Origin of the sequence: Corynebacterium sp. HMSC034H07 (assembly GCF_001815175.1) — a bacterium.
Classification (GTDB): Bacteria; Actinomycetota; Actinomycetes; order Mycobacteriales; family Mycobacteriaceae; genus Corynebacterium; species Corynebacterium hiratae.
Map to the genome: position 1 here is coordinate 92,590 of NZ_KV819515.1, position 55,986 is coordinate 148,575.

Below are 55,986 nucleotides of genomic sequence, written 5' to 3' on the forward strand. Positions count from 1 at the left end.
CGAAGAAAGCGGCGCTGAAGCGGCCCTGGACGTTCTCGTTCGGGCCGAATTGGAGCGTCGCACCACCGCCCGCGCAGAAAAGGACTGGGCTACTGCGGACGCCGTGCGCGACCGCCTTGCAGCCGCGGGTATTACCATCACCGACACCGCCGACGGCCCCACCTGGTCCCTGGCGGATTAACGTCCTCTGCATACGCAGAGGACAACAAAGGAGAAGAATTATGGCACGTACCCATGGCCGCGGCGGCGCAGGTATCCGCAAGACGAATAAGAAGGGTGCCACGAAGGGCTCTGGTGGCCAGCGCCGCAAGGGCCTAGCTGGCAAGGGTCCCACGCCTAAGGCAGAGGACCGCGTCTACCACGCCAAGCACAAGGCGAAACTGGAGCGCGAGCGCCGCAATTCGGGCCGCCACCAGAAGGAGACCGCGGAGATGGTCGTTGGCCGCAACCCGGTCATCGAGTGCCTGCACGCCAAGGTGCCTGCTACCTCCCTTTACATCGTGCAGGGCACGCGTAATGACGCTCGCCTTTCCGAGGCGGTAGCCATGTGCAATACCCGCAACATCCCGATTCTTGAGGTCCAGCGCCACGAGATGGACCGCATGACCGGCAACGGTATGCACCAGGGCATTGGCCTGCAGATCCCGCCGTACAAGTATGCCGACGTCCATGACCTGATGGATCGGGCACGCGATGCTCAGGAACCGGGCATGTTCGTCATCCTCGATAACATCACCGACCCCCGCAACCTCGGCGCGGTCATCCGCTCCGTCGCGGCCTTCGGTGGCCACGGCGTTATCATCCCGGAGCGCCGCTCCGCCTCCGTTACCGCAGTGGCTTGGCGTACCTCTGCCGGCACTGCTGCGCGCCTGTCGGTAGCCCGCGTGACCAACGTGACCCGCACGGTTCAGGACTTCCAGAAAGCCGGCTACCAGGTTGTTGGCCTGGATGCGGGAGGCGAGCACACCCTCGATACTTACAACGGTGGCACCGACCCCGTTGTCATCGTCATCGGCTCTGAGGGCAAAGGCATTTCGCGCCTCGTCCGCGAGAACTGCGATGCCATCATGTCCATCCCCATGACCGACTGGGTTGAATCCCTCAACGCCTCCGTGGCGGCAGGTGCGGTGCTTTCCGAGTTCGCCCGCCAGCGTCGCGCGGCCCAGAAGTAGGCTCACGCTTTCGTCGCCATGTTCCTCACGAGTGTGCGTCCCGCCCCGGAGCTTATTGGGGAGGGACTGCCCGGCGTGCCGGAACACATGCGCCGCCTGGGCGTGCTCATCGCAGCGCTGCCCGGCGGCGCCTTGCGTTTGCCTACGCCCGTGACCGTCGTCGTGGGGGATAACGGCGCCGGAAAATCCACGCTGCTCGAGGCCATCGCCGTGGGGCTTGGCGTCAATCCCGAGGGCGGCTCGCGCCACGCCCGGTTTGCCACCGGCGACGAGGACTATCCCGAGTGGCTCATCTGCTCGCGGGCGCACAACCCGCGCGACGTGTACTTCTTGCGCGGCGAGACCTTCCTCAACTTGAGCGAGTATCACCACCAGATCCACAGCCCGGAGAATCCCGATCCGCTCAGTGACCTGCCGTTTCTCAGCCACGGCCAGGGTCTGCTCGCCCTCGTCGAGAGACGCTTCCATTCTGACGGAATGATCATTCTCGACGAGCCGGAAGACGGCTTGTCCTATCCCCGGCAGGTCGAGGTTGTCACGCAGCTCGAGCGCCTCGCCGCCCAGGGCGCGCAGGTCATCCTCGCGACGCACTCGCCAGTCTTCCTCAGCATGCAAGGCGCGACCGTCTACGCGTTCGGCGACAAGGGGATTGCGCCCGTCGCTCCCGAAGCGACGGAAGCTGTCCACGCCGCGCGCGAGTTCCTTGCCGATCCATTGGGGACCGCCGCGTTTCTTATTGGGGAGGGCGAATGAGAGACTTCTATGTCGACGCCTATGCCGCGCTGGACGGCGGCCACGGACCTGAGTGGGTGTCCTCCGTTCCTGGTTTCGTGGCGCTGCGACGCCAAGGACTGGACCTGCGTGCGCCGGTGACCGTGCTGACCGGGGACAACGGGGTAGGAAAGTCGACGCTCGCCGAGGGCATTGCCTTCGAGTACGGCTTTCCTGAGCGCGGTGGGATATGGGGTGTGCAGCGCTCCGCCGGTCCCATCAATCCCCTCCGGAGGTGGGCGAGCCTGCGGCTAGGTACCGCGCCCAAGGACGGCTACTTCCTGCGAGCGGAGGCGCACTACAACGTTGGTTCGACCGCGATGTCGCATGGCGAGTCCGTCATGGACGTCGTGCAGCGTTCCTTTGATGGGCGCGGGCTCTACATCCTCGACGAGCCGGAATCTGGGCTTTCGCTCGTGCGGCAGATGACGCTCATGGCGGAAATCCATCGCGCCGCGGAGGCGGGTGCGCAGTTCATCGTGGTGACGCACTCGCCGATTGTGGCAGCCATCCCCGGTGCGCGGATTGTTGAAATTACAGAAGATGGGTTCTTCCTTGAGCTGCGCGACGTGACACAGACGCTGGCGTTTCAGTCGTTGCGTGAGTTTCTCTACGCCTCCGGATGCTAGATTCAGGGCCGAGAAAGCTGGATGGCGATCTTTACTTCTTGGTTGCTGGCCAGTACTTCACATCTTGAACATTCAGATTGCGTGCGTGTGCCGAATACAAGGTTCTGGAGGATTGGGGTTCCACGGCTTAGAGACGAGGACGACTCGGTCCTTTGCCTGCCGTTTTCACCTTGTACAGATTCAGCTGCGGGTAACTTGAAGAATCTTCGCCAGCAAACCGTGACATCGAGAGTACATACATGCACAGACGTGTGCAACATCACGCTGGGACGTAATAATTCTCTAGATAACAACGGGTCGCAAGTGTGATTAGTCAGTACGCGAGAAAAGAAAACCTACGCGATGGAACGCGACCTCTACGCGATCGTCAACGACATTGCCGACCACTACAACAAGGTTCACTGAATGATGAACTGAAGGATCTTTTATCCCTTGTAGGCCTTTCATTGCACCACAGTGTTTCCTGCGAGCATGCTTCGCTCGGTATGAAACAGCGTCTAGGAATCGCCAAAGCACTGGTCGGTAATCCACAATTATTGCTTCTCGACGCTCACCTACGAACGGCCTCGACCCGAGGTTGGGGCTGAGTGGAGTGAGACACGATGGGGCGCACGTGCAGTCTAGAGCCCGAAGAATTCCTCCACGAGCTCGGCAGCGATGAAGGAATCCGTGTTTTTACCCAGGCGTGGGTCCAGCTCGTTGCCCGACGGGATGACGTGGCCCATGCCCTCGACGCTCACGAGCTCGACCGGCGCGCCGGTGGCGTCTGCCGGCTCCCAGCGGTCGACAACGGTGTCGGGGAAAAGGTGGGTGCGCTCTGGGCCGGCGGCATGGTTGAGCTCCGCGAAGCGTGCGGCGTTCTCCTGCGCGCCGGTGACGGCACCGCGGGTGCGCTTCGGGTCAATGCCCGCCGTTCCGCCCGTATAGGGCGCGAGCCGGTCGCCCGTGCCGTGGACGAACATGACCGGGGTGGGTTGGTACGCCGAGTCCGGATTGGTGGGCGCATGGTTGGCGCCGGCGCCGAGAGTGGAGGCGAAGACGCAGGCGGCATCGGCAAGCCCGGGGGCGTCGAAGAGCAAGCGGATAACCATCTGCCCGCCGTTGGAGAAGCCGCAGAGGAACACGCGGCCAATCTCCTGCTCCGCGCGCAGCTCGTCGAGGATGGTGCGCGTGAAGGCGACGTCATCGATGCCCAGCTCGCGCGCGGCGACGGGCAGGGTGGCGCGGGCATCGTTAAAGTGCTGTTCCACGCCGGTGGGGTAGACCGCAAGCATGCCGTGGCGGGTGGCGAGGTCATCGAACGTGCCGTTAGTGAAGCGGCGGATGACGTTCGCGGATTGCAGGGAGCCGTGGAAGAACAGGAGGAGGTCTCTCTGGCGCTCGACGTCATCATTCGGGCGGTACACGAGGTACGTGCGGGTGCGGTCTTGTAATTCGAGGCTACGGCGTTCCAAAGTCACGCATCTAGCCTAATCCTGATGCGCGCAGTGCTCATCGTGCGTCGAGGTGTGGTGTGTCTCGGCGTCGGCGCGATCGGTGGCGGCGCGGAAGTGTTCCTGGGAGGCGCGGCGGGCGGCGACGTCGTCGCGGACGGCCTTGCGGCTGCGAGCCCAGCCGATGCCGCGGCAGACCAGGTAAATAACAAAAGAGATGCTCGTGACGAAGACCGAGACGGGCAGGCCCGGCGCCAGGGAGAGGACCAGACCGCCCACGGCGGAGACCTCCGCGAAGATGGTGGACCACACCACCGCGCGCAGCGGGGAGGAGGTAATCTGTACCGCCGCTGCGCCCGGCGTGATGAGCAGCGCCATGACGAGCAGGGAACCGACGATCTGTACGGACTGTGCGGCCGTCAGGCCCACGAGGATGGCGAAACACACCGCTAGGGACTTCACTGGCACGCCGGCGGCTTGAGCCATGACGGGATCCGCGGAAGCGAAGAGCAACGGGCGCCAGAACAGCGCCACCACGGCAACGATGATGGCGGTCGTGGCGGCGAGCAGCCACACCGAGGCGGAGGAAACACCGACGATCTGTCCTGTCAGCAGCGTCATCGCGGTCTTGGCGTTGCCGGGGTAGAGGTGCAGGAACAAAACCGAGAGACCCAGGCCGAAACTCATGACCACGCCGATAGCGCTGTCTTGTTGGCCCTTGAGCCCCAGCACCGCCAGGATGATGGCCGCGACGATGGCGCCGGCAATCGCACCGAAGCCGATGTTGAGACCGAACAGCAACGCTGCGGCCGCGCCCATGAGCGCGAGCTCTGAGGTGGCGTGCACAGAGAAGGACATGTGGCGCAGGACGATGAGTGAGGTCATCACTCCGGAAAGGATTCCGAGCAGCGCGCAGGCGATGAGCGAGGATTGCACAAAATCAACGCCCAGCAGGTACTGGGTATCTTCGATGAATTTAGACAACGATGAGCCTCCCATCGACGTTGAGGACTGTCACGGAGGAGCCATAGAGTTCCGAGAGCACTTCGGAGCGCATGACCTCATCGACCGTGCCGAACATGTGACCATTGGGCGCGAGGTAGAGCACCTTATCCACCACGCCCAGCACCGGGTTGATGCCGTGGGTAACAAAAAGCACAGAGGTGCTGCGCTCGTGGCGCCACGCATTGAGCTTCTCGACGGTCGCCTGCTGCCGCGCTGGATCCAAAGACAACAGTGGCTCGTCCGCGAGGATGAGCTCTGGGTCGTTGGCTAGGGCCTGGGCTTGGCGGATGAGCTGTTGCTGCCCGCCGGAGAGCTGGCCCACGCGGCGGTTGGCAATGCCGGTGGCGCCAACTTCGGCGAGGAGATCGTCGACGCGGCCCCGAGCAGGGCGTCGATTGCGCAGGGTGCCGTGTGCCAGGGAGAGCGATACGAGGTCCCGGGCGCGCAGGGGCAGGTCTTGGGGAAACATTCTTTGCTGTGGGATAAAACCCACGCGGCAGTTGACGTTCACGCTGCCAGCGGTGAGCTGGCGGGTACCCAAGATTGTTCCCAGCAGCGTGGACTTGCCCACGCCGTTGGGGCCTAAAACGGCGATGAACTCGCCGCGGTCTACGGCGAGGTTCATGTCCGACCACAGCGGTTCTACTGCGGCGTTCTTAAAAGAGATGAGCACTTACACAGCCTCGAGTGCGTTGACGACTTCTTCGTAGTAGTCGAGGAAGTTGGTCTCCTCCGGCGGGGTTTCACCAATCTCTACCACCGGGATGCTCTTATCCTCGGCGGCGGCGCGGATGCGCTTGGTCATGTCAGTTTCGGTCTGCGGGTTGAAGATGAGCAGGTCGATCTTGTCCTGCTTGATGTCCTCGAGGAAGCGGGCCAGGTCGGCGGCGGTGGGCTCGCCCTCAGCGACGGTGGCCTTGCGGTAGCCCTCCGGGGTGGCGTCGGTGCTGTCGGTGTACTTGAAGATGTAGTCCGCGATGGGCTCGGTCTGCGCGTAGTTGCGCTGCGGGAGCTTCTCGATGCGTGCCTTCAGGCCCTCCACGCGCTCAACTAGCGGATCGGCCGTGGCCTTGGCTTCTGGGTTGGTCTCGTTAACGAGCGTGGCGACCTCCGTCGCCACCTTCTCGATGGCTGCGGCGTCGTACCACACGTGCTCGTTGCCATCGATGTTGGTGACCTGCTCGGGGTGCTCGGCTGCGATCTTCTTGGCCTCGTCCATGGTCACGGTGTCGCCTTCGTGAGCGTGGTCATGGTCATGCCCGTGCTCGTGCGCATGGTCATGCGCATGCTCGTCATGGTTGTGCGCATGCTCGTGTCCTTCTTCATGACCATGTTCGTCATGGTCATGCGCGTGGTCGTGCCCTTCTTCATGATCATGCTCTCCATGATCATGATCGCCATGATCGTGAGCGGTAAGCGGGAGCGCGTGAATGATCTGGTCCTGGTTCTTGACGGCCTGGTAAAGCCAGGCGTCGTAACCGCCGCCACCGGCGATGATGACGTCAGCCTCGTTGGCGCGGGCGATATCCGCGGCGGTGGGCTCGAAATGGTGTGGGTCCACGCTGTTACCGCTCACGATGGCGTGGACGTCGATGTTGACGTCGGTCTGCGCGGTGTTGACGACCGCCTGGGCCACATCAGCCCAGATGGAGGTCGAGGCGACGACCTGGATTGTCTCCTTATCGGCACCGGCATCCGAGCCGCCATCGGCGTTATCGCCGCTGGAGGAACAGGCGCTCAGCGTGGCGGCGCCCAGGGTGGCAGCGAAGAGGAGGGCGGTGGGACGTCGGAAAGCGCGGCGTGAGAGGGAAGTGGTCATGTCCCTATTTCTACGTTTAGTGAAAATTGTTGTCAAATGATAATGAGTTGAAAACGGGTAATGTTGCCGTCATGTCCAAACGCAGCACGACGCTGGCCTCCCTAGCGGCCGAACTTGGGGTTTCGCCCACCACGGTGTCCAACGCGTACAACCGGCCGGACCAGCTGGCGCCTGCCACCCGCGAGCGGATCCTCGCCGCCGCGGCTGAGCGTGGATACACAGGCCCGGATCCCACCGCACGCAGCTTGCGCACGCGCCGCCAAGGTTCACTGGGTGTTCTGCTCACCGAGCACCTGTCCTATGCCTTCGAGGACATGGCCTCGGTGGATTTCCTCGCCGGCATGGCGGAGGCCTCGGCGGGGGCGAGCACGACGTTGACTCTCATCCCTGCCGGGCCGGATACCGCCGGCGCGCCCAACGACGCCCAGGCAGCGCAGCTCGTAGGTTCGGCTGCCGTCGACGGTTTCGTGGTCTATTCCGTGGCAGCGGGAGATGCTTACCTCGACGCCGTGCAGCGCCGTGGCCTGCCGGTGGTGGTGTGTGACCAGCCCACGGATTCCGGCCTGCCCTTCGTGGGCATCGATGACCGCGCCGCGATTGCCCCGGCGGCGCAGGCGCTTGTCGACGCCTCCCATACCCGCATCGGTATCCTTGCCATCCGCCTACACCGCGAGCGCCTCGACGGCGAAGTGACGGCCGCACAACTGGCCGCGGCGGACATGCACGTGCAGCGCTCACGTGTATTGGGTGCGCTCGATGTTTTTGCAGACGCGGGACTCGATCCTGCAGACATCCCCGTGGTGACGCGACACATCAACGATTCGCGTACGGCTTACGCGGCCGCGGAGGAGCTGCTGACTAAGTACCCGGATCTCACCGCGGTGTTGTGCACGACGGATTCGATGGCGCTCGGGGTTATGGCTTATGCGCGCGATCATGGAATCGCGGTTCCCGAGCAGCTCTCCGTCACCGGCTTCGATGGCATCGCGCCGGCCCTGGCGCTGGGCCTGAGCACCGTCGTGCAGCCGAACAAGGAAAAGGGGGCGGCGGCGGGGCGCATGCTGGCCAGCCTCATCGAGGGGCGCGGCGAGGTGCCGCGCGTGTTGTTGGAGACCACCTTCCGCCCGGGGCGCACCGTGGCGCCGGTCGGGGCTTAAGAGCTGTGCTGCGCGCGAGCGGCGGCGAGTTCTTCGAGGAACTCTGTCACCGCCGCGATATCGGGCACGCGCAGCGCCGCCTGCGTTGCGCCCTCACCAACCTTGACACCGAGGTCCGGCGGCTGATTGAGCGCGGCGAAGCCGTCTTCGTCGGTGGTGTCATCCCCTAAAAAGACCACCGCTGTGGCCCCGACGCGGTGACGAAGCTTGTCAATCCACGTGCCCTTCGTGGCCTGCGTTGCGGAGAACTCGACGACGCACTTGCCCGCAGTCTTGGGGAAACCATCGGCGCTTAAGGCCTCGCCTTCCGCATAAGCAGCAGCGGCGGCGTCCGGGTCTTGCAACTCCAGCGCCCGCAGGTGCAGCACCCGCTGGAAAGGTTTGATCTCCAGCTCCGCGCCGGGGTGGCGGGCGATAATCTCCTTGATTTCCGCTTCCTTCTTGGCCAAGTAGGCTTCCATCTCCGGGGTGAGCGCGGATTCTTCCCACGAGGATTCGGCCCCATGCGAGCCACCAAAAAGCACCGGCTCGCGCAGCGGGCATACTCGCATCAGGCCATCGAGGTGGCGCCCAGAGAGCACTGCCGCGGTGGTGTTAGGTAGTTGCGCCAAGGCAGCGAGAGCATCCAGCGAGCGCTGCTCGGGGCGCACTGCGTAGGCGTTGCGCGCGAAGCCGGCCAAGGTGCCATCGAAGTCGGAAACAACCGCTAAATGTTCGGCGGCGGCGAGAGCATCAATCATGCTCCCCACCCTAGCGCTGAAACTTCGGAGCTATAGCGCGGCCATGCGGATAATCGGTGAATCCACCTTGTCGGTGCGCAGCGTCAACACGAGTTGGTTGTTGGGGTTGAGCGCGAAGTCGAACTCATGGCCTTCGGCGATGAGGTTGCGCATCAGCGAATCAGCCCATTGCATCGAGCCCTCGCAGTCGCCGCTTCGCGGTGGGCTTTCATAGGTGGCTTTCTCCACCCGCATGACGTCGCCCTCCCAGATCGTGGAGGTTTTGTCATCCTTGTGGAAGGACACCTCAGCGGTAAACGGTACGCAGCCAGTTGAGCCCACCGCAGTGTGCTCACCGAAACTCATGTGCGGCACCTGCGCGGTATCGGCAGGGAGGGAGGAAGGAGCGTCCGGTGAGGTGTAGAGGTTGATGCCCTGCCAATCCTTGCCCACGATGCGGTCATCGCCGCGCGGGGCAGGTTCCTCCTCAGCGGAGCTGCATCCAGCTAGGCCAAGCGCAAGCAGCACAGTACTGAGCACAGCGGTGAGCCGGCGCCGCATCATGCTTCCTCCTGGTTCAGTGCGCCGAGGAAAGACTGCGACCACAGCGCGATATCGTGCTGACGCACCTGCTCGTTCATAGCAATCATGCGCTCGCGCATGGTCTCGGGGGATTCCTCCAGTGCCTTGACCGCGGAGAGCAGCGCACGTTTGATGGATTCGATGTCGAAGGGATTGCACAGGTTGGCTTGTGTGAGTTCTGCTGCCGCGCCCGCAAACTCGGAGAGCACGAGTGCACCTGTGCCGTCGCCGTGGGAGGCCACGTATTCCTTGGCCACTAGGTTCATGCCGTCCTTAAATGGCGTGACCAGCATGATGTCCGCGAGCCGGTAATAACGCCGCAGGACGTCCTTCGGTACGGAACTGTGCTGGTAATGCACCACCGGCGCGCCGAGGCGCCCAAAGCGGCCATTGATGCGGCCCACGGCCTCCTCCACCTTTGAACGCGTGGCGCGGTAATGGTCGATGCGTTCGCGCGAAGGAGTAGCCAGCTGGACGAAGGTTACCTCGTGTGGGTCCAGCGCACCGGTCTCGAGGAGCTCCTCGAAGGCGGTGAGGCGCTGCAGGATCCCCTTCGTGTAATCCAGGCGGTCCACACCCAAAATGACGTGCTTGGGGTTCCCCAGCTCAGCGCGCAGCTGGGCGACGTCCCCCGCATCGCCACCGTCAGCGAATTCACCCGCCGCAATAGAAATGGGGAAAGCGCCTACCCCGACAGAATGCCCGCTACCGGTCACGATGCGAGCGGTGACCGCGCGGGTGCTGACCTCCCCTTCTACGTCCAGCCCTTGGGTGCGGGCCAGCTCCAAGAAATTGCGGGCGTTGGATTCGAGGTGGAAGCCGATCAGGTTGGCGTCGAGAAGCCCCCGCACCAACTCCTCACGCCACGGCAACTGGCGGAAGAGATCCGGGGACGGGAAGGGAATGTGCAGGAAGAATCCAATGGTGAGGTCGGGGCGTAGCTGGCGCAGGATGCCGGGGACGAGCTGGAGCTGATAGTCCTGCACCCACACCGTGGCATTCTCTGCGGCGACGGCTGCTACCTCGTTGGCAAAACGCAGGTTGACCTCGCGGTAGGCATCCCACCAGTCGCGGTTGTAGACGGGGGTGACGATGAGGTCGTGGTAGAGCGGCCACAGGGTGGCGTTGGAAAAGCCCTCATAGAAGGCCTCAAAATCCTCCTGTGTCAGGCGCACCGGGTGAAGGAGGACACCGTTATCCGTGGTGAAGGGCTCGGGAGCTTCGTCGGCTACGCCCGGCCACCCCACCCAGCAGCCCTGGTGTTCTTCCAAGACCGGGGAGAGCGCGGTGACGAGGCCGCCGGGGGAGGCCTTCCACTCGCGGGTGCCATCGGCGGCGGTCTCGAGGTCCACTGGCAGGCGATTGGCTACGACGACGAAGCTATTGGTGCGCCCGGACATAGCTAGGCCTTCTTTGCGGCCTTTTTAGTTGCCTTCTTCGTGGCCTTCTTAGTTGTCTTCTTGGTGGCTTTCTTCGTGGCCTTCTTAGTCGTCTTCTTCGTGGATTTCTTAGAAGCCTTCTTCGTGGCCTTCTTACTGCTCTTCTTCGGAGCGGCATCGGCTTGCTCGGCCAGCACCTTGCGGTGGACCAAGCCTTCTGGCTCGACGCCCAGCATCGACATGAGGGTCACGCCGTCGAGGAAATCCTCCGCATAGGTGGCGACAACGCGGCGCGCGGAGCGGGCGGTCTCCTCCTCTACTGCGTGAGTCTGGTCAGCCGCGGGCTGGGTATCTGTGACCTTTGGTGGCACGGAGTCCTCCTGGGATGAAGTGTGAAAGCTTTCAGACCGGCTATTCTACGCTATTGCGAGTCCGTTGGGGCGCTCGGGTCATCTTTGCCGGGCACCGTGTAGGTGGGGCGCTGCGCTGGAAATTGCGTGGTGACGGGCCACATGTCCGTGACGGCATCGCCCTGCTGGAGGCGCGCCTGCTGCGCGGGCGTCGGTGGTTTGGGCCCATACTGCGGCGGTGGGGCCGGCAGGTTGTGACGCGGAGCGAAGGGCGATAGGGGAACGCGAGGAATGCGGGCGCGCTGCGCCAGGCGGGTGGCGCGCGAGAAGGAGAACGTGCCCAAGCGCTTGAAGGCGGTGTAGGGGCGGAAGTACTGCGGGCGGCGCAGGCGGCGGGCGACTCGCTCGCCGAAGACCACACCAGCGGCGAGTGCACCGGCGATGGCGAGGGCGCTGGCCAGGTTGGTCAGACCGGTGATGAGCTGCTCGTTGAGCATGGCGTACATGCCGCGGTACAACGTCAGGCCTGGAAGCATGGGCGTATAGCCCACGATCATGGTGATGAGTGGCGGCATCATGTAGCGACGGGAGAGCAGGCCGCCGGCCAAGCCCACCGCCACGGCAGAAATGCCCGAGGCAATGACGGCCCCGACGCCCAAGAAGACGACGAGGAAGTAGTAGAACACCATACCGGCGGCGGCCGTGAGCCCGGAGATAGTGACCTCGGACCACGAGGCTCCCAGCGCCAGTGCGAAGGCGGCGGAGCCGATGCCGCCGCACAGTACGAGCAGCGGGATCTGGTGATAGACGGGCGGGGCGATCGTGGCCAGTGGGGGAAGGCTAAAGCCCATCCACGACGCTACCTGAATACCCAGGCCCACGCCGGCGATGATGGCGCCGGTCGACATGAGAGCCTCGAAGAACTTGGCGGATGAGGTCACCGGTGCGCGGGTGATGCCGTCCACGAGGCACTGCACCAAGGTCAGGCCCGCCACCAGCACGATAATGCCCGAACCAATGATTTGGGAGGGCAGGATCTGGATGCCAAATCGCGCGAAGACGTTGTAGAGGATGGCCGCGGGAATGACGGCAAGCAGGCCGCCGACCAGGTTCTGATAGAACGGCGGCAGACGGTAGCCGGCAAGGAACATGTTTGTACCCATGATGAGTGCCGAAATGAGGAAGGTGACAACACCGACGAGAAGGTCACCGCCCAGCATCACAGCGATGAATCCACCCATGGCACCCCACGCGCTGACGATGGTGGTCTTGGAATAAGGGTTCTTCATCGCATCGATGTCATCCAGGATTTTCTCCGCCATCGCCGGCGGCGTAGCACCGGAATGGATGGAGCGGATGAGCCGGTCAACGGCGGATAGTTTGGTGAAATCCACGGCGATGCTCGGTGCCACGCGAAAGACATGGAGGTTGCGCCGATCTGGGCCGGTGCCGATGGCGGTGTGGATAGTGATGGTGTTCATCAGGATCGACACGTGGCAGTAATGCAGACCATAGGAGGAAGCGACGAGGTGAATCTGTGCCTGCACGTCGGTATTGGCCGAGCCCGCTGCAATTAGGATTTCGCCGACGCGTGCGGCGATTTCCATGACGCCGGTGACCTGGGCCGGATCGGTGAGATCAACAGGGGCGAGCGGGGAGGGCGGCGGTGCGGCCTTAGCGGCGTCAATGGTGGCGACCGGAGCCGACCGGTACAGCAGGCGCTGGCGCAAGGAAGAAAGAACAGACACGGAAAAGAAAGACCTCAACAACACTTCTGGGTTCGGTAAGTCAGCACTTTAGTAACTGCCGCCGATTTATGCACCTGCCAGTGCTTTTCGCAGCTTTTAAGCTCACTTTTTCGCAGCGTAAGCACCCTGGCTTTCTCTGTATGGGGTGGGCTCAGGTACGATTCCCATAGCGGATGAGCCGCGGTGCTGGAGTGGCGCAATTGGTAGCGCAACGGTCTTGTAAACCGTAGGTTGCGAGTTCAAGTCTCGTCTCCAGCTCAAAAGGGCCTTTTGGGGCCCTTTTTTCATTCTGGGGGGGTTATTCGGCGAGTTGGCCTAAGGCGACGTCGATAAGCGCGCGGCGCCTTTGCGGCGGCAGGGGGCGGTCAGTGAGGTGATCGTGGACCCACAGGCCGTCGGCGATGATTGATGCCAGCACGACGGATTCATCCTCCGCGGCAGGATCAGGCAGCCAGCGTCTATCGACGTCCCTCCACACCTTCTGAAAATCCGGATGGGACTGTGAGTGGATGGACATGAGCAATTCAATGAGCGGGTCATTCTTGCCCATCGACTCCAAGGTGGCGCGGTAGCGCTGGCGAGGACTCAACTGCTCCGCCGTTTTGCCACCGGAGAGACCGATGAGCTCTTCCTCCCAGCGCTCCGCGCACAGCTTATGGCAATCAATGAGCAGCTCGTGCCGGGTAGGAAAGTGGTAGATGAGCCCCGATTTACTCATGCCCGTGGCGGTGGCCAGGGAATCGTAGGTGAGGGCGTGAACGCCATCCTTCTCGATGATGGCGAGCGCCTTTTCGAGCGCCTCAACCTTTTTACTAATGCGTGGCATCGGCACCTCCGGAGGTTGGGTTGCTGCGGAAGCACCAGCCAGTGACCGCGGCAAAGATGAGCATGACTACGCCAAGTCCGGCGGCGGTGGCCAAGTAAGCATCGGTATACGCGGGGCCGGCAGCCTCCGCGAGCGCGGGGTTGTGGAGTGCTTCCATGCCTAAGTCCTGGATGTCCTCGGGGAGCCCGCTCTTGTAGAGCATCGGCAGCACCGAACCGGTGACCGCAATGGACAGCAGCGTGCCGAATTCATAGGAGACTTCCTCCACACCCGCGGCCATACCGGAACGCGAGGCAGGCGCGGCGCCGATGATGGCGGTGGAGGATACCGACATCACGAACCCTGCGCCGAGGCCGGTGATGAACAGGCCAACCAGGTATGCGGGGAACACGTCGTGCGTGCCGCCCCACACCACGCAGCCAATGCCCGCTGCCATAGCGAGGAAGCCGCCGGCGATGATGGGCAAGAAGCCCCAGCGGTGCAGGTTAGCCCCGCCCAGCGCGGACATCGGCAGCGCGGCCAGCGCGATGAGGGAAATGATGAGCCCAGCGTGCAGTGGGGAGTAGAGGTCCACCAACTGCAGCTTCTGCGTGGTGGTCATTTCCAGCCCTGCCATGCCAAACATGGCGCCCGCTGCGGCCAGCACGCCGCCGCTGAAGATGGGCGAGCGGAAGATATCGAAGGTGAGAAGAGGCTCCTCCAGTTTGTGCTGGCGGCGAGTGAAGAGGATGGCACCGATGAGGCAGGCGGCCAGCGCGCCGCCAATAAGCATGGCGTTGAGGTGTGAGCTGGCGACAGACTTGATGACGAGCACCAGCGAAGCCAGCGTGATGAGCGCGTAAAGGGAAGACAAGAAATCCCACTGCTTCGCCGGGTTCGCCACATTAGGCGGGGCGAGGAAGGCAGTGAGGATGAGCGCGATGATGACGATGGGCACGTTGACCAAAAAGACCGAACCCCACCAGAAGTGCTCGAGCAAGAAGCCGCCCACCGTGGGGCCCGCCGCCGCGCCCACGACGGCGATGGATCCCCAAATACCGATGGCGGTGTTGCGCTCAATCTCATCCTCAAAGGTCAGACGAATCAGCGCCAGGGTAGCGGGCATCATGATGGACGCACCGAGGCCTAAAAAGGCGCGAGCGGCGACGAGCTCCCACGCGCCGGGGGCGAGTGCGGCGGCCAGCGAAGCGATGCCGAAGACCCACAGGCCGATGACGAACATGCGGCGGTGACCGATCTTGTCACCTAACGTGCCGGTGCCTAGGAGGAGGCCAGCGAGCATGAGCGCGTAGGCGTTGATGATCCACAGCTGCTGCAGCGAGGTGGCGTGCAACTGCTCGGAGAGCTCCGGCAGGGCAGTGTAAAGGATCGAGTTGTCCAGGCCGATCATGAGCAGACCCAAAGAGACGACACCAAAGAAGGTCCACCGGCGGGTCGCTGAGGTGCGCAAGGCTTCTGCCGAGGCTTTCACGCGTACATCTGTCATGCTGCGAAACTATAGCGAACGGTCGTTACAGTTTCAAAGGCTTGAATGTTGACTTGTTGTTAAAGTCACAAAACCCGCGTGACGTGAGAAGGCAGCTTTATGGTGGCGAAACACCACCGGGAGGGAGAACACTGGGGGCCGTTAGCGATAAAAGTTAGAGAGGTAAAACATGGCACGCAATTACGCCACGCAACTCGTAGAAACCTTGGAAGCCCAGGGCGTCAAGCGCATCTATGGGCTTGTCGGTGATTCCCTCAACCCCATCGTGGACGCGGTGCGGCAGTCCTCCATCGAGTGGGTCCACGTCCGCAACGAAGAGGCCGCGGCATTCGCCGCTGAGGCCGATTCCCTCACCACCGGCAACCTCGCCGTGTGCGCCGCCTCCTGCGGCCCGGGAAATACGCACCTTATTCAGGGGCTTTACGACGCCCACCGCAACGGCGCCAAGGTCCTCGCCCTAGCCAGCCACATTCCTTCCCGCCAGATCGGCTCGAAGTTCTTCCAGGAAACCCACCCGGAGGCCATCTTCCAGGAGTGCTCCGGCTACTGCGAGATGGTTAATTCTGCTGAGCAGGGAGGCGTGGTCCTGCACCACGCCATTCAGAGCACCATGGCCGGCAAGGGCGTGTCCGTCCTTGTTATCCCGGGCGATGTCTCCACTCAAGAGGCGGAAGAGGACACCTTCACCTCCTCCGTTATTTCCTCCGGCCGCCCGGTTGTCTACCCGGACCCGGCAGAGGCCGCCGCGCTGACCCAGGCCATCAACGAGGCCAAGACCGTCGCCCTCTTCGTCGGTGCTGGTGTCAAGGGTGCGCGCGAGCAGGTCCTTGCGCTGGCCGAGAAGATCAAGGCTCCCATCGGCCACGCCCTGGGCGGCAAGATGTACATCCAGTACGACAACCCCTTCGACGTCGGCATGTCCGGCCTGCTCGGCTACGGCGCGGCGCACGAGGCCACCCACGAGGCAGACCTGCTCATCCTGCTGGGCACGGACTTCCCCTATAACGACTTCCTGCCGGATGCCAACGTGGCCCAGGTCGACATCGATGGCTCCCACATTGGCCGCCGCACCCGCATCAAGTACCCGGTGACGGGCGATGTCGCCGCCACCATCGAGAACATCCTGCCGCACGTCGATGAAAAGAAGGACCGCTCCTTCCTCGACAAGATGCTGAAAAAGCACTACGACAAGCTGCATCACGTCGTTGAGGCCTACACCTCCGGCGTCGAGAAGCACACGCCGATCCATCCGGAGTACATCGCCGACTTCATCGACCAGCAGGCCGATGAAGACGCCATCTTCACCGTCGATACCGGCATGTGCAATGTCTGGGGCGCGCGCTACATTACTGCGAACGGCAAGCGCGAGCAGATCGGTTCCTTCCGCCACGGCACCATGGCCAACGCCCTGCCGATGGCCATCGGTGCGCAGGCAGCGCACCCGGACCGCCAGGTCATCACCTTCTCCGGCGACGGTGGGCTGTCCATGCTCATGGGCGAGCTGCTCACGGTGAAGCTGCACAACCTGCCGGTGAAGATGTTCGTGTTCAACAACTCTTCCCTCGGCATGGTCAAGTTGGAGATGCTGGTCCAGGGCCTGCCGGAGCATGAGACCGACCACGAGCACGTCAACTACGCCAAGATTGCGGAGGGTGCGGGCATCAAGCACTTCCGCATCGAGGATCCGAAGGATGCGCCGCGCCTCATCAAGGAGGCCTTGGCCTACGATGGGCCTGCGCTTATCGACGTCGTCACCGACCCCAACGCCCTCTCCCTGCCGCCCACACTGACCTTTGAGCAGCTGCTCGGATTCTCCAAGGCGGCAACCCGCACCGTCTTCGGTGGTGGCGTGGGCCAGATGCTCTCCATGGCGAAGTCCAACCTGCGCAATATTCCGCGCCCGCAGGACTTTTAATGTGTCGGCGTTAAGCGCCGCACATTAAAAGGGACCCACACCCTGCGGTTCCACCCCGCGAAAGCGTTATGCCTTCGCGGGGTCTTTGACTGGGATGAGGACCAGCGCGCCAACGAGCAAGACTAGCCCGATGGCGAGCACGCCTCCCCGATCTCCCTGCCCGAGGAGGGAAACGAAGACGCCAAAGAGGAAGGGCGTCAACCACGCCACGGCTCGGCCGGTCGTGGCGTAGAGGCCAAACATCTCGCCTTCGCGCCCCGGCGGGGCCACACGCGCCAAGAAGCCGCGGGCGGAGGCCTGGGCCGGTCCGACGCAGAGACACAGGATGAGCCCGCAGATCCAGAAGGCCGTCGGCCCCTGCGCCACAAACATGATCCCGGCCATGAGCGTCAAGATGGCCAGGCAGGTGAGGATGATGGCTTTGGGCCCCACGTGGTCGTCGATAAGCCCGCCCGCTACCGCGCCCAGCGCGGCGGCAACGTTGGCGGCAACACCGAAGATGAGGACGTCGCCAGGCGAAAGCCCATAGACGGATACGCCCAGCACGGCGCCGAAGCTAAACACCGCGGACAGGCCATCGCGGAAGATGGCAGAAGCGAAGAGGAAGGCAAAGGCGTTGCGGTCCTCCCGCCACAGCGTGTGCACCGTGCGCCATAGCTCCCGGTAAGAGGCCGCGAGGCCGCCCGTTCTTTCACCCGACGGTGCAATCTCCGGCACGCGCAGCAACACGGGGATGGCAGACAGCCCAAACCACGCCGCCGAAAGCAGTGCCACGAGCCGAACATTCCAGCCACCCTCCGTGGACAGCCCCAGTCCGCCGCCCTCGCCGGAGACGAAGCCGAAGTAGCAGATGAGCAGCAGTACGATGCCGCCGAAATAGCCTGCCGACCAGCCCAGGCCGGATACGCGGCCCACTCTGTCCTCGGTGGCCACCTGGTTGAGTTGGGCAAAGTAGTTGACCTCCGCGAATTGGATGGTCACCGAACCTACCGCTAGGCCGATGAGGCCGAGCCAGAAATACGCGGGCGCATCATTGCGGATGAAGAACAGGCTGGCCATGACCAGGAAGGTCAGCAGCGACCAGAAGCCCAGCGCGCGACGCCGCGTGCCCAACCGGTCAGAGCGCTGCCCCATCACGGGGGTCACCGCAAAGATCACCAGGCCCGCCACCGTCATGGACCACGACAGCCACTGCGCCGGGGTGAACTGCGAATCAATCTGCTGGCCCACCGAGTCGGTGAGGTAGACCGAGAAAATGAACGTCACGAGCACCGCGTTGAAAGCGGCCGAACCCCAGTCCCACAGGGCCCAAGCAGCCACGGTGAGGCGGTCAGTGCGTTTCGAGGCGTGCGTCATGCTTCATTATCGTAGGCAAAAACACCTGCCGAGTGGATGGAGTTGCACTTAACGCGACGTGAACTTTTAGGCTCAACGACATGCGTAACGACTACAGCATCGGCGATGTGGCCGGCATTTTGAAAGTCACCACCCGCACCCTGCGGCACTGGGATGACATCGGCCTGCTTAGCCCCCAGTGGCGCACCGGGGGTGATCACCGCCTCTACACCGAAGACGATGTGCAGCGCGGGATGGACATCCTGATTTATCGCAGCGTCGGGATTGAGCTGAAAGACATCGCAGTGCTTCTCGACGCCCCCTCGTCCGCCACCCTGCCCCGCCTCCGCGCCCAACACGAGGCCCTGCAGAAGCGGCGAGCCGACGTCGACGCCATGTTGTACGCAGTGGAAAGACTGATTGAGGAGACTGAAATGGATAAGAACCTAAGCCCCAGCCAAAAAGTGCGGAACCTGGGTGACGCATGGCCCCAACTGCAGGAAGAAGCCCACGAGAAGTGGGGAGACAGCAAAGAATGGGCGGCCAGTGCGGCCGTCGTGGAATCGATGGGGAAGAAGGACTGGGAGGAATTCTCAGTGGACCATGAGAACTTTGCGGCCGAGCTAGAGGAAGCCGCGGACGCAGGACTTGAACCGGGTGGCGAGGAGGCGAAGGTAATCGTCGACAAGCACCGCGCCCTCATCGCCCAGTGGTACCCGGTGTCGAGGTCCAAGCAGGTGATCCTGGCGCGCATGTATTGCGAGGACCCGCGGTTTAACGAGACCTACCGTGGCAACGCCAACTATTTACGCCAGCTGATTGAGGCGCAAGCGCAGGCGGAAGGTCTGGATTTGGGGAACCTCGCCTGGGACTAATCGGTTCACAGCGCACGTACAGACTCCGCTCAGTACCCTTGGAAGGCAGAGTGCAATACTTCTCACTTTGAATGAGAAACCCCCACGCCACCTAGTCATAGGAACAGCGGAGAAAGGACCAGAGCGGGACCATGGATGATTCAAAGGACGTCAAGGTACTTGTCGTCGATGACGAGCCCAATATCGTTGAACTACTTACTGTTTCCCTGAAGTTTCAGGGCTTCGATGTACACAGCGCCAACTCCGGCAACGAAGCCCTGCGCATCGCTCGGGAGATCAACCCTGATGCCTACATCATGGACGTCATGATGCCGGGCATGGACGGTTTTGAGTTGCTGGGCAAGCTGCGCGCGGAAGGCCTCGACGGCCCCGTCCTCTACCTCACCGCCAAAGACAGCGTGGACCAGCGCATCCACGGCCTGACCATTGGCGCGGATGATTACGTCACCAAGCCCTTCAGCCTGGAAGAGGTCATCACCCGCCTGCGCGTGATTCTGCGCCGCGGTAACGCGGTGGATGACCAGGACGGCGACGCCACCATGACCTATGCCGACCTCACCCTCAACGATGACACCCACGAGGTCACCAAGGCGGGGGAGATCGTGGAGCTTTCGCCCACCGAGTTCAACCTGCTGCGCTACCTCATGCAGAACCGCGAGGTGGTGCTGTCCAAGTCCAAGATCCTGGATAATGTCTGGCACTACGACTTCGGCGGCGACGGCAACGTGGTCGAGTCCTACATTTCCTACCTACGCCGCAAAATTGATACCGGCGATACCCCGCTTATTCACACCGTCCGCGGTGTCGGTTACGTGCTGCGCATGCCGCGCTCGTAGGCTCATCCACTATGAGCGAACCCACCGCGAATATTCAGGCCCCACAATCCGGGGTGACGCTGGTGCGGGATAAAACCCCGCGCCGGCGTATGCAGCGCCCCAAAGCGCTGCCCCTGCGCACGTGGCTACTTGTCCTCATGGTGCTGGTATCGGGGCTTGGCCTGGCCATGTCCTCCCTGGCGGTGTCGTCGATCATGCGCAACGTGCTCTACACCCGAGTGGACACCGAGCTTAACGACGCCCACAGCTCCTGGGCCAGCAACCTCGACGAGTCCTTTTATATGCCGCAGGACGGAAGCCGCCGACCCCCGACGGATTATGTGGCGCTGGCGTACTATCCCGATGGTTCCGTGGTGACCACGCGGCCGATGGCCGCATTGCCCGATGCGCGCAACGTGATCGTCGGTGGGGAACCCACCACCGTGCGCTCGATTCAGGGCGAGACCGAATGGCGGGCCGTGGCCAAGCTCCAACCGGATGGTTCCGTGGTGGTCGTCGCCAAAGACATGACGACGGAGAACTCCATCCTGAAGGGGTTGGCGATTGTCCAGGTGATCATCGCGGCCTTGGTCATGCTGATCATCGCGGTGGTGGGCATGTGGCTGATCCACCGGGCGCTGCGGCCGCTGCGGGTGGTCGAGAAGACGGCTTCGCAAATCGCAGCGGGCAATTTGGACAAGCGCGTGCCGGAGTGGCCGCTGCACACTGAAGTGGGGCAGCTGGCCGGAGCGCTCAACGTCATGCTGGGGCAGCTGCAGAATTCCGTTGTCGATGCGCAGGAAAAAGAACAGCAAATGCGCCGCTTCGTCGGCGATGCCTCCCACGAGCTGCGCACGCCGCTGACCAGCCTGCGCGGCTACACGGAGCTGTACCGCTCGGGGGCTACCCAGGACGCGGAGTTTGTCTTCAGCAAGATCGATGCTGAGTCGCAGCGCATGTCGTTGCTCGTGGAGGATCTGTTGGCCCTGACGCGCGCGGAGGGCTCGCGCCTGGACATGCGCGAGGTTGACATGCTGGAACTTGTGCTGTCAGTGGGTTCCTCGGCGCGGGCGGCTTTTGCGGGCCGCACCATCAACGTCAACAACGAGGCCTCCGGGATTCCAATGGTCAACGGTGACGCGGACCGCCTGCACCAAGTGCTGCTCAATTTGGTATCCAACGGTATCCGCCACGGCGGCGAGGAGGCGTCGGTGACGCTGACCTTGCGCGACGACGAGGAGCACGTGCTTATCGACGTTGCCGATGACGGCAAGGGCATCTCCCCCGAAGACGTGGCCCATATCTTTGAGCGCTTCTACCGTGCAGACACCTCGCGCACCCGCGATACGGGTGGCTCGGGTTTGGGCTTGGCCATCGTGAAATCACTCGTCGAGCAGCACGGCGGTTCAATCTCCGTGGATTCGGAGCTGGGCAGCGGAGCGGTCTTCACCATCTGCCTGCCCAAGGCGGCAGCTAGTGCCTAGCTGCCGAAAGGTAGCAGTCAGCTCTTAGCTGTCGCGGCGGCCATCCTCGTCCGTGCCGAGGTGCTGGCGGATGCGCGCGGCGGCCTCGTCCATGGCGGCGGGGTCGGTGGCGTCGGCAGCGAAGGCCTTGGCGAAGTCGTAGTCTTCCATCTTCTCGGTGGGGAAGAGGTGGATGTGGGTATGGGGAACGTCGAAGCCAGCGATGATGTAGCCGGTGCGTGGGGTGTCGAAGGCCGTCTTGATGGCGCCACCGATCTCTAGAGCGATCTCGTTGAGGTGTGCCCAGGTTTCTGAATCGAGGTCAGTCCACTTATCGACCTCTTCGACCGGCACCACCAAGGTGTGGCCATAACGCAGCGGCTCGATGGACAAAAACGCCACGCACTTCTCGTCGCGGTACACAAAGCGAGCAGGCAGCTCGCCCTCGATGATCTTTGTAAATACGGAAGACATGGCCCCTAGGCTACCGCCAGTTAAGATAGACGGCATGCGCATTCTCGTTATCGGCTCGGGCGGCCGCGAACACGCCCTGCTCACCGGCCTGAAAGCTGACCCTTCTGTTACCGATCTGCACATTGCCCCCGGTTCCCCGGCGCATAAGATGCAGGCCACCGTCCACCCGGAGTATTCCCAGGTGGACGATCCTGCACGCATGACGGAGCTGGCAGTGGACATCGCAGCGGACCTCGTCGTCATTGGACCGGAGGTGCCGCTGGTGAAAGGCGTGGCGGATGCACTGCGTGAGCGCGGCATCGCGGTCTTCGGGCCGTCGGCAAGCGCGGCACAGATCGAAGGTTCCAAGGCCTTTGCTAAGGACGTGATGGCGGCCGCCGGCGTGCGCACCGCCCGCGCGGAGCAGCTCGCCCCCGGCACCAGCGATGAGGACATCGAGGCCGCCCTCGATCGTTTCGGCCCGCACTTCGTGGTTAAGGACGACGGCTTGGCCGGCGGCAAGGGCGTCGTGGTGACCGAGTCCCGCGACGCGGCCCGCGCGCACGTTGATGCGGTTCACGCCGTGGGCAACCCGGTGCTGCTCGAGTCCTTCCTCGACGGCCCGGAGGTCTCCCTGTTCTGCTTGGTGGACGGCGAGACCGTCGTCCCGCTGCTCCCAGCGCAGGACCACAAGCGCGCCTACGACAACGATGAGGGCCCCAACACCGGCGGCATGGGCGCCTACACCCCGCTGCCGTGGCTGCCTGCCGACGGCGTCCAGCGCATCGTCGACGAAGTCTGCGTCCCCGTGGCTAAGGAAATGGTCAAGCGTGGCACCCCGTACTCTGGCTTGCTGTACGCCGGCCTGGCGTGGGGCAAGGAAGGCCCAGCCGTGGTGGAATTCAATGCCCGCTTCGGTGACCCGGAAACGCAGGCGGTGCTCGCTTTGCTGAAGTCTCCGCTCGGAGAGGTCCTGAATGCCACCGCTACCGGACAGCTAGCGGAGCTGGCGCCGCTGGAGTGGGAAGACGGCTATGCCGTCACCGTGGTGCTGGCCGCCGAGGGCTACCCGGCTTCGCCGCGCAAGGGCGATCCGATTGCCTCGCCGGATCTTGATGATCCCACCCGGGTTCTGCACGCCGGTACCACCACGGGGGAGGGCGGCTACGTCTCCAACGGTGGTCGCGTCCTCAACGTTCTCGGCCGTGGTGCCACCCTCGCTGATGCCCGCGCGGCCGCCTACGAGGTTCTCGGCGGCATCGAGCTGGAGGGCAGCTTCTTCCGCACGGACATTGCACTGCCGGCGGAGAAGGGGCAGATTAGCATCTAATCCCCTGATAATGCCTCCTTTGGGGTGCGGCGTGGAATAATGAGCGACGTGGCTGAAAAGAAGAACATTTCCAACGTCCTGTCCGCTCGATACGCCTCCCCCGAGATGGCTGAAATCTGGTCCCCGGAACACAAGATCATCCTGGAGCGCCAGCTGTGGATTGCGGTGATGACGGCGCAGAAGGATCTTGGCGTCAACATCCCTGCCTCGGCTATCGCCGCTTACGAGGCGCAGGTTGAGAACGTCAACCTCGCCTCCATCGCGGAGCGTGAGCGCGTTACGCGCCACGACGTCAAGGCGCGCATCGAGGAGTTCAACGCCCTAGCCGGCTGCGAGCACATCCACAAGGGCATGACCTCGCGTGACCTGACGGAGAACGTGGAGCAGCTGCAGATTCTGCGTTCTTTGGAGCTGGTGCGCGATAAGGCCATCGCGGTGGTCTCGCGCATTGGTGAGCGCGCGGCGCAGTATCAGACGCTGGTCATGGCGGGTCGTTCCCACAACGTCGCTGCCCAGGCCACGACCCTGGGCAAGCGTTTCGCCTCCGCTGCCGACGAGCTCCTGCTGGGCATCGAGCGCGTGGAATCGCTGCTGAGCCGCTATCCGCTGCGCGGCATCAAGGGCCCGATGGGCACCTCGCAGGACATGCTCGACCTCATGGGCGGCTCCGAAGACAAGCTCGCCGCGTTGGAGACCCGCATTGCGGATCACCTGGGCTTCTCCCGCGTGTTCAATTCGGTGGGTCAGGTTTACCCGCGCTCCCTCGATTTCGATGCCGTGTCGGCGCTCGTTGAGCTCGGCGCTGGGCCTTCCTCGCTGGCCACGACCATTCGCCTGATGGCCGGCAACGAGACCGTGACCGAAGGTTTCAAGGAAGGCCAGGTCGGCTCCTCAGCCATGCCGCACAAGATGAATGCCCGCTCCTGCGAGCGTGTGGGCGGCTTCCAGGTCATCCTGCGCGGCTACCTGACGATGGTGGCGGACCTGTCCGGCCAGCAGTGGAACGAGGGCGACGTGTTCTGTTCGGTGGTACGCCGCGTGGCGCTGCCCGACGCCTTCTTCGCTATCGACGGCATGTTTGAAACCTTCCTCACGGTGCTCGACGAGTTCGGAGCTTTCCCGGCCATGATTGACCGCGAGCTGGAGCGCTACCTGCCGTTCCTCGCCACCACCCGCATCCTCATGGCGGCGGTGCGCGCGGGCGTGGGCCGTGAGACCGCGCACGAGGTCATCAAGGAAAACGCCGTCGCCGTGGCGCTCAACATGCGTGAGAATGGCGGGGAGCAGGATCTGATTGAGCGCCTGGCTGCCGACGAGCGCCTGCCGCTCGATGCCGCCGCCCTCGAGGCCGCGCTGTCGGACAAGCACGCTTTCATCGGCGCTGCCGAATCGCAGGTGAGCCAGATTCTGGGCCGCATCAAGGCGATTGTTGACCAGCATCCAAAGGCCGCCGCCTACACCCCGGGCGAAATCCTCTAGTTTCACCCTTGGCGGTACGTTTTCGCAGACAAGCCCTCTCAACGACGAGTTTTCGGGACGCTATTTTTCGAAAACGTACCGCGCTGGCCCGGTCCACGTACGTTTCGATCAAATAAGGCCCCAGAACTTCAATTTTCTGGCCCCTATTTGATCGAAATGACCTTCCTCCCACGGCCACGGGCAACCCTGCACTAGCTCTTAGGCTATCCCGGGGATGCGCAGCACCGGCAGCTCGAAGCCGCCGAGGGATTTGCCGTTGGTAGCAAGGTAGCCGCCGATCACCAGCACGGTGAGCACCGTCATGACGCCGAGGACCGCCGCGCCCGTGGACGAGGTCTGCTGCTGCGTCGTCTGCCCCGGGATGGGCAGCTCGGGCACCGGCTGGATGCCCTCCTGAGCGCCGCGCCCGCGCAGCTCCTCCACACACTCCGCGAAGGACTGCGACTGGGCGGCGTTGAAGGCGTCGACGGCTTCCTTTTCTTGCGCTTGGTTCTCCGCTAGGGCGGCGCGCAGCGTGGAGCTGAAGTCGCTGCCCGTCGACAGCAGGGGAGCCGGGCCCTTCTCGGCCCGGGCCGCAGCTGCATTGATGGAGTACTCGGCGTCCTCCGGTAGCAACACCGACTCGTCTGCGACGAGCTCTTCCGGCGCAGACGCACCGACCATGATGATGAGCATATCCGCGCCCGTGTAGCCGGCCTTGCTCAGCGCGGCCACCGTCGCCGCATAACCCGGTGCCTTGCTGATGTCGCGCGAGGTGTACGCGGAGAAATCAAGCTTCGGGAACTGCGCTTGAATCTGCTCCGAGGTCGCCTTGATCGTGGCAATGTACCCGGCTCGGACGTCGCGGGCCAGCGCGCGGTCTGATTCCGACGCCGATATGGAACACAGCCATTGGCCGTGGGCGGATTCGCGCGCGGAGACATCGGCGGCCTGCGCCGCCGGCACGCTGAGGGCACCGCATACTAGCGCGGCGGTGGTCAAAAGGGAGGTCACGCGAGAGCGCACGGGCTTAACTCCTCAAGCTTGGGACGTATCTTGAAGCAGTCTAGACGGGTCTAGGATGTATGTCATGCGTCCAGAACTTTCTTCCTATACCCACATCGCCTCCGGCAAGGTGCGCGATATCTACGAAATCGACGACAACACCCTGCTCATGGTGGTCTCCGACCGTATTTCCGCCTATGACCACGCCCTTGAGCCCGCCATTCCGGATAAAGGCCGCGTGCTCACGGCGACCTCAAAGTTCTTCTTCGATGTCATTGATTTCCCTAACCACCTCGCCGGCCCGCTCGATGATGAGCGCATTCCCGAAGAGGTACTCGGCCGCGCCATGGTGGTGCAGAAGCTCGACATGCTGCCCTTCGAGTGCGTCGCCCGCGGCTATCTCACCGGCTCCGGGCTGAAGGAATACCAGGCATCCGGCAGCGTGTGCGGCGTCGAGCTGCCCGAGGGGCTGACCGAGGCTTCCCGCCTGCCCGAGCCCATCTTCACCCCAGCCACCAAGGCGGAGCAGGGCGAGCACGATGAGAACGTCTCCTTCGATGTCGTCGTGGACAAGCTCGGCCGCGAACGCGCCGAAGAGCTGCGCGATGCCACCCTGCGCATCTATGCCAAGGCCGCCGCGTTGGCGGAGGAGAAGGGCATTATTTTGGCGGATACGAAGTTCGAGTTTGGCGTCGATAAGCACGGCACTTTGGTCTTGGCCGATGAAGTCCTCACACCGGACTCCTCGCGCTACTGGCCGGCCGATACCTATGAGGAGGGCAAAGTCCAGCCCTCCTTTGATAAGCAGTACGTGCGCGACTGGCTCACCAACTCCGGCTGGGACAAGGAGTCCATGCCGCCGCGCCTGCCAGACGACGTTGTTCAGGCCACCCGCGCGCGCTATGTTGAGGCCTTTGAGCGCCTGTCCGGAACCACTTTTTAAGGAGGCTGAATGAACGCACCGATTGCTGCCAAGCGGCCCATTACGCGAGAGTTTCACGGCCGCAGCTTCGTTGATAACTACGAGTGGCTGCGTGCGAAAGAAGCCCCGGAAACCCGGGAGTACCTCGAGGCGGAAAACGCCTACACGAAGGAGCGCACCGCACACCTGGAGACCTTGACGGAGAACATCTTTACCGAGGTTAAGTCCCGTATCAAGCAGACGGACATGTCCGTGCCCCAGCGCCGCGGTAAGTACTGGTACTACGGCCGCACCGAGGAGGGCCAGGAGTATGGCTACAGCTGCCGCATCCCGGTGTCGGAAGGCTCCGATCCGTGGACTCCGCCGACCATCCCGGAGGAGGGTGCTGCGGACGGGGAGCAGGTGCTTCTCGACGTCAACGCGCTCGCCGAAGGCCACGACTTCTTTGCCCTCGGCGCGTCCTCGGTGAGCGATTCCGGCGACCTGCTGGCCTATTCGGTCGACGTGGCCGGCGACGAGCGCTTTGAGCTCTTCATCAAGGACCTGCGCACAGGAGAGCTGTTGGAGGACCGCCTGGAAGGCATCTTTTATGGTGCGACGTGGGTCGGGGAGGAGTTCATCTTCTACACCACCGTCGATGATGCATGGCGGCCGGACACCGTGTGGCGCCACCGCGTTGGCACCCCACAGTCGGAGGACGTCGTGGTCATGCGCGAGGAGGATTCGCGTTTCGGAATCGGTGTGGGCACGACCCGCAGCGAGAAGTACATCATGATTGTCTCCGGCTCGAAGACGACGAATGAGGCGTGGGTGCTCGAGCAGTCCACTCCCGAGGGCGAGTTCCGCTGCCTTTGGGAGCGCGAGTCGGGCGTGGACTACGACGTCGACCACGCCGTGGTGGCGGGCACCGACTACTGGGTAGTCACGCACAATGCCACCGGCCCCAACTTTGCTTTGGGGTATTGCCCGGTTGCTGATGAGCTGCCAGCCCTGCGCGAACTCACCGTCCTTATGCCGCACGATGACTCCGTGCGCATCGAGGGCGTGGATTGTTACCGCGACCAGATCGTCGTGGGCTATCGCCGCGGCGGCATCGGTCGTGCCGCGGTGATGGACGTGCGGGAGGGGTGGACGTCGTTAAGCGAGCTCCACTTCAACGAGGAGCTCTATACCGTTGGCGTGGCCGGCAACCCGGAGTGGGATGCGCCGGTGCTGCGCGTGAGCTATACCTCTTTCATCCAGCCGGCCCAGCTCTTTGACTACCGCGTGGCCACGGGGGAGTACACGCTGCTGAAGGAACAGGAAGTCCCGGGCGGCTATGACAAGGATGAGTACGTGGCCTATCGCGTCTGGTCTGAAGCGCCTGACGGGACCAAGGTACCGGTGTCCATCGTGCACCGCGCGGACCTAGACCGCACGCAGCCGAACCCGACGCTGCTCTACGGCTACGGTTCCTATGAGGCGAACATGGACCCGTATTTCTCGGTCTTCCGTTTGTCTCTCATGGATCGCGGCATGATCTTTGCCATGGCGCACGTGCGCGGTGGCGGCGAGATGGGCCGCAACTGGTACGACGACGGCAAGATGCTGGCCAAGAAGAACACGTTTACCGATTTCATCGCAGTGGCCGATGACCTCATCGCCCGCCGGGTGACCACCCCGGAAACCTTGGTAGCGGAGGGCGGTTCCGCCGGTGGCCTGCTCATGGGCGCGGTGGCCAACATGGCACCGGATAGGTTCAAGGCCATCGAGGCGAACGTGCCGTTCGTGGATCCGTTGACGTCTATTCTGATGCCGGAGTTGCCGCTCACCGTGGTGGAGTGGGAGGAATGGGGCGACCCGTACCACGATCCGGAGGTCTACGACTATATGGCCTCCTACTCGCCGTACGAGAACATTGCGCCGCAGAAGTATCCGAATATTCTGGCGCTGACCTCGCTTAACGACACCCGCGTGCTCTATGTGGAGCCGGCTAAGTGGGTAGCCAAGCTTCGCGACGTCGCCACCGGCGGCGAGTTCCTCCTCAAGACCGAGATGGCTGCGGGACACGGTGGTGTGTCCGGACGCTACGCCAAGTGGCGGCAGTCGGCATTCGAGTACGCGTGGCTGATTAACCAGGCTACGGGGGCGGAGGCTTAAGCATCACCCCCGCTCGGCGCGCGGCGGCGCGGTGGCTGTGCGATAATTTTCCTTATGCATGGCCACCTTTTGGTTTCGATTTCCAGTATCTTCGACGACACCCGAAGGCAGGCCGCTGACCTGCTGGAGCAGTTCGATAAAGCGGATATCCCGGTGTCCTTGCTCGTAGCGCCACACATCGATGGCAATTGGCACCTGGCTAAGGATGCGGTTACGCAGTCTTGGCTTCGTGAGCAAGCTGAATCGGGCCGCGTGCTGATTCTCAATGGCTTTGACCAGGCGGTCCAAGGGCGTCGCGCGGAGTTTGCCAACCTGGATGCGCACGAGGCGCGCCTGCGCCTGAAGGGCGCGACCCGGCAGATGGCAAAGATCGGCTTCGAGCCCACTATCTTTGCGCCGCCGCGCTGGCGCATGTCGGAAGGCACGCTTACTGTCCTTCCCGAGTTTGACTTCGACTTCGCCGCCTCTACCCGAGGTATCCATGATTTGCGCTCTGGCGAGCTCCACCAAGCCCGCAACCTGTCCTTTGGTGAGGGTTTTGGTTCTGCGAAGTGGTGGCGCCGCAACATCATCCGCGCCGCGGAGCGCTCCGCCCAGCGCGGCAACACCGTGCGCCTATCGATTTCCGGCCGCAACCTCGATGACCGCAAGGTCGTTGCCGACTTCCTCAAGGCCGCTGAGCGCGCCGCTGCCGCAGGTGCGCGGCCTGCTGACTATTCAGTCTTTACGCACGCCGAATAGTTTGTGCGTTGCCAGAGGGTTAGGCCTGTGGAAGTGGTGTGTTTGTTCTTTCTAAATCGAGGATAGTGTCCGGGGCGGTGTTGGGGTCCGACTCGAGGTTGGTGTCAGTTCATTAGGCTGCTTCTTCGGCGGTCTTCGTGCTACTAGCATTGAAGGTGTTGGCGGCTATGAGGTTTCGGGTTTGTTCCAAGCTTGCCAGCGACATGTAGCGCTTTTGCTGGATCCAATCATTCTGCTGTTCAGCTAACACAGAATCGATCAGGCGGATTACAGAACTGCGGTTAAGGGAGATTCCTACAACGTCGGTGCGCCGCCGGATTTCCCGATTCAGTCGTTTTGTCGGATTTTTAGACTACACCTCAAAGCGCTGAAGGAAGTCTTCGATGCTAACCTCTCCCCCGAGATTAAGCGAGAGCTCGCTGAACGGTTTGGGCTGATCCTTTCAGCGATCCGTTGCATTGACTCTGAGTGTGTCCACCCAGTGAGTGTGATTGTCCTGCAGGCTCGTGCGCGACTTTTTCAAAATGTAGCGAAGAAATTCTTGGACATCGGAGCCGGCAGCAAGCCGTGTCCTTTCCGTAATAAGTACATCGCTTCCGTTACCTTCAGTGTCCGATAGGCAAACGCCTTGCTGATGGTGAACGAAGCGACCAATCTCAGTCAGGCTGGGAGGGGTGATTTCCACCTTTCAAGCTGAGCGATGACGGTGGGAGCGTTGCGCACGAGAGTGGTTTTCCACGACAGGTTACCCTCTTTTTGAAGCCTTCCAATCAGGGTAATGGGATGAACCCCTAGGTGGTCGGCTTGTTCTTTAATCCAGGATGAGTGCACACGATCAGGAACCGCCGGTAAAGGGCTAGAGATCGCGAGTTCGCTGGCCAGCTGGTCTGCCTGGGCTTCATTATCGGCACTGTCATCTGATAGGTCATCGAGGATGACCTCGCCATTGTCGACAAGGTGACCCAATAATATATGGGCTGTCTCATGCAGGATGGTACATAGTATCTTATCGAGCCGTTTCCCTCGTCCCGATATGCCAATTACGGGGTGCCCGTCGACCATCATGGCGCAGCCGTCGAGTTTTCCTCCCGGAAAAGCCTCCACATAAACAAGTTTCACCCCTGCCTCGGCGAACAGAGTCTGGAACTCAGCAAAAGCCTGCGGGTCACATGCTCTACTCGACAGTGTCCGGGCGAGGTCTTCTAGTGCCTTACGGGAGTAGGGGGCAGCCTCGAGAACGCTGGCAGTTGCTCTAACGCAAGCTGCCCACGCTTCCTGCAGAACAGTGACCTTTTCCTCGCAGTTACTACGTCGGGCGGCGAAGCTTATCCCCAAGGGATCTTCAAAGGATTTCTTGCCAAACAAGTTCAGCACCTCGCATGCCTGACTTTGTACGTCGGTGGCGGTGATGTATCCCCGCTTGACGAGCAGAGAGACGGGGGCTAGCTCTCGTAACTGTGCACGGGTTTTCACGACGTTGAGGTTGTTCTGCGTCCGGTCGTCCTGAGACTGCTTCCATAACAGGTAGGAGTCCTGGAGGTTAAGCCAGAATTCCGCGGAGGTGCCCAGGGCGGCACCGATCTGGGCTGCGGATTCGCGCGTAATCTCCTTTTTTCCGGAAATAATCTCCGAGACAAACTGTGCCGGACGTCCGAGCACCTCGGCAAAGTCGGCCTGAGTCCATCCGCGTGTGTCTAGCTCGTCAGCGAGGATCTCCCCGGCCGGGAATAGCTCCGCCGCAATTGGAGCATTCATGAGTTCACCTTCTCTCAGTGGTAATCCACCATTTCAATAACGATGACCACGCGGCCGTCGCTGTTGGTTGCGAATTTGAGGATGAGCCGAAACTGCTTGTTCAAGCGGATCGAAGAGGTCCCGGCTCGGTCGCCTTTCAGTTGTTCCAGATGTAACGACCGCATGGCCCGCAGGTCGCGTTCATCCACGGCTCCCTTCAGGATCTGGATTTTCTTACGATATGCCTTGATGATGTCCGAACCCCATCGTTTGGGGATGTAGGAGGCATCCTCGGCCACTCGTTGAAGTTCGTCGTCCTCGAAGAGGATGCGCACCAAGTCCACCTCGCCCAGTTCACTAGTGCCGCGCCCAAATGACGTGACCCTTCCCCTCGAAGTCGACAAGGAACCTGACCATCGACTGATCAACGGGCGGGACCGATTTGTAGCGGGAACTAGAACTTTCGTGACTCAAGATGATCGCGTCGCGGTCATTGAGGTGCCACAGTTCAACTGGTCGAGGAGAATGCCGAAACAGAACGACGTTGACGGCATCCATCATGATCCATCATGCTTCCCCGGCGTCCATTGCGGTGGACCGTTCGCGAATTAGTACAGACGGGAGTTTTTCTGCCCACTCTAGTGAATCTCTGACCCCGTCTGCGATGCTCAACTCGGCTTGCCAACTGAGGAGCTGTTCGGCCTTGTCGGTCAAAGTCGCACAACCCACGACATCACCGAGCCGCGGAGGAGCTGTCTGCACATTCAGGGGCTTCCCGGTCGCTTGCCCGAACGCGTCGGCGAGTTCGAACACCGTTGTTCCCGTTCCGGTTCCGAGATTGATGATATCGAAACCATCGATCTCGGATCTCGAGATGACCTCGTCGAAGTTCTGAAGCGCCGCCACGTGGGCCCGGGCGAGGTCCCAGACATGCACATAGTCACGAAGTCCGGAACCGTCGCGCGTGGGCCAATCGACACCCGTCACCGTGAATACCCCTCCGCTTCGATACGCCTCGATCATCTTGCCGAGGGCGTGTGTCGGATGTGGATCCTGGAGGCCACTACGCATACTAGGGTCTGCGCCGATCGGATTGAAATAGCGCAACGCGATCGCGTTCATCGCACCGGTGGCAGCGAAATCGCGCAGCACGCGCTCCAACATCCATTTGGATGCCGAGTAGGGACTCTGAGGGGCGACTGCTCCGGACTCGTCGACCATGTAGTCATCACCAGCTTCGTACATGGATGCGGTCGAGCTAAGAATGAAGCGGCGGACTCCGAGACCGGATAGCTCACGCAAAAGCGTCAGTGACTTGGCGACGTTGTTTTCATAGTAGTCGAGTGGCGCGGACACAGATTCAGGAACGACGATTTTCGCCGCACAGTGGATGACGGAATCGATATCTGGATGCTCAGACAGGATGTTCTGCACTACGCAGGTGTCCGCGATATCGCCTTCGTAGTTTGCATACGGCCGTGAGAACTCTTTGAGCCCCTTGCTGTAGTCATCCAAGATGACGGGCGTTATGCCATTGTCCTCGCAACATGCCGCAATGGTCGATCCAATGTATCCTGCTCCACCGGTGATGAGAACCTTCATGCATTATCCTTCAGTCGGATGCCGCGACCTTTAGCCGCGCTCGACAAGAGTATATCCGGTCGCGTCTTCTAGAGTTGTGTCTCAGCATATTTTCCTGTGAGGCAAGTGGGTCGGCAGGTCCCCGCGGCAGGCTCTCGTAACCGAGCAGGAGTCCTAGAGGCTCGGCCCGTCGACGCCCGGGTCCATTCTCGGAGAACTGGTCGGTCCAGAAGCCCGACCGGTGCCACTGCTGCGGGACTGGCTCGCCTTCGCCGCCCGGAGCTGCTCAGTGATCGAGTACCCGAAGATGGAATCGGTCGCCGATCCCGAGGGATCGGAGTGGGCGGAAGGTCAATGCGCTGTATCTGGCGGAGACGTCGCCGGGTGATTCGGAGACCGGTCACGGCCGGTCCACGACTGTCGATGCTACCGATGCTGCTGGTTCCGGGGGCCAGCGAGAGTCAGTGGAGTACGCGCGGGATCTCCTGATCGCGGCGTGCAGCCGGGAGCGGGCAGATGTGACCCCGCACGCGGTGTGGGGCAAGAACTGGGCTCGGTGGTCGATGGAGCGACTGTCGACGGATCTTGCGGTGGATGTTCACCCGTTCGCCGGCACGCCGATGGCCGAGGCGATGGAGCACCGGCGTCAGTTGCGGGAAGCACGGCTGGACGCCTACGCCGCCCGGCAGGCCGCTGGTTCAGGTGTGGCAGGTCCCGAGGCTCCGGCAGAGGTGCTAGAGGGCACCCAGGTGGCGGCACCGCGGCCGGACGCGCAGCGTCCGCTGCGGGAGGTCGACGACCACCTGCTGCGTCTGGCCGGTGAGCCCTGGGGTCTGCAGTTGAAGGTCAAGCAGGCCAGTGAGCCGCTGGAGTAGGAGGCCACCGCGCTGCGGAAGGTCGAGCAGGCCGCCGAAAAACTCACGGCCGCCCAGGAGCAGGCCGATCGATGTGCCGGACTGCTCCGGGTCGCAGAGGCACAGTTCCGGGATGCGGAGCAGGCTGCCGGCAGCGGGATCGGGTGGCTCAAGGGTGCCGGGAGGAAGAAGGTCGAGCAGCATGACTTGCACACCGCACAGTGGAAAGTCACCCAGGCACGGCAGCAGACCGCGGTGACACAGGAGGACGTGGAGCAGGCAGCCCGATGGCTGACAGTGGCGCAGCATCAGGCGGAGCCACTGCAGCTGTCTCCGCAGTGACGGCAGTCGTGTCAGGAGCAGTTGGCGTTGTATCGGCGTCTTGAAGACGCCGATGAGATTCACCGGGAGATGCTGGACCGTGAGCGCGAGCAAGCTCAGACGGTTGCCGCTGCTGCAGTTGGGAAGGATCTCCCAGCGGCAGAGGACATCGAGGTGGTGTTCGCTGAGTACACCCATCTGTACGCGCTGACCTGCGGCGTTGTGGGTTGTGCCGAGCGTGCTGCCGGAGTCCCTTTCAGTGTCCCTGGGGTAGGAGCGGCCGCATGAAGGTGCGCTCGTACCGCAGGACGCACTCGGACTCGTCTCGAATCCGGTCAGCGGCGATGAAGTCCGAGTGGGTGCCGAACAAGGTGCGGTACTGCTCGTAGGCAGCCAGGCTGGGGAAGCTGAACAGGGATTCCGCACGGTCACTCACACCTTCCGCGGGTAGGTAGTACCCGTGGTGGGTGCCGCCGTGTTCGTCGACATGCCGCATCCAAGCGCGGGCGAACTGTTCAAAGGCTGCGATCTGGTCGGGGTCGATGGTGTAGTGGACGACACAGGTGATCACATCCACAACGCTAGGCCCACAGGCGCTCATTGGGGAGCCTTTGTCTGTGCGCCTCGTGGTGCAGCACACCAATCTGCCTGGTTTACCTGCGGAAATGCGTCAGTTCGCCAAGTTGGCGCCGAGTTCAACGGTGAGAACTCCGACGGCGATGAGGAGGATGCCGAGGGCCATGGTTCGGGTGAGGGGTTCGTGGAAGATGACCCGGGCGAGGATCGCGGTGAGAGCTACGCCGGATGCTGCCCAGATGCCGTAGGCGACGCCAAGGGCCATGCCGTCGGCCAAGGCGAGACTTAAGGCGACGAACGCCACGAGATACCCCGCGATGACGCCGATGAACCATTTCTTCACCCGGCCACCGTCGGAGGCTCGTAGCGACATGGTCGCGACGACTTCGGACAAGATGGCGCCTGCGAGGAAGATCCATCTCATGAGTTGACTCCTGCTTCCTGGGCTGCGGTTTGCTGAGCTTTCTGGGAGCCGAGTTCGACGGTGAGGACACCGCTGATGATCGCAACCATTCCAAGACCCATCACAGCGGTCAGAGGTTCACCGAAAATCGCGGCGGATAGCACGGCGGCGAGCACGACCCCGCTGGCTCCCCAGATGCCATAGGCGACGCCGATCTGCATTCCTTCGCGCAGGCAGAAGGTGAGGAAGACGAAAGTGCCGATGTATCCGGCAGCAACCACGATGTACCAGGATGGGTGATTGAGCGCCGCCTTGAGAGACAGCGTCGCCGCCACTTCGGTAGTGATGGCGCCAGCGAGCAGGAACCACTGCTTCATGGGGTTGTTCCTTCGATCAGGGAGCGAATGCTGGAGACGACGGCTTCGAGATCCGCGCCGTGGAGGGTGGACACACCTGTGGCCTGGGCGCCCCAGAGTCCGTCGGCGGCGAGTCGGGCGGTGGTCAGCCTGGCTCGGGTGGCGGCGTCGAGATCGTCCGGGAGTTCGAGCCAGCGGCCCATCCGCGTAGTCCACGGTTCGGTGAGTTCGGGCCGATACGTCGCTTGGCCCCAGATGATGAACTCGGCGCGCTTGGCGGCCCCGTGGGCGGCGACGTGAACGTAGCTCAGGAGCCGCTCGGTGGCGTTGGCGTTCTCGAGGGGCTTGCCAAGGGTGGCAGTCATGTCGTTCTCGACGTTGGCCGCAGCGTGGTCGACGATCGCGGCGAGCAGTACGTCGCGGTTGCGGAAGTGATATAGCAATCCCGGTTTGGTGAGCCCGGCCTCGTGGGCCACTGCGTCAAGGGTAATGTCGCCACCCTCCGCTGCGTTCATGACGCGGAGGGCAGCTTCCAGGATCTCGGAGCGCTGACTGGTTCGCATATAGCTAACTTTACCATTTGGTAGGTGAAGCCTTCAACTGCGGGCGCTGGTAGGGGCACCTGGGGTACACCCTATTGTTACGCCGGTGTGCGGCAGAATGTTTCCTGCAAAATAGGGCCGTTACTAGCATTGTTTTAGACGTATCTAGCGGGGTCTAGGCCTTATGTCTAGGCCTTATGTGCTATGTCCATAGGGTTTGAAGCTCCATCAGTATTGCTGGCGGGTGTCCGGCTGCACTGTTGGCGGCGTCTAGCGCGTACTCGGCACTACATGAGGGTGTTGGAGACGCCACGACTCGGTGGTGTTGCGTCAACTTCTACTTGGAAAAGCCAGTTCTTGTGGCTAGCTTCAAACAGATCATCGCGATGTGCATTGAAGATGATGGGGTCTTTACGCGTTTACAGCCAACTACCCGCGCAAACACATGCAGATAAGCGTTTGGTGCTCTTGGGGCAGAGGTTTAAAAGCGTTCATTCGCTTGAAAATGCTGTTTTGCTGAGGTCATTACATGCGCCAGCTTCTCATACGGGCGCGTACGAAGGTACGGTTCCCTCTCTAATTAGGCGTGGTTCATTGAAAAGCGTGTACCCCGAGGAGTTTTCCCGGGGGCACACGCGTGTTTCTCTTAGCTCTTGAGAGCCAAGGAAGTTAGGGCCAATCTACTTAACAACAATCTTTACCATTACCGGCTCGTCATTGACAGTTACTTCCTGACTACCCTCGAGCGCTCGCGCGGAGGAAAGGCTGGAAAGCCCCGAACAAGATGCATTGATGGTATGTGAACCAGGTTCCAACGCGTAGAAGTACACGCCATTGGCATTAGTCGTGTGTACCTTTTCCTGCGAAAGACCAATAAGCCTACATTCGCCTGCCGGGTTACCACTGGAGGTTACAACCTGAATCGTTGAGTCTTCTGCATTGGGCTTCTGCTGCTCATCGTCGGGGAGACCTTGGCCTACACTGATTCCAACAACGAGGGAAATAATGCCCAGAACGGTACCAATGAGTCCGAGAAGATTACTGGGGTTATTAATGAGAGCTTGAACCTGAGCTGGAACCGGGATCGGTGGCTGCATTGTTTTGGATCTCCTTAATGTCATTGAAGGTATTCAGCATGCTTGGGCTGATACGTAGGGCACTGTTTTCAGGGTAGCCGAGCTGACTGATGCCATGCGTGTGAATGCCGATGGCAGCGTTGTCTGTGGTATAAACCGGCGAACCGCTTTGTCCGCCCGTGGTGTCTAAGTTATAGCAGAGTCGAGTTTGGGTTCCTGGCTGAAGGATTCCGCTCTCATTGTCCACAGTTGTCCGTAGTCGCGAATCAGGCCACTACCCTTCTCTCCTGGAAATCCGGTGACAGTTGCTTTTTGCCCGGAGAAAGCGGAAGAAGTATCGCTCGGTTTAATTCCAAACCAGCTGGAAGACTTGGTTGACCAGATCCCATCCCACACCGAGCGCTTTGGCGGTAGTCGACACACTCATCCGATCAATAGCAAGGCGCTGCAAGATCCAGCGAGTGACCCGGTGAGTGAGCTTGGAGCCGTCATCCGTGCAAGCCAAGGAGGCCTGGAAGATCTTTGTCTTACATGAGGCGGCTGTGCACAGGAATCTAGGGACTGTTACGTGCAGCCTAGTGGGGAATCCGACGACAGGAAGATCAACGAGTCGGCGAGTGGTGTGGTCGCGTAACTTACCTGACTGCCCGCAATCCGGGCACACGCCGATAACGGCTACTGGTGTGGCCCCAATGATGGTCAGGGGCCCGGCATCGGCGGCACCGGTGATGGCAAGTCCGATTTCCGCGGTACAGCAGATGGTGTCGGCAACGAGGTTTCCAGTAGGCACTTCACAGTGCGGGTCCCTGGTGTGTTCAGATGGTTGATTAGGAACTTTCATTTTCACACCAGGGGCCCTATATGTTGTGGTGACCCGCTGAACCCGTCGTGGCCAACTTCACCTCGCTACGCACTCTGAAACCGGAAGAGCCATTAAACTCAGGAGAGCGCTCTATTCAGACTCGGTTGGCGCGCAGGCTGCGGCGATGATGCCAAGCGCAGCCAGTAGACCAATGCCACCGGCAGCGTACTGAGCCTCACGCGGGAAATTGCGAGTGAGCGACTCAATCTGCTTCTTCACTGGCTCAAGGCCTGGGATGTTGAGCTTTGCGCCGAAGCTTCCGAGGAAAGCCAACGGAATGGCGAGTGCTGCTGGGATGGTGAGGCCGAGGACCGTCGGCAAGCAGCGCTCACTCACAGAGGAACCACCTGCCGGGGCGGCTGGCTTGTCGCCGGACTTGACGGTTTCTGAGGTGCCGTCGGTGTAGGTGATGACGAGGTTACCGTCGGCATCCGTGGTCACGAACTTAATGCCGCGGCCGTCCTTGCCATCTTTACCGTTTGCGCCATCGCGGCCTGGTGCGCCATCGAAGCCATCGCGGCCCGGCGTGCCCTGGTCGCCCTTCGCGTCGGCGAGGGTACCGAGAATCTCAGAGGTGCCGTCGGTGTAGGTGACGACCACCTCGCCCTTGTCGTTGGTCGTCACGGACTTGATGCCACGGCCGTCTTTACCGTCGGCGCCGTCCTTACCGTCCTGGCCGGCGTCGCCCTTGTCGCCCTTAGGGCCCTTGTCGCCGTCCTTACCGTCCTTGCCATCGGCGCCGACGACCTTGCCAGCATCCTCGGTGGTGCCGTCGGTGTAGGTGATGATGAGATGTCCGTTATCGTCAATGGTGACGGACTTGATGCCGCGGGCGTCGTCAGTCGGCGCTGGGTCCTCGGTCTTGTCACAGTCCTTAAGATCGTCAGCAGAGCGGGAAACCTGGGCAAGGTTGAAGCCCACCTTGACCGGATCGTGGTCGGAGGAGCGGTACGGGTTATCGGACTCAAAGACGTCCCCGCCGGTGTAGTTGCGGCGAGAGTACTCCATGGCAATCGGCTCATCGGAGTTGATGTTCCAGGTCTGTGCCGCCTTGGCGCCGACGTGCTCGTTGGCCAGGATGTGGTCGAGGGAGCCGAGGCGGCCGGAGAACTGGTAGGAGGCCACGTCCTGCCAGTCCTCTTGTGCGTTGAGCTCCTCAACCGGGATGGTGTAGCCGGCGTTGCGGAAGACGGAGATGGCATCTTCCTTGGAGTAAGCGTTCAAGTCACCCATGACGAAAGTGGCCTTCTCCTGCCACTGTGGCTGCTTGGACAAACCATCCAGGACTGCCTGGGCGTGGGCATTGCGCACGTTGGGGTTGTTGCCCTGGCCGTCGCCGGTGTCCTCGTCGCCCTTAGCCACCGAACCCTTGGACTTGAAATGGTTGGTGACCACCACGAAGGAATCCGGGCCCTCAGCAGTGCATTTGTCGGAGACGGGCTGGAACTCGGCGGCGAGCGGGGTGCGGGCGGTGCCCTTGAAACGCTCGTCCTCTAGCAAGGTGGCCTCACCTACTGGCTGGACGCGGTCCTTCTTGTAGATAATCGCGGTGCGGATGACATCCGTGTCCGCCGCGGAGTTCGCTGGGGCCTTGACGTAATCCCACTTCTCAGAACCCGCGCGGGAGTTGAGTTCATCTACGAGGTACTTCACGGCATCGTCATAGGTGCCCCCCACGGTGTTCGCGGCGTTTTCGATCTCCGACAAGCCAATGACATCGGCATCGAGGCCCTCCAGCGCGGTGAGGATCTTGCCCTTCTGGTCATTGAACGCGGACTCGGACCACGCCCCGCGGAAGGTGGGGCTGTCGGAGCCGACGCCGTTGCCAAAGCGGTTCTTGTACGCCTTCGCGCCGTTGTCCTCACCCAAGTTGATGAAGAAGTTCAGCACGTTAAACGCCGCCACGGTGTAATCGCCAGCCACCTGCGGGGCCTCCGGGCGGGCCGGGTCCCACGTAATCGGTAGGTCTGCGGTTACGGAGTCACCGGTAATCATCGAAGTGGGCTGGAAGCGCCACTGCTCGTGACCGTAGCCCAGGATCACGCCGGAGTCCGCAAACTCCACCTGGTTGGTGGTGCGGATGGTTTTGACCTCCGAGCCGTTCTGCATGATGTACGGCAGCTTCGTCGAGGCCCCATCACGAGTGAAGTCACGGGTAGAGCCGTCATCGAGGATGACGTACTTCGCCGCGTTGGATTCTTCCAGAGCATGCATTTCTGCGCTGCCCGGGGCGAACTTGTCCGTCGGCTGACGCAGCGCCTCAGTGCCCGGCGCTAGCCCGAGCTCGCCGAAGCGGTTGAGACCGTAGTTATCAGTCACGGTGTGCACGCCAGGCTTGAGCAGCATGGACTCGAGCTTCTCTCGCGCCGCATCGCCTTCCGGCAGGGCATCGATGGCCAGCGGGGTGACGGGGGAGAGGGCGTCGTCAAGCGTGGAGCCGGCGCTCAGGGCAATCTGGGTCTGCCCAAAGTACTCATCAACGGTGCCGGTGACCTCCACAGAATCCCCGATGGCCGGGTAGAAGCCGGTACCACCGGTGTAGACGAAGACGGCCTCGGAGGCCTCGGTTGGCGCGGTCTGGCCCGTGCCCGGGGTCTGGATGGTGAAGCCGTTGAGGGACTTCTTGTCCTTCCACACCGCGGTGACGACGCCCTGCGTGGTGACGTTCTGGCCCTTGAGCGGGGACTCTGCGCCGGTGCCCTGGATGTCCGGGATGGTGACGGTGGAGCCCGGCTCGGCCGGGGTGGGGTCCGGTTGCGGGGCTGCGCTGCCGCCCGACTTCGGGGTTGGCGCAGCCGCAGAGAAGTCCGCAGAGTTGTCGTCGGTATCGGTGCCGTTGGCGTCGCGCTGGGCGGAGGTGGTGTTGTTCAAGGCTTTGGTGGGGGAGCCCTCGCTGAGCGACGCCGCCCCGTACCCCACGAGGTCCACCTCGGCCCCGGAGGCGTCGTAAAGCTTTACCGAGCCCTTGGAGCCGGACATAGACAGCGTGCCCTCACCATCCGGGGTGGGCAGCGGATCACCTTCGCCGCCGCCACCTTCCTCGATGAGGAAGTATCCCCCGGCCGGGATGGAACCGGACAGGTCGTGCTTGCCGCCCGAGTTGCCGGAGGAGGAAAAGTATTCGACGGACCAGCCGGAGAGGTCAATGGCGCTATCCGTCGGGTTGTAGAGCTCGATGAAGTCATGGGTAAAAGCGGCACCCTTGTTGCCGCCGCCACCATAGACCTCCGAGATGACGGCAGTGGAGCCATCCACCGCGGCGCCGGCCTGGGGGACAACGACGCAGGTGGACACTAATGCAGCGATGGCGAGAGAGCCGATGCGTGTGAGGCGCATGAGAGGTTCCTTTAATCAGCGAGAAAATGACAACGCATCTGGTTCTACCTGCCTTCGCCGCCACGGGATACCGGAGGACAACGCGCGAGCTGGGGGTTAAGCCGGGATTCCCCAAGAATTCTTCAGTCGTTTGGTTTGAATTCACCACCCCCAAAGATTCCGAATCTTTCCCGCTGGCGGGATAGACTGGCGGGGCACCTATACTCACGCACAGTAAGGCAGAATTTTCATGGCTCGTGTAGTTGTCAATGTCATGCCCAAGGCCGAGATTTTGGACCCGCAAGGTCAGGCCGTCGTCCGCGCGCTGGGCCGCCTGGGGGTTGCTGGTGTCAGCGACGTGCGCCAGGGCAAGCGCTTTGAAATTGAAGTCGATGATTCGGTCAGCGCCGAGGAACTCGAGAAGGTTGCGTCCACCCTTCTGGCGAACACCGTGATCGAGGACTACGAGGTTATCCAGTAATGAAGATCGGCGTTATTACCTTCCCCGGCACGCTTGACGACGTCGACGCGGCCCGCGCCGCCCGCACCGCCGGCGCCGACGTCGTGTCCCTGTGGCATGCGGACGAGGACCTGCGAGGAGTGGACGCCGTCGTTGTTCCCGGCGGCTTTTCCTACGGTGACTACCTGCGCTCCGGCGCCATCTCTGCGCTGGCCCCGGTCATGCGCGCGGTGGTGGAAGCAGCGAATAAGGGCATGCCGGTGCTCGGCATTTGCAACGGCTTCCAGATTTTGACGGAGGCCGGCCTGCTGCCCGGCGCCTTGACCCGCAACCAGGGGCTGCACTTCCACTGTGTGGATACCTACCTCGAGGTGGCGAACGCGCAGACCTCCTGGACTAGCGAGTTTGAGCAGGGCCAGCGGATCCTGATTCCGGCGAAGCACGGCGAGGGCCGCTTCCAGGCGGATGCGGAGACCGTGGAGCGCCTCGAAGGCGAAGGCCGCGTGGTCTTCCGCTACACGGATAACTTCAATGGCTCCATCAACGACATCGCCGGTATCCCCAACGAGGCCGGCAACGTGGTGGGACTCATGCCGCACCCGGAGCACGCCATCGATCTTCTCACCGGCCCGTCCACCGACGGTCTGGGTTTGTTTGTGTCCGCCCTCAAGGTCGTCGCTTAGTACGCGCCGACGGTTATAAGGAGAAACAATGACCGTACACAACGACACCGTCGAGCAGGCGGCCGCGCAGCCTGAGCTGGAGCAGCCCTACCGCGAGTTGGGCCTGAAGGATGACGAGTACGCGCACATCCGCGAGATCCTGGGCCGCCGCCCTACCGACGCCGAGCTGACCATGTACTCGGTGATGTGGTCGGAGCACTGTTCTTATAAGTCCTCCAAGACGCACCTGCGCTACTTCGGTGAGACCATGACTGAGGAAATGGGCTCCAAGATCCTAGCCGGCATCGGTGAGAACGCCGGCGTGGTGGACATCGGAGACGGCAACGCGGTGACCTTCCGCGTGGAAAGCCACAACCACCCGTCCTACGTGGAGCCGCACCAGGGAGCGGCCACGGGTGTCGGCGGCATCGTCCGCGACATCATGGCGATGGGCGCTCGCCCGATTGCCGTGATGGACCAGCTGCGCTTCGGCCCGGCTGATGCCCCCGACACCAAGCGCGTTTTGCCTGGCGTGGTTGGCGGTATTTCGCACTACGGTAACTGCTTGGGCCTGCCCAATATTGGCGGCGAAACTGTTTTTGACGAGTCCTATGCGGGCAACCCGCTGGTCAACGCGCTGTGCGTGGGCACGCTGAAGGTGGAGGACCTCAAGCTCGCTTTTGCCTCCGGTACCGGCAACAAGGTCATGCTCTTCGGCTCGCGCACCGGCCTCGATGGCATTGGTGGCGTGTCCGTGCTGGCCTCTGACACCTTCGAGGATGGCGCGGAGCGCAAGCTGCCGGCCGTTCAGGTGGGTGACCCGTTCGCGGAGAAAGTCCTCATCGAGTGCTGCCTGGAGCTGTACAAGTCCGGCATCGTCGTGGGCATCCAGGACTTGGGCGGCGCGGGCCTGGCGTGCGCCACCTCCGAGCTGGCCGCCGCCGGTGATGGCGGCATGGAGATCAACCTGGACAACGTCCCGCTGCGCGCAAAGGATATGACCGCCGCGGAGATCCTTGCCTCCGAGTCCCAGGAGCGCATGTGCGCCGTGGTGACCCCGGAGAACGTGGAAAAGTTCAAGGAGATCTGCGCGCATTGGGACGTCACCTGCGCCGAGATCGGTGAGGTTACCACCGGCAAGCACCTCATCATTCGCCATCAGGGCGAGGTCGTTGTGGATGCCCCGGCCGGCACTATCGCGGACGAGGCCCCAGTCTACGATCGCCCCTATGCCCGCCCGGAGTGGCAGGATGCGCTGCAGGAGTTCACGGGCGTCGAGAAGCAGGACCTCACCGTGGCGCTGAAGAAGCTCGTGGCCTCCCCGGCGCTGTGCTCCCGTGATTTCATCACCGAGCAGTATGACCGCTACGTGCGCGGCAACACCGTGCAGTCCCACCACGCGAACGCCGGTGTGCTGCGCATCGACGAGGAGACCGGCCGCGGTATCGCGGTATCGGCTGATGCTTCTGGGCGCTACACCAAGCTGGATCCGAACATGGGCACCCGCCTGGCGTTGGCGGAGGCCTACCGCAACGTCGCTGTGACCGGTGCACGCCCGGTCGCCATCACCAATTGCCTCAACTATGGTTCCCCGGAAAACCCGGACGTGATGTGGCAGTTCCGCGAGTCCGTGCATGGGCTTGCCGACGGCGCCGTGGAACTCGGCATCCCCGTCTCCGGCGGCAACGTCTCCTTCTACAACCAAACCGGCGAGGAGCCGATCTTGCCGACGCCCGTCGTGGGCGTCCTGGGCGTTATCGACGACGTCCACAAGTCCATCGGCAACGAGCTTGGTCTCGTGGAGGAGCCGGAGGTCCTCGTATTGCTGGGTGAGACCAAGGATGAATTTGGTGGCTCCATCTGGCAGCAGGTCAGCGCTCATGAGCAAGGAAATGAGTCGGAGAATGGTTTGAATGGTCTGCCGCCGCAGGTGGACCTGGCCAACGAGCAGCGCCTCGCGGACTTCTTCGTGGGCAACGAAGGCTTGACCGCTGCACACGACATCTCCGAGGGTGGCCTTGCCGTCACCGCATTCGAGATGGCCAAGCGCAGCGGTGTGGGCCTGAGCCTGGACCTGTCCAAGGTTCACGAGGATGCCTTCGTGGCAGCCTTCTCCGAGTCCGCCTCCCGCGTGCTCGTGGCGACGACCGCGGACCGCGTCGACATGCTGCTGCAGCGCGCTGAGGAGTGCGGTGTACCGGCCGTCGTCGTCGGCCAGACCACCGACAACGGTGAACTGGAACTCGGCGGCGAGTCCATCGCCGTTTCTGAGCTGCGTGAGGCCTGGGCTGCAATCCTGCCGGACCTCTTCGGCCACGCGGTCGGGGCAAACTCCGTGGTGGAGTAGGCCCCACTCACGCTGCTTGTCCCGCAGTTTCTAGAAGAAAAGCCCAGCTTCGGCTGGGCTTTTCTTTCCCCGAAGAGCCGCTTCGTAAGACCCACGAAATTCGCAACTGTTTGTTGCTTCAAAGGCATGAAAAGAACTTAAAGTGTCTTTTCATCCCAGTCGCTTTGAATTCCGATACTGGCTTTTTCAACAAGAGGATTCGTGAGGAAGTGCTGGTTTAATGATGCCACTACTTTGTCAGGCCAGGTAGTCCCAGGGGACACGGTTCGTAGCATATGCGCCATGACAATTAAAGCGCCGAATAGCTTTTCACTTTGAATCTCTGGCAGGAGGTAAAGGCTCCCATTGCTACGGATAACTTCAGTTGGAGCCGGAGCAAAAGAACGATTCCATAGCCTTCCATGGTGCGCACACGTATTCCGAATGATAGTTAGCTGCTCGAGCCAACTTGCCAGCGGATGTTTTTTCGTAAGTTTTTGCTTCTGATTCCTATTCAAACTAGCGAAGTCGATCTTTATATCCAGCGCTTCCGAAATCGATCGCTGATCGTTGGATCCTAAGCCTGCATAGAGCTTTGAAATATCCGAAAAATCGAGCACTTCAGCCACAACCCACATGGGATACTGTCCACCGTATTCATCAATGTAGTGCTTCACGGCGTCGTTCTTCTTTGCCCTCGCGAGTCGTCCATACGCTGTACTCAGCCACGACACGTGGTCGAAGTTTGGCCGAAAGTCGTCTGAGCGGAGGTAGAAAGTAGGATCATTGGGGTGTCGAGTACATAGCAGCTCGACGAGCTTGGTTCGCATCGCTACTTCGATTCGCTCCATTCCGTCATGGATCAGGGTGCGGAGTTTCCTATCGGCTTCATATAAGGAGATGACGTGCACAAAATCGGTACCATCGACGAAGTGACTTGAACGACTAGTTCCGTCTTCATTGAATTGTCTGGCTGGATACCAATAGGCAGAAAGTCGGTAGTAGCTAACGTGTGAAAACCATTGTTCAGCTAAAGCTTTGTCGATCTTCATGCCACGGCTTTGCAACCGAATAATATGCTCGTCAATGGTCGCTGCTGGCTTGAGCGATGAAGACATGGGAAGCCAATCTAGAGAGGGGACGAGTTGTTGTGGGGATCGGTTCGGCGGAACGGCGTAAATAGAGATCCAGCCCACTCCGAGTTTCCGAAGAGAAACCGGGCGGGCTGAACTATTAACCAGCATTTTACCGCAGGACCTTGAAATGCGTCAATCCCACTTTTCAGGTAGACGTGCACGTTGAAGGTCTAGTTGTTCATCCGAGGCTCTGTGAAATTAGGGTGCATCGGGGACATCGCCCGAAGTGAGGCGGCAACCTGTTATTACTTAAGCACCGATGGTGCGGGCGATGGTCTGGTCCCAGCTCAGCTTCATCTGGTGAGAGAAGAGGCCGAAGGTGTGCGAGCCTTGGGGGCTGAAGTAACGGTTCACGCGCACCCCGGCGTTGCGGGCGTTGCGGGTGAATTCCTCCGAGCAGTGGTTGGCCACCATCTCTATCGCGCGGGGCCCGAGCCACTGGCTGGGCTTGTTCGTGCCATCGATGGGGCCCGGGGTGCCGGAGGCCGAGCCCACGAAGACCTCGACGTCGCGAAGGCGGCCGGGATTAGCGTTGGGGTCGTGGTCGAACCACTGCGGGGAGCCCGGCAGGCCCCACGCGTTGAAGGAGGAGCCGCCGCCGTAGGCCATCATCGCGGTGGAAGTGGGGAAGCCAATCGCGCCGGAGCGCACCGGGCAGCCGGAGTAGGAGGCCGCGGCCTTGTAGCGCTGTGGGGCGTGGCCGGCGATGTCGAGTGCAGCACCGCCGGTGGAGGAAACACCACCAATGGCATCGCGGCCGGTGCCGTGGAATTCGGCGTCGATCAGCGGGGGCAACTCAGTGGTCATGTAGGTGTTCCACTTGTTGACGCCCAAGATGGGATCCTCGTTATCCCAATCGGTGTAGAGAGAATAGGCGCCGCCGAGTGGCATCACCACGTTGACGTTCTTGCCCACGGCCCATTGGCGAATATCGGTGTGCGTCATCCAGTTCATGCCCGCCTGGCCGCCCTCCACGCCGGGCAGCAGGTAGAAGGAGGGGCGCGGCTTATCGCCCTCGGGGAGCAGGACGTTATTGGAAATCACCGCACGGTTGGCCGGGGACCACACGTCCACCACCCAGTGGTTGCCGCCCATGTGGCGCTGTGAGGTGATGAAAGGCTCGTCGCCCAGCCAGGGCTGCGGGTTGGTCACGCGCGAGGAAACCTCGCCGATCGTGCTGGACTGAGCGGAAGCGGAGCCGACGCCTGCCGACGCCGCCCCCAGCGCCACCATGACGGCCGCGAGCAACGTCGCGGTGCGGCGAGGAACTGAGACATAGGAAAACACAAATAGTGAAGTTTACTTTGTCGGCGCCTTCGAACTGCACATAGCGGCAGAAAACCTGGCGGTAGCTTTCGCTTAGCCCTTGTCCGCTGCAGCGCCCCGCCGTATAGTTACGGGTACGTAAGTTTTGAGGGTGAATGCGTTATTCGCATGACCCTCATTTCAGACAAGGCAAGGGCCCTCACTATGAACGCACCCAGTGCTCACATATCCTCCCCGCAAGAGTTTCCAGTTGAAGACAGCTCTATGCGCGAACACAGCACGATGGAGCAGCTCATCCAGCGCACCTATTGGATGGCGGACCGTGGTCCGCGTCCACTGACGCGCGGCTGGGGCCATTTCTTTGCCGCGATTGCTTCCCTCATCGCATCGACCGTCCTCATTACCTTTGGGTGGATGACGTTGCCGTGGTGGCAGGGTCTCGCGGTGACGGTCTACGGCGTGGGAGTGGTGGGGCTCTTTACGGTCTCAGCCCTGTACCACCGCTGGCCGTGGGTATCGATGCGCGCGGTGCAATGGTGGCGGCGTGCTGACCACGCGACGATTTCTGTGTTTATCGCGGCGACGTACACGCCGCTGTGCGCCATCGTGCTGGAGCCGACGCAGGCGCTATGGATGCTAACTGCGGCGTGGGTGGGCGCCATCATGGGCGTGGTCTTGAATTTGGTGTGGATCAATCATCCGCGGTGGTTGGATGTGGTGGTCTACCTCGTCCTGGGCTGGCTCATTCTGCCGCTGCTGCCAAACCTGTGGCAGTCCGCGGGGCCGGCTGTAGTGTGGCTGCTGTTCGCAGGTGGGGTGGTGTACTCGCTGGGTGCGTTGATGTACGGCTTCAAGTGGCCGGGGCGTAATGCGCGCTGGTATGGCTACCACGAACACTTCCACACCGCGACGATCGCCGCGGCGGTGGTGCACATGGTAGCCATCTGGATGGTTGTGGCGGGCTAGCCCTATACAGGGCTAGCGTTGTGGGGCTATTTACTCGGCATCGGTGAGATCTTCGGCGAGGGGGAATTCGAGAGCGACGTCCTGGCACAGAACGCGCGCTGTCGTCGAGCCATTCCACTCGGGATCAAAGCCCACGGCGCGCAGGGCCTCGACGAGTTGCTCGCCGACCTTGATGGTTGCTTCTTCGTTTTCCTCCATCGCGGAGAAACCGAAGTACAGCTCGCCGTCGTAAATAACTCGGCTGATGTCCTGTCGGTGGCAGTAGGCATAGCCGCTGCGGCCTTCCTTCTCAGCGAGCTTGGAGCCTACCCAGACGCCGTCTGAGAGATCCCAGGCCTCGTTGAACGTGAAGGAGATATCGCGCTGAGCAAGCTCCTCGCGCAGGGCTTCGAGGCGCTTAACATCCTCCGACTTTTCTGTGACCAGCCGGCCGTATTCTGCGGCGACTTCGTCGATGATGGTGTCAAAATCCTCTGGATAAGGTTCCTCGTAGCTGGCCTCCCATTCGGAGGGGTCATCGAGGACTTCAATGTAGTCGTTGTGGATGTCCTGGCGAGATTCGCCGTGGCAGAGGCGCAATGCGATGTCATTGCGAAGCGGACTTGGCTCAAGGAGATCATCGGCGGGTGGGAAGGAACTGGAGAACATCGGATGCTGTGTGGTCATAGCTCAGAGAGTAACCAGCCCCTATCGCTACTTTCAGAAAACTAGGGAGGGCACCCCGCCAGATGGCGAAAGTGCCCTCACTATGCGTGGAGTGACTAGACGTGGAGCGGATCCACTCCGGCCTCGGTCAGCATCGGGATGTTGTGTACCTCAGGCGGAACGCCGAAGGCATCGACGAGCACGACGGACCACGGTGCCAGCGAATCCACGAGGTCGTTGATGGCGGCGCGGGCGGCCTTGATCCGGCCTGCCGGGATCAGGTTGTGTTCCTGGTACCAGCCCGCGTGCTGGACCAAGGTGTCGAAGACGAAGAGGTGGCGCAGCTGCTCAAAGACCTGGCGTGCCAGCGAACCTTCCTCAAGACGCTCCTCTGCCTCAATCATGGCCTGGACCAACAAGGTATCCACGCGGGCCCAGCCGGCGGCGATGAGGTGATCCTGGCACTGATCCACGATGGCGGCGGCCTGCACCTTATCGGCCTTGCGGGCCGGCTGGATGCGGCGCACGAGGGAGAAGAGGATGGACTGGGCACGGTCGTCGATCAGCTTGGCCTGGTAGGTGGCGTCGAAAAGCGAAGCTTCGGAGGGGTTCACGCGGTCCACCAGGCCTTGCAGACGGGTGGTGAACCCGTAGCGGCGACGAACCACATCGGTGGCGGTGGAGGCCGCGTATTTCACGGTGTCCCACGGGCTCATGTCATTCATCGCGCGGCCGTAGGCGGTGAGCAGGTTCTTGCCCACCATCTGGATGAGCACGGTGTTATCGCCCTCGAAAGTGGCGAAGACATCGGAGTCGGCACGGTAGGTAGTCAGGCGGTTCTCCGACATGTAGCCAGCGCCGCCACAAGCTTCGCGGCATTCCTGGATGGTGCGAGTGGCGTGCTGGGTCTGCGCAGTTTTGATGGCCGCGGCCAAGGATTCCATCTCGCGGGAGGCGAACTTCTGCTCTTCGGTCGGCTCCGTGACGGACCACGTGCCGGCCTCGTGCTGGTCGTTTTGCTCCTGGTAGCGCTCCAGAATCTGGTTGTAGAGCAGGTGCAGCGCGTACGTGCGGGCCAGCGGGATGAGCAAGCGGCGGCGGTGCTGACGGTGCTCGATGAGGCGCTTCTCAGCGCCGGTCGCGCCCTCAAACTGGCGGCGGCGGTTGGCGTAGCGGATGGCGATGTCCAGGGAGGCCTCGGTGGCTGCGCCCGCCGCACCGGAGACGCCGATGCGACCGCGGATAAGCGTACCCAGCATGGTGAAGAAGCGGGCATTCTTGGACTCGATGGGGGAGGTGTACCTGCCATTTTCGTCCACATCGGCGAAGCGGTTGAGGAGGTTCTCGCGCGGCACGCGGACGTTGTCGAAGCGCAGGGTGCCATTGTCGACGCCCACCAAACCACCCTTGTGGCCATGATCGCCCAGGGTGACGCCTGGTAGCTCGTTGCCTTCTTCATCGCGGATAGGGACGATGATGGCGTGGACGCCGTGGGAGCGGCCATCGCTGTCCGGGGTAATGAGCTGGGTGAAGACGACGGCCGCACGGCCGTCCTTGGCGGCGTTGCCGATGTAGTTCTTCACCGCGGAATCGGAGGGGGTGTTGATGACGAACTCGTTGGTCTCCGGGTCGAAGGTGGCGGTGGTTTCCAGGGACTGCACGTCGGAGCCGTGGCCGCGCTCGGTCATAGCGAAGCAGCCTGGCAGCTCCAGGCTGGCGGCTTTCTTGACCCACTCGAGGTGGCGTTCGGTGCCGAGCTGATCCAGGGCGCCGCCCCACAGGCCCCACTGCACGCCGGACTTAATAGCCAGTGAACCATCAACCCAGGCTAGGCCCTCCAGGGTGAAGGTGGACAGGTTCGGCTTCCCGGAACCGCCGTTGGCGCGGCGCAGGCCGTGGTTGAAACCGCCGAAGTCGCGGACCTTGGAGAGGTTGTCAAAGGTGTGCTGGCGCTGCTCCGCCATCGGCAGGTCCGGCTTCGGGAAGAGCGAAGGGTCGTTGAGGAAGGTGCGCAGCTCCTGGCGGAAGGCGGCGTGGGGGCCGTCGAGAAGCGCAGCCAGTTCGGTGGCCACGGAAGGCTTCGGGGTGGTGGGCAGGCGGTGCGGGCTGCGGGCCTCGGCCTTGGGGGCGTCGGTCGTGGCTTGATTGTTGAGTTCTGGTGAGACGGGTTTCGTGTCCGAGGAGGACTTGGTGAGTGCCATGGTGGGGTTCCTTTCTGGGGGAAGTTTCTTAACGCTCGACGATGGCTGCAACACCCTGTCCACCGGCCGCACAGATGGAGACGAGGGCGCGCCCGCCACCGTTTTCTTCGAGAATCTTGGCGGTGGTGGCGAGGATGCGGGTGCCGGTGGCGGCGAAGGGGTGCCCAGCGGCAAGGGAGGAGCCCTTGACGTTGAGCTTGGCGCGGTCGATGGGGCCCAGCGCAGACTGCAGGCCGAGGCGCTCGCGGCAGTAGGTCTCGTCCTCCCATGCGGCCAGGGTGGCGAGTACCTGGGAGGCGAAGGCCTCGTGGACTTCGTAAAAGTCGAAGTCCTGTAGCGACAGGTTGTTGCGCTCCAGCAGGCGCGGGACCGCGTATGTGGGGGCCATGAGAAGCCCGTCGGGGCCGTGGACAAAGTCGACCGCCGCGGTCTCCGAGTCCACGAGGAAGGCTCGGGGCTCGATATTGTGCTCGGCTGCCCATTCTTCGGAACTAAGCAGGGCGACGGAGGCGCCGTCGGTCAGCGGTGTGGAATTGCCTGCGGTCATGGTGGCCTGCGTGCCGTGCTGTTCGGCATCGCGCTTGCCGAAGACCGGCTTGAGCTTGGCTAGGGCCTCCAGGGAGGAATCCGGGCGCAGGTTGGTATCGCGGTTGACGCCGAGGAATCCGGTGGTGAGGTCATCGAAGAAGCCCTCTTCCCAGGCCTGATGGAGGTTCTGGTGGGAGGCGAGTGCCAGCTCGTCCTGGGCTTCGCGGCTCACGTTCATTTCGCGGGCGGTGATGGCGGCGTGATCTCCCATGGACAATCCGGTGCGCGGCTCGCCGTTCTGCGGCTGCTCCGGGGCTAACTGCGAGGGTCGGATGGAACCGATGAGCTGGGCGCGCTGAGCGGCGGTCTTGGCGCGGGTGAGGTTGAGCAGCGTGCGGCGCAGGGTGTCATTGACGGCCAGTGGGGCATCCGAGGTGGTGTCCGTGCCTCCTGCGATGCCGGCGGAGATTCGGCCCTGGGCAATGGCATCACCGACGTGGATAGCTGCCGCCAGGGAGGTGCAGCAAGCCTGCTGCATGTCGAGTGCTGGAGTGGTCGAGTCGAGCGCGGAACCGAGGACCGACTCGCGGGTGAGGTTGAAATCGCGGGAGTGCTTGAGCACGGCACCGGCGGCGACGAGTCCGAGGCGTTCGTCGTGAAGCCCGTAGCGCGCCACGAGGCCGTCGAGCGCACTGGTGAGCATATCTTGGTTGGACGCGTGAGCGTACTGCTTATTGGAGCGAGCAAAGGGAATGCGGTTGCCACCCAGGATGGCTACGCGGTGCGGGGGGTTGGTCATCAAAAACTCCTTCGCGAGTGGTCTGGTGCGAATCGCCCCAGTGGGAGGGGTGGAAATCCCACCGAGCGTTTCGCATCACAACTAAGGTGATATTGTTAGTTCTATCACTCAATTAACGGGCCTTGCAACTAGCGAAATAATGCTCGCAAGGTTGCGAAGATCCCAGAAAGGAATGCGTCACCTTATGCCGCACGTCACCATTGCCGAGAAGCTCATCAACTCACCGCTCGCCGCCAAAGCAGGAGTACCCCAAGGCCACCCCCTGCGCCGTCACAAGGCTGGGGAACCGGCGCTCGATGGTCCTATCGTCATCGGCGGTCAGGGACGCATCGCAGACTTCCTGCGCTCCCAGCTAGCCGTGGACTACCAGGTCATCAACTTTTCGGCAGAGGCGAAGCGCGCTGCCCTCGTCTTCGACGCCACCGGCCTAGAGACTCCGGAGCAGTTGCGCGAGCTGTATGACTTCTTCAACCCGCAGATGCGCAACCTTCTGCCGTGCGCGCGCCTCGTGGTTGTCGGCACCGCCCCGGAGGCTGCAGATACCATCGACGCCCGCATTACCGCGCGCGCACTCGAAGGCTTTACGCGCTCCTTGGCCAAGGAGATGCGCAAGGGTGGCACTGTGAACCTGGTGTGGGTAGATCCTGCGGCCACCGCGGAGGTGGAGTCCACCCTCCGCTTCTTCCTCTCCGGGAAGTCGGCCTTCGTGGATGGCCAGGTGGTCCGCGTGGGCGCGCAGAGTGAGGGTTCCCCCGCACGCGGCGGTGAGTCGCCGAAGTGGGAGAAGCCGCTCGACGGGCGCCTCGCGGTGGTCACCGGTGCTGCTCGCGGCATTGGCGCTACCATCGCCGAGGTGCTGGCCCGCGACGGTGCTAGCGTCATCTGTATCGACGTCCCGCAAGCTAGCGAACACCTGGCGAAGACCGCGAACAAGGTCAAAGGCACCGCGCTGCCTCTCGACGTCACTGATCCTCACGCGGCGGACAAGATTGCCCAGCATGCGCAGGAACGCCACGGACCGGCCCTCGACGTCATCGTCCACAACGCTGGAATCACCCGCGACAAGCTGCTGGCCAACATGAACGAGGGGCAGTGGGACGCTGTCCTTGCTGTTAACCTGCTGGCACCGGTACGCATTACCGAGAATCTCCTCGAATCCGGTGCCCTCGCACCGGGCGCGGCCGTAATTGGTGTGTCGTCCATGGCCGGTATTTCCGGCAACCGCGGCCAGACCAACTACGCCACGACGAAGGCAGGCATCATCGGGCTCGTTGACTCCTTGCGCTCCGTCTTGGCAGAGAACGGCTCCACCATCAACGCTGTTGCCCCCGGATTCATCGAAACCGCCATGACTGCGGCGATGCCGACCGGCCCGCGCGAAATCGGCCGCCGTCTGAACTCACTGCAGCAAGGTGGTTTGCCTGTCGACGTCGCGGAGACCGTCGCCTTCTTTGCTGCTTCGGCGTCCGCCGCGGTGAGCGGCAACACCGTCCGCGTGTGCGGCCAGAACCTCATGGGAGCATAAATGAACGTCATCACTGTCAACGAGATTCCTGATCTGCCCGCCCTTTACCGCTCCCTCATGGTGGGCGCGGTGCCCATCCCTGGGCTGGGGGCGGGCAAGCGCAAGGTTGAGGACCCGCAGACCGCGTACCGCGTCGACAGCGTGGGCGTCGACACCGAGCACCTGGCCCGCTACTGCCAGGCCACGGGCCTGCGCCTGAGCAACGAGCTGCCTGCTACCTATCTCTATGCGCTGGCCTTCCCGCTTGCCATCAAGGTGATGGCCGCCCAGGACTTTCCTTTCCCAGCCGTGGGCGTGGTGCATCTGTCCAACCGCATCGAGCAGAAACGCCCGCTGCGCGTCGACGAGCGTTGTAACATCGCCGTGCACGCGGAAAACCTGCGCCCGCACCGCAAAGGGTTGGTCATCGATATGGTGACCACTTACAGCGTTGACGGCGAGGAGATCTGGCGCCAGACATCAGTCTTCCTTGGCCAAGGGGCGAAGTTTACGAAGGACACTCCGCGTCAAGTGAGAACACGTCCGGAGGCCGAGCGCTTCCTCGACTTCCCCGGCGATGAGGTGGGAACGCCTACGGCAACGCTGCGCTTTAGCCCCGAAAGCACCCGCGTCTATGCCGCGGCATCGGGCGATAAGAACCCCATTCACGTGTCCACGGTGGGTGCCAAGCTCTTCGGTTTCCCTGCACCCATCGCGCACGGCATGTACACGCACGCTCGCATGCTGTCGGTGCTCGACGGAACCCTTCCACGTGCTGTTCGCATCAGCGCGGATTTCTACAAGCCGGTCATCCTTCCGGCGACGACGGGCGTATTTGTGGCTCCGAGTGTCGCCACAAACACTGAGATCGGAGCGCGCGTCGCTACAAACACTGAGGTCGGAGCGCGCGACGTCACGTTGCGCAAAGCCAAGGATCCGAGCACCCTCCACGTGGCGTGCCGGGTTGAGCCTCTGAACTAGCTGCGTGGTGCTGGATTAGCCATAGGCTAATCCAGCGGCTAATCCACGTGCTGGTGCTGTGGCGCCACCACCAGCGGCTTCGGGGAGTACTTGCCGCGCAGGCCGCGGAGAATACCGGCGTGCTCCCACAGGCGCTTGTCTTCTTCGGTGCGGGGGACAAACTGGCGGGCGGCGAGCGGCTGCCAGTCAGCGTCCATACCCATGTAGGCCACAGTGGCGTGGATGGCGGTTTCTAGTTTCTCGCGGCCACCGCGCGGGTTACCCGAGCGGACGTGGATCGACATCTGCATCGAGCGGGTATCCGTGCGCATCATACGGGCATCTACCTCGATGAGGTCTCCAATATGGATAGGCCGGTAGAAGCGAATACCACCGGCATAGACCGCCACCGTGTGCTCGCCTGACCACTCCATGGTGCAGGCAGCGCCGGCCTCATCAATCCATTCCATGGCCGTACCACCGTGGACATTGCCGCCCCAGTTGACGTCGGTCGGCTTTGCCAAGAAGCGGGTGACCATTCGAGGGGCATCGGAAGGGCCATCATAAGTCTGCTTTTCCATCTCCGCTTCGATGGCTTGGCGCAGCTCGATGCGGGATTCCGCGGCTTCCCACACGCGTTGGTGCTCCACGGTGTCCGGAACCAGCGGCGGCACGGCGACCGACTTACCGGTTTCCGTGTCTTTGGCCACGAAGATGACGAGGCAGTCGCACGCGCGAGTAAAAATGCCATCGCGCGGGTCGGCGGAAAGCACCTCGTTGACGATGTGCATGGAGGAGCGCCCCGTCATCGCGATGCGCGAGCGCACCTCCACGAGGTGGCCTGAGGGGATGGGGCGCGTGAAGTGAATATGGCCCACGTAGGCAGTCACGCAGTAGGTACCGGACCATTGAACCGCGCACGCATAGGCGGCCTTATCGATCCATTCCAGGACGCGGCCGCCGCCGATGCCCTGGGCGCCGGCGATGGTGAGATCGGTGGGGGCGGCCATAAACCGCAGGGTGAGGGAAGGGGATTTCTCGTGGGGAACGGACTTCTTTTCTTCCGACGAGCTTGATGGCATGGTTGGTGACATGGATAACAAAGTATCAGGGAGCGTGGTGACCAGATGAAGAAGGCCGTTGATGCCGCCACGGCCCGCGCCGCCGTCGAAGCAGTGGCGGAGTGGATCCACGATCCTCAAGGGGCGGAAAAACCAGGTCGCGCTGCGCTTGCGGCCGCTACACGCACCACGGCCCGCCTGGTGGAGGCAGACGCGCCGGGCCACTCCGTGGAGCTGCGGGTCCCCCCATTCGTGGCAGTGCAGTGTATCGCCGGGCCTCGCCATACCCGGGGCACCCCTCCGAACGTGGTGGAGATGGATCCCC

53 protein-coding genes, 1 tRNA gene and 2 pseudogenes (2 of these 56 cut by a window edge) are annotated in these 55,986 nt (G+C 62.3%); 25 read left to right on the forward strand and 31 right to left on the reverse strand.

Features of this window, described 5'->3' with window-relative positions:
* From cysS to HMPREF3009_RS12990, 5 genes are all read left to right on the forward strand, one after another.
* A protein-coding gene (cysS, locus tag HMPREF3009_RS03735) for a cysteine--tRNA ligase (RefSeq protein WP_070680098.1) crosses the window boundary here: on the forward strand, positions 1-181 show its final stretch. 1,226 nt of this gene lie to the left of the window's left edge; 181 of the gene's 1,407 nt are visible here — the last part of the coding sequence; its start codon lies beyond the left edge, outside the window; the stop codon is at positions 179-181.
* Between the two features lie 40 nt (positions 182-221).
* The gene (gene rlmB / locus HMPREF3009_RS03740; RefSeq protein ID WP_070680101.1) at positions 222-1,172 is read left to right on the forward strand and encodes a 23S rRNA (guanosine(2251)-2'-O)-methyltransferase RlmB; all 951 of its coding nucleotides are present in this window, start codon (positions 222-224) and stop codon (positions 1,170-1,172) included.
* A gap of 18 nt (positions 1,173-1,190) precedes the next feature.
* Complete coding sequence (locus HMPREF3009_RS03745; protein WP_010188884.1) at positions 1,191-1,925, forward strand: AAA family ATPase; 735 nt, start codon at positions 1,191-1,193, stop codon at positions 1,923-1,925.
* Positions 1,922-2,572, forward strand: coding sequence for an AAA family ATPase (locus HMPREF3009_RS03750; RefSeq protein WP_010188886.1), 651 nt, complete (start codon positions 1,922-1,924; stop codon positions 2,570-2,572). Before HMPREF3009_RS03745 ends, HMPREF3009_RS03750 begins: the two co-directional genes overlap by 4 nt.
* 305 nt (positions 2,573-2,877) lie before the next feature.
* Positions 2,878-3,159 (forward strand): ATP-binding cassette domain-containing protein, encoded by a 282-nt coding sequence (locus HMPREF3009_RS12990; protein ID WP_080550367.1) that lies wholly within the window; start codon positions 2,878-2,880, stop codon positions 3,157-3,159.
* A gap of 33 nt (positions 3,160-3,192) precedes the next feature.
* Here the strand turns inward: HMPREF3009_RS12990 and HMPREF3009_RS03755 are convergent, their stop codons facing one another.
* From HMPREF3009_RS03755 to HMPREF3009_RS03770, 4 genes are read right to left on the reverse strand one after another with little or no spacing between them, the layout of a single operon-like run.
* Entirely contained in the window at positions 3,193-4,032 is an 840-nt protein-coding gene (locus tag HMPREF3009_RS03755; RefSeq protein WP_070511078.1) for a CE1 family esterase, read from the reverse strand.
* Positions 4,033-4,041: 9 nt separating this feature from the next.
* Complete coding sequence (locus HMPREF3009_RS03760; protein ID WP_198531109.1) at positions 4,042-5,004, reverse strand: metal ABC transporter permease; 963 nt, start codon at positions 5,002-5,004, stop codon at positions 4,042-4,044.
* On the reverse strand, positions 4,982-5,683 hold the full coding sequence (locus HMPREF3009_RS03765) for a metal ABC transporter ATP-binding protein (protein ID WP_070680106.1): 702 nt from the start codon (positions 5,681-5,683) through the stop codon (positions 4,982-4,984). Before HMPREF3009_RS03765 ends, HMPREF3009_RS03760 begins: the two co-directional genes overlap by 23 nt.
* Positions 5,684-6,829, reverse strand: coding sequence for a metal ABC transporter solute-binding protein, Zn/Mn family (locus tag HMPREF3009_RS03770; RefSeq protein WP_070680108.1), 1,146 nt, complete (start codon positions 6,827-6,829; stop codon positions 5,684-5,686). It lies immediately after the preceding gene.
* 71 nt (positions 6,830-6,900) lie between these two features.
* On the opposite strand from HMPREF3009_RS03770, the gene HMPREF3009_RS03775 reads away from it, so the two are divergent.
* Positions 6,901-7,986 (forward strand): LacI family DNA-binding transcriptional regulator, encoded by a 1,086-nt coding sequence (locus HMPREF3009_RS03775; RefSeq protein WP_070511070.1) that lies wholly within the window; start codon positions 6,901-6,903, stop codon positions 7,984-7,986.
* On the opposite strand, the gene otsB is transcribed toward HMPREF3009_RS03775, so the two are convergent.
* The 5 genes from otsB to HMPREF3009_RS03800 are packed head-to-tail and all read right to left on the reverse strand — an operon-like array spanning position 7,983 to position 12,764.
* Complete coding sequence (otsB, locus tag HMPREF3009_RS03780; protein WP_070511068.1) at positions 7,983-8,726, reverse strand: trehalose-phosphatase; 744 nt, start codon at positions 8,724-8,726, stop codon at positions 7,983-7,985. The genes HMPREF3009_RS03775 and otsB overlap by 4 nt on opposite strands.
* A 30-nt stretch (positions 8,727-8,756) precedes the next feature.
* Entirely contained in the window at positions 8,757-9,269 is a 513-nt protein-coding gene (locus tag HMPREF3009_RS03785; protein WP_070680111.1) for a hypothetical protein, read from the reverse strand.
* Positions 9,266-10,687, reverse strand: coding sequence for an alpha,alpha-trehalose-phosphate synthase (UDP-forming) (locus HMPREF3009_RS03790; RefSeq protein ID WP_070680114.1), 1,422 nt, complete (start codon positions 10,685-10,687; stop codon positions 9,266-9,268). The genes HMPREF3009_RS03785 and HMPREF3009_RS03790 overlap by 4 nt, the downstream gene beginning before the upstream one ends.
* A 2-nt stretch (positions 10,688-10,689) precedes the next feature.
* Positions 10,690-11,037 (reverse strand): hypothetical protein, encoded by a 348-nt coding sequence (locus tag HMPREF3009_RS03795; protein WP_046649277.1) that lies wholly within the window; start codon positions 11,035-11,037, stop codon positions 10,690-10,692.
* Between the two features lie 50 nt (positions 11,038-11,087).
* On the reverse strand, positions 11,088-12,764 hold the full coding sequence (locus HMPREF3009_RS03800; protein WP_070680117.1) for a threonine/serine exporter ThrE: 1,677 nt from the start codon (positions 12,762-12,764) through the stop codon (positions 11,088-11,090).
* Between the two features lie 185 nt (positions 12,765-12,949).
* Here HMPREF3009_RS03800 and HMPREF3009_RS03805 point away from each other — a divergent pair.
* A tRNA-Thr gene (locus tag HMPREF3009_RS03805) sits at positions 12,950-13,022 on the forward strand.
* Between the two features lie 40 nt (positions 13,023-13,062).
* Here HMPREF3009_RS03805 and HMPREF3009_RS03810 read toward each other — a convergent pair.
* A complete protein-coding gene (locus tag HMPREF3009_RS03810; RefSeq protein WP_070680120.1) occupies positions 13,063-13,590 on the reverse strand; it encodes a TetR/AcrR family transcriptional regulator in 528 nt (175 codons plus the stop codon).
* Positions 13,577-15,076 carry an MFS transporter gene (locus tag HMPREF3009_RS03815; protein ID WP_070680123.1) on the reverse strand — a complete coding sequence of 500 codons (1,500 nt, stop codon included), beginning with the start codon at positions 15,074-15,076 and terminating at the stop codon, positions 13,577-13,579. Before HMPREF3009_RS03815 ends, HMPREF3009_RS03810 begins: the two co-directional genes overlap by 14 nt.
* A 169-nt stretch (positions 15,077-15,245) precedes the next feature.
* On the opposite strand from HMPREF3009_RS03815, the gene HMPREF3009_RS03820 reads away from it, so the two are divergent.
* Positions 15,246-16,991 carry a pyruvate dehydrogenase gene (locus HMPREF3009_RS03820; RefSeq protein ID WP_070680125.1) on the forward strand — a complete coding sequence of 582 codons (1,746 nt, stop codon included), beginning with the start codon at positions 15,246-15,248 and terminating at the stop codon, positions 16,989-16,991.
* Between the two features lie 66 nt (positions 16,992-17,057).
* Here the strand turns inward: HMPREF3009_RS03820 and HMPREF3009_RS03825 are convergent, their stop codons facing one another.
* Positions 17,058-18,347, reverse strand: a complete 1,290-nt coding sequence (locus tag HMPREF3009_RS03825; RefSeq protein ID WP_070680128.1) for an MFS transporter — start codon at positions 18,345-18,347, stop codon at positions 17,058-17,060.
* A gap of 80 nt (positions 18,348-18,427) precedes the next feature.
* Between HMPREF3009_RS03825 and HMPREF3009_RS03830 the strand changes: the two genes are divergently transcribed.
* From HMPREF3009_RS03830 to HMPREF3009_RS03840, 3 genes are all read left to right on the forward strand, one after another.
* On the forward strand, positions 18,428-19,201 hold the full coding sequence (locus HMPREF3009_RS03830) for a MerR family transcriptional regulator (RefSeq protein WP_070515836.1): 774 nt from the start codon (positions 18,428-18,430) through the stop codon (positions 19,199-19,201).
* Between the two features lie 131 nt (positions 19,202-19,332).
* Positions 19,333-20,037 (forward strand): response regulator transcription factor, encoded by a 705-nt coding sequence (locus HMPREF3009_RS03835; RefSeq protein ID WP_046649284.1) that lies wholly within the window; start codon positions 19,333-19,335, stop codon positions 20,035-20,037.
* Positions 20,038-20,048: 11 nt separating this feature from the next.
* Complete coding sequence (locus tag HMPREF3009_RS03840) at positions 20,049-21,500, forward strand: sensor histidine kinase (protein WP_070680131.1); 1,452 nt, start codon at positions 20,049-20,051, stop codon at positions 21,498-21,500.
* 24 nt (positions 21,501-21,524) lie between these two features.
* On the opposite strand, the gene HMPREF3009_RS03845 is transcribed toward HMPREF3009_RS03840, so the two are convergent.
* Positions 21,525-21,953: an HIT family protein gene (locus HMPREF3009_RS03845; protein ID WP_046649286.1), complete on the reverse strand. Its 429-nt coding sequence runs from the start codon at positions 21,951-21,953 to the stop codon at positions 21,525-21,527.
* Positions 21,954-21,987: 34 nt separating this feature from the next.
* On the opposite strand from HMPREF3009_RS03845, the gene purD reads away from it, so the two are divergent.
* The gene (gene purD, locus HMPREF3009_RS03850; protein WP_070511050.1) at positions 21,988-23,262 is read left to right on the forward strand and encodes a phosphoribosylamine--glycine ligase; all 1,275 of its coding nucleotides are present in this window, start codon (positions 21,988-21,990) and stop codon (positions 23,260-23,262) included.
* Between the two features lie 39 nt (positions 23,263-23,301).
* On the forward strand, positions 23,302-24,741 hold the full coding sequence (gene purB, locus HMPREF3009_RS03855; RefSeq protein WP_070680134.1) for an adenylosuccinate lyase: 1,440 nt from the start codon (positions 23,302-23,304) through the stop codon (positions 24,739-24,741).
* Positions 24,742-24,939: 198 nt separating this feature from the next.
* Here the strand turns inward: purB and HMPREF3009_RS03860 are convergent, their stop codons facing one another.
* Complete coding sequence (locus tag HMPREF3009_RS03860; protein WP_070680137.1) at positions 24,940-25,746, reverse strand: serine/threonine protein kinase; 807 nt, start codon at positions 25,744-25,746, stop codon at positions 24,940-24,942.
* 64 nt (positions 25,747-25,810) lie between these two features.
* Between HMPREF3009_RS03860 and HMPREF3009_RS03865 the strand changes: the two genes are divergently transcribed.
* From HMPREF3009_RS03865 to HMPREF3009_RS03875, 3 genes are read left to right on the forward strand one after another with little or no spacing between them, the layout of a single operon-like run.
* On the forward strand, positions 25,811-26,668 hold the full coding sequence (locus HMPREF3009_RS03865; protein ID WP_070515824.1) for a phosphoribosylaminoimidazolesuccinocarboxamide synthase: 858 nt from the start codon (positions 25,811-25,813) through the stop codon (positions 26,666-26,668).
* Between the two features lie 9 nt (positions 26,669-26,677).
* Positions 26,678-28,786, forward strand: a complete 2,109-nt coding sequence (locus tag HMPREF3009_RS03870; RefSeq protein ID WP_070680140.1) for a S9 family peptidase — start codon at positions 26,678-26,680, stop codon at positions 28,784-28,786.
* Positions 28,787-28,840: 54 nt separating this feature from the next.
* A complete protein-coding gene (locus HMPREF3009_RS03875) occupies positions 28,841-29,527 on the forward strand; it encodes a DUF2334 domain-containing protein (protein WP_070515820.1) in 687 nt (228 codons plus the stop codon).
* 112 nt (positions 29,528-29,639) lie between these two features.
* On the opposite strand, the pseudogene HMPREF3009_RS12995 reads toward HMPREF3009_RS03875, so the two are convergent.
* The 4 genes and pseudogenes from HMPREF3009_RS12995 to galE form a co-directional block, all read right to left on the reverse strand.
* Positions 29,640-29,879 (reverse strand): annotated as a pseudogene (locus tag HMPREF3009_RS12995) (transposase); the annotation flags it as partial.
* A gap of 308 nt (positions 29,880-30,187) precedes the next feature.
* Entirely contained in the window at positions 30,188-31,282 is a 1,095-nt protein-coding gene (locus HMPREF3009_RS03880) for a HigA family addiction module antitoxin (RefSeq protein ID WP_070515818.1), read from the reverse strand.
* Between the two features lie 14 nt (positions 31,283-31,296).
* On the reverse strand, positions 31,297-31,596 hold the full coding sequence (locus HMPREF3009_RS03885) for a type II toxin-antitoxin system RelE/ParE family toxin (protein WP_023025236.1): 300 nt from the start codon (positions 31,594-31,596) through the stop codon (positions 31,297-31,299).
* Between the two features lie 232 nt (positions 31,597-31,828).
* Positions 31,829-32,863 carry a UDP-glucose 4-epimerase GalE gene (gene galE / locus HMPREF3009_RS03895; RefSeq protein ID WP_070515814.1) on the reverse strand — a complete coding sequence of 345 codons (1,035 nt, stop codon included), beginning with the start codon at positions 32,861-32,863 and terminating at the stop codon, positions 31,829-31,831.
* Between the two features lie 497 nt (positions 32,864-33,360).
* On the opposite strand from galE, the gene HMPREF3009_RS13415 reads away from it, so the two are divergent.
* Both HMPREF3009_RS13415 and HMPREF3009_RS13925 read left to right on the forward strand, forming a co-directional pair.
* Positions 33,361-33,717: a hypothetical protein gene (locus HMPREF3009_RS13415; RefSeq protein ID WP_158010559.1), complete on the forward strand. Its 357-nt coding sequence runs from the start codon at positions 33,361-33,363 to the stop codon at positions 33,715-33,717.
* 186 nt (positions 33,718-33,903) lie between these two features.
* Entirely contained in the window at positions 33,904-34,038 is a 135-nt protein-coding gene (locus HMPREF3009_RS13925) for a hypothetical protein (protein ID WP_255365986.1), read from the forward strand.
* Positions 34,039-34,273: 235 nt separating this feature from the next.
* Here HMPREF3009_RS13925 and HMPREF3009_RS03905 read toward each other — a convergent pair whose 3' ends face one another.
* The 7 genes and pseudogenes from HMPREF3009_RS03905 to HMPREF3009_RS03935 all read right to left on the reverse strand — a co-directional run bounded on the left by HMPREF3009_RS03905 (position 34,274) and on the right by HMPREF3009_RS03935 (position 41,168).
* Positions 34,274-34,588, reverse strand: coding sequence for an NIPSNAP family protein (locus HMPREF3009_RS03905; RefSeq protein WP_174232238.1), 315 nt, complete (start codon positions 34,586-34,588; stop codon positions 34,274-34,276).
* A gap of 99 nt (positions 34,589-34,687) precedes the next feature.
* On the reverse strand, positions 34,688-35,017 hold the full coding sequence (locus tag HMPREF3009_RS03910; protein WP_003849969.1) for a DMT family transporter: 330 nt from the start codon (positions 35,015-35,017) through the stop codon (positions 34,688-34,690).
* A complete protein-coding gene (locus tag HMPREF3009_RS03915; protein WP_048733039.1) occupies positions 35,014-35,373 on the reverse strand; it encodes a DMT family transporter in 360 nt (119 codons plus the stop codon). Before HMPREF3009_RS03915 ends, HMPREF3009_RS03910 begins: the two co-directional genes overlap by 4 nt.
* On the reverse strand, positions 35,370-35,915 hold the full coding sequence (locus HMPREF3009_RS03920) for a TetR/AcrR family transcriptional regulator (protein ID WP_034666346.1): 546 nt from the start codon (positions 35,913-35,915) through the stop codon (positions 35,370-35,372). Before HMPREF3009_RS03920 ends, HMPREF3009_RS03915 begins: the two co-directional genes overlap by 4 nt.
* Before the next feature lie 659 nt (positions 35,916-36,574).
* Entirely contained in the window at positions 36,575-36,991 is a 417-nt protein-coding gene (locus tag HMPREF3009_RS03925; protein ID WP_070516658.1) for a hypothetical protein, read from the reverse strand.
* Between the two features lie 346 nt (positions 36,992-37,337).
* Positions 37,338-37,811, reverse strand: a pseudogene (locus tag HMPREF3009_RS03930) (transposase family protein); the annotation flags it as partial.
* A gap of 111 nt (positions 37,812-37,922) precedes the next feature.
* Complete coding sequence (locus tag HMPREF3009_RS03935) at positions 37,923-41,168, reverse strand: ExeM/NucH family extracellular endonuclease (protein ID WP_232760912.1); 3,246 nt, start codon at positions 41,166-41,168, stop codon at positions 37,923-37,925.
* 229 nt (positions 41,169-41,397) lie between these two features.
* Here HMPREF3009_RS03935 and purS point away from each other — a divergent pair, with 229 nt between their 5' ends.
* Genes purS through purL form a run of 3 tightly spaced genes read left to right on the forward strand, consistent with a single transcriptional unit; the run spans position 41,398 to position 44,616 of the window.
* Positions 41,398-41,628 (forward strand): phosphoribosylformylglycinamidine synthase subunit PurS, encoded by a 231-nt coding sequence (purS, locus tag HMPREF3009_RS03940; RefSeq protein ID WP_039676532.1) that lies wholly within the window; start codon positions 41,398-41,400, stop codon positions 41,626-41,628.
* Entirely contained in the window at positions 41,628-42,290 is a 663-nt protein-coding gene (gene purQ, locus HMPREF3009_RS03945; protein WP_070680146.1) for a phosphoribosylformylglycinamidine synthase subunit PurQ, read from the forward strand. The genes purS and purQ overlap by 1 nt, the downstream gene beginning before the upstream one ends.
* 28 nt (positions 42,291-42,318) lie before the next feature.
* Positions 42,319-44,616: a phosphoribosylformylglycinamidine synthase subunit PurL gene (purL, locus tag HMPREF3009_RS03950; RefSeq protein WP_070680149.1), complete on the forward strand. Its 2,298-nt coding sequence runs from the start codon at positions 42,319-42,321 to the stop codon at positions 44,614-44,616.
* A gap of 137 nt (positions 44,617-44,753) precedes the next feature.
* Here the strand turns inward: purL and HMPREF3009_RS03955 are convergent, their stop codons facing one another.
* The gene (locus tag HMPREF3009_RS03955; protein ID WP_070511040.1) at positions 44,754-45,713 is read right to left on the reverse strand and encodes an Abi family protein; all 960 of its coding nucleotides are present in this window, start codon (positions 45,711-45,713) and stop codon (positions 44,754-44,756) included.
* A 267-nt stretch (positions 45,714-45,980) separates the two neighbouring features.
* The gene (locus tag HMPREF3009_RS03960; RefSeq protein ID WP_046649318.1) at positions 45,981-47,018 is read right to left on the reverse strand and encodes an alpha/beta hydrolase; all 1,038 of its coding nucleotides are present in this window, start codon (positions 47,016-47,018) and stop codon (positions 45,981-45,983) included.
* 243 nt (positions 47,019-47,261) lie between these two features.
* On the opposite strand from HMPREF3009_RS03960, the gene HMPREF3009_RS03965 reads away from it, so the two are divergent.
* A complete protein-coding gene (locus tag HMPREF3009_RS03965) occupies positions 47,262-47,963 on the forward strand; it encodes a PAQR family membrane homeostasis protein TrhA (protein WP_046649317.1) in 702 nt (233 codons plus the stop codon).
* A 30-nt stretch (positions 47,964-47,993) separates the two neighbouring features.
* Here the strand turns inward: HMPREF3009_RS03965 and HMPREF3009_RS03970 are convergent, their stop codons facing one another.
* From HMPREF3009_RS03970 to HMPREF3009_RS03980, 3 genes are all read right to left on the reverse strand, one after another.
* Positions 47,994-48,629 (reverse strand): DUF6891 domain-containing protein, encoded by a 636-nt coding sequence (locus HMPREF3009_RS03970; RefSeq protein ID WP_049157184.1) that lies wholly within the window; start codon positions 48,627-48,629, stop codon positions 47,994-47,996.
* A 95-nt stretch (positions 48,630-48,724) separates the two neighbouring features.
* Positions 48,725-50,809 carry an acyl-CoA dehydrogenase family protein gene (locus tag HMPREF3009_RS03975; protein WP_070680152.1) on the reverse strand — a complete coding sequence of 695 codons (2,085 nt, stop codon included), beginning with the start codon at positions 50,807-50,809 and terminating at the stop codon, positions 48,725-48,727.
* A gap of 28 nt (positions 50,810-50,837) precedes the next feature.
* Complete coding sequence (locus HMPREF3009_RS03980; protein WP_070680155.1) at positions 50,838-52,136, reverse strand: acetyl-CoA C-acetyltransferase; 1,299 nt, start codon at positions 52,134-52,136, stop codon at positions 50,838-50,840.
* 184 nt (positions 52,137-52,320) lie between these two features.
* Here HMPREF3009_RS03980 and HMPREF3009_RS03985 point away from each other — a divergent pair, with 184 nt between their 5' ends.
* Positions 52,321-53,661, forward strand: a complete 1,341-nt coding sequence (locus HMPREF3009_RS03985) for a 3-oxoacyl-ACP reductase (protein WP_070680158.1) — start codon at positions 52,321-52,323, stop codon at positions 53,659-53,661.
* Positions 53,662-54,621, forward strand: a complete 960-nt coding sequence (locus HMPREF3009_RS03990) for a MaoC/PaaZ C-terminal domain-containing protein (protein WP_070680161.1) — start codon at positions 53,662-53,664, stop codon at positions 54,619-54,621. It abuts the gene before it with no gap.
* Positions 54,622-54,659: 38 nt separating this feature from the next.
* Here HMPREF3009_RS03990 and HMPREF3009_RS03995 read toward each other — a convergent pair whose 3' ends face one another.
* Positions 54,660-55,694: an acyl-CoA thioesterase gene (locus HMPREF3009_RS03995; RefSeq protein ID WP_046649311.1), complete on the reverse strand. Its 1,035-nt coding sequence runs from the start codon at positions 55,692-55,694 to the stop codon at positions 54,660-54,662.
* A 33-nt stretch (positions 55,695-55,727) separates the two neighbouring features.
* Here HMPREF3009_RS03995 and HMPREF3009_RS04000 point away from each other — a divergent pair, with 33 nt between their 5' ends.
* Positions 55,728-55,986, forward strand: the 5' portion of a protein-coding gene (locus HMPREF3009_RS04000) for a sterol carrier family protein (RefSeq protein ID WP_070511032.1). It continues 146 nt past the right edge of the window; the window shows 259 of its 405 coding nt (coding positions 1-259); the start codon lies at positions 55,728-55,730; its stop codon lies off the right edge, out of view.

What these genes read in the sequence shown, in the direction of transcription:
- HMPREF3009_RS03985 (WP_070680158.1), top strand. Translation starts at nt 52,321, where the DNA reads ATGCCGCACGTCACCATTGCCGAGAAGCTCATCAACTCACCGCTCGCC.
- purS (WP_039676532.1), top strand. Translation starts at nt 41,398, where the DNA reads ATGGCTCGTGTAGTTGTCAATGTCATGCCCAAGGCCGAGATTTTGGAC.
- HMPREF3009_RS03915 (WP_048733039.1), bottom strand. Translation starts at nt 35,373, where the DNA reads ATGAAGCAGTGGTTCCTGCTCGCTGGCGCCATCACTACCGAAGTGGCG.
- HMPREF3009_RS03830 (WP_070515836.1), top strand. Translation starts at nt 18,428, where the DNA reads ATGCGTAACGACTACAGCATCGGCGATGTGGCCGGCATTTTGAAAGTC.
- HMPREF3009_RS03815 (WP_070680123.1), bottom strand. Translation starts at nt 15,076, where the DNA reads ATGACAGATGTACGCGTGAAAGCCTCGGCAGAAGCCTTGCGCACCTCA.
- HMPREF3009_RS03775 (WP_070511070.1), top strand. Translation starts at nt 6,901, where the DNA reads ATGTCCAAACGCAGCACGACGCTGGCCTCCCTAGCGGCCGAACTTGGG.
- HMPREF3009_RS03975 (WP_070680152.1), bottom strand. Translation starts at nt 50,809, where the DNA reads ATGGCACTCACCAAGTCCTCCTCGGACACGAAACCCGTCTCACCAGAA.
- HMPREF3009_RS03920 (WP_034666346.1), bottom strand. Translation starts at nt 35,915, where the DNA reads ATGCGAACCAGTCAGCGCTCCGAGATCCTGGAAGCTGCCCTCCGCGTC.
- otsB (WP_070511068.1), bottom strand. Translation starts at nt 8,726, where the DNA reads ATGATTGATGCTCTCGCCGCCGCCGAACATTTAGCGGTTGTTTCCGAC.
- purL (WP_070680149.1), top strand. Translation starts at nt 42,319, where the DNA reads ATGACCGTACACAACGACACCGTCGAGCAGGCGGCCGCGCAGCCTGAG.
- HMPREF3009_RS03910 (WP_003849969.1), bottom strand. Translation starts at nt 35,017, where the DNA reads ATGAGATGGATCTTCCTCGCAGGCGCCATCTTGTCCGAAGTCGTCGCG.
- HMPREF3009_RS03875 (WP_070515820.1), top strand. Translation starts at nt 28,841, where the DNA reads ATGCATGGCCACCTTTTGGTTTCGATTTCCAGTATCTTCGACGACACC.
- HMPREF3009_RS03785 (WP_070680111.1), bottom strand. Translation starts at nt 9,269, where the DNA reads ATGATGCGGCGCCGGCTCACCGCTGTGCTCAGTACTGTGCTGCTTGCG.
- HMPREF3009_RS03835 (WP_046649284.1), top strand. Translation starts at nt 19,333, where the DNA reads ATGGATGATTCAAAGGACGTCAAGGTACTTGTCGTCGATGACGAGCCC.
- HMPREF3009_RS03745 (WP_010188884.1), top strand. Translation starts at nt 1,191, where the DNA reads ATGTTCCTCACGAGTGTGCGTCCCGCCCCGGAGCTTATTGGGGAGGGA.
- HMPREF3009_RS03925 (WP_070516658.1), bottom strand. Translation starts at nt 36,991, where the DNA reads ATGCAGCCACCGATCCCGGTTCCAGCTCAGGTTCAAGCTCTCATTAAT.
- HMPREF3009_RS03870 (WP_070680140.1), top strand. Translation starts at nt 26,678, where the DNA reads ATGAACGCACCGATTGCTGCCAAGCGGCCCATTACGCGAGAGTTTCAC.
- HMPREF3009_RS03935 (WP_232760912.1), bottom strand. Translation starts at nt 41,168, where the DNA reads ATGCGCCTCACACGCATCGGCTCTCTCGCCATCGCTGCATTAGTGTCC.
- HMPREF3009_RS03955 (WP_070511040.1), bottom strand. Translation starts at nt 45,713, where the DNA reads ATGTCTTCATCGCTCAAGCCAGCAGCGACCATTGACGAGCATATTATT.
- HMPREF3009_RS03845 (WP_046649286.1), bottom strand. Translation starts at nt 21,953, where the DNA reads ATGTCTTCCGTATTTACAAAGATCATCGAGGGCGAGCTGCCTGCTCGC.
- rlmB (WP_070680101.1), top strand. Translation starts at nt 222, where the DNA reads ATGGCACGTACCCATGGCCGCGGCGGCGCAGGTATCCGCAAGACGAAT.
- HMPREF3009_RS03770 (WP_070680108.1), bottom strand. Translation starts at nt 6,829, where the DNA reads ATGACCACTTCCCTCTCACGCCGCGCTTTCCGACGTCCCACCGCCCTC.
- HMPREF3009_RS03980 (WP_070680155.1), bottom strand. Translation starts at nt 52,136, where the DNA reads ATGACCAACCCCCCGCACCGCGTAGCCATCCTGGGTGGCAACCGCATT.
- HMPREF3009_RS03965 (WP_046649317.1), top strand. Translation starts at nt 47,262, where the DNA reads ATGCGCGAACACAGCACGATGGAGCAGCTCATCCAGCGCACCTATTGG.
- HMPREF3009_RS03790 (WP_070680114.1), bottom strand. Translation starts at nt 10,687, where the DNA reads ATGTCCGGGCGCACCAATAGCTTCGTCGTCGTAGCCAATCGCCTGCCA.
- purD (WP_070511050.1), top strand. Translation starts at nt 21,988, where the DNA reads ATGCGCATTCTCGTTATCGGCTCGGGCGGCCGCGAACACGCCCTGCTC.
- HMPREF3009_RS03820 (WP_070680125.1), top strand. Translation starts at nt 15,246, where the DNA reads ATGGCACGCAATTACGCCACGCAACTCGTAGAAACCTTGGAAGCCCAG.
- purB (WP_070680134.1), top strand. Translation starts at nt 23,302, where the DNA reads ATGAGCGACGTGGCTGAAAAGAAGAACATTTCCAACGTCCTGTCCGCT.
- HMPREF3009_RS03865 (WP_070515824.1), top strand. Translation starts at nt 25,811, where the DNA reads ATGCGTCCAGAACTTTCTTCCTATACCCACATCGCCTCCGGCAAGGTG.
- purQ (WP_070680146.1), top strand. Translation starts at nt 41,628, where the DNA reads ATGAAGATCGGCGTTATTACCTTCCCCGGCACGCTTGACGACGTCGAC.
- HMPREF3009_RS03880 (WP_070515818.1), bottom strand. Translation starts at nt 31,282, where the DNA reads ATGAATGCTCCAATTGCGGCGGAGCTATTCCCGGCCGGGGAGATCCTC.
- HMPREF3009_RS03760 (WP_198531109.1), bottom strand. Translation starts at nt 5,004, where the DNA reads ATGGGAGGCTCATCGTTGTCTAAATTCATCGAAGATACCCAGTACCTG.
- HMPREF3009_RS03825 (WP_070680128.1), bottom strand. Translation starts at nt 18,347, where the DNA reads ATGACGCACGCCTCGAAACGCACTGACCGCCTCACCGTGGCTGCTTGG.
- HMPREF3009_RS03840 (WP_070680131.1), top strand. Translation starts at nt 20,049, where the DNA reads ATGAGCGAACCCACCGCGAATATTCAGGCCCCACAATCCGGGGTGACG.
- HMPREF3009_RS03750 (WP_010188886.1), top strand. Translation starts at nt 1,922, where the DNA reads ATGAGAGACTTCTATGTCGACGCCTATGCCGCGCTGGACGGCGGCCAC.
- HMPREF3009_RS03995 (WP_046649311.1), bottom strand. Translation starts at nt 55,694, where the DNA reads ATGTCACCAACCATGCCATCAAGCTCGTCGGAAGAAAAGAAGTCCGTT.
- galE (WP_070515814.1), bottom strand. Translation starts at nt 32,863, where the DNA reads ATGAAGGTTCTCATCACCGGTGGAGCAGGATACATTGGATCGACCATT.
- HMPREF3009_RS03970 (WP_049157184.1), bottom strand. Translation starts at nt 48,629, where the DNA reads ATGACCACACAGCATCCGATGTTCTCCAGTTCCTTCCCACCCGCCGAT.
- HMPREF3009_RS03990 (WP_070680161.1), top strand. Translation starts at nt 53,662, where the DNA reads ATGAACGTCATCACTGTCAACGAGATTCCTGATCTGCCCGCCCTTTAC.
- HMPREF3009_RS03810 (WP_070680120.1), bottom strand. Translation starts at nt 13,590, where the DNA reads ATGCCACGCATTAGTAAAAAGGTTGAGGCGCTCGAAAAGGCGCTCGCC.